This is a genomic window from Colwellia sp. MEBiC06753 (genome assembly GCF_053470325.1).
The window spans coordinates 173,015-230,685 of sequence record NZ_JBQMTM010000002.1 but is presented as its reverse complement, the minus strand read 5'-3'; the positions used below and the strand labels follow the sequence as shown (position 1 = coordinate 230,685).

The following is a 57,671-nucleotide window of genomic DNA, read 5'->3' as shown; positions in this document are numbered from 1 at the left end:
AGTAATTTACTATTTTCAGTAATTGCGATGGTTGGGCCAAGTAAACCACTGTTTGCCTTAACGGTATTTGTTGATGGCTTTACCTCAGCATGGGGATCAGTTGCGTTTGTCGCCTTACTTTCCGTATTATGCAATAAAAGCTTTACCGCTAGTCAATATGCATTAATGGCGTCGTTAGGCACATTTGGTCGAGTGATGTTAGGTTCATATTCTGGCATTATCGTAGATTGGTTAGATGGAAACTGGGCATTATTCTTTGTATTAACCTCAGTAATGGTAATACCAAGTTTGTTATTCTTATACAGTATTCGTCGACCGCTAACTCAACTTATCGAGCAAAATGGCCAGCGTTAAAAGCGTTAAAAGCGTTAAAATTAGGAAAGTCCTATGATCAGACTGTTTTTCTTACTGCCAATAATTATGTGTGGAATTTGGTGGTACTATTTAAATTTAAAAGGATTTCAAGCCAAAGACGGCATTAAAGGCTTTGCTTATATATTAACGCTTAATGGCATTATTTTAGGCTTTTTATTAGTGATGATGTATATCACTAACTAACAATTCATCAGTAATGCTAACCGCTACGTTAGCATTATTTGGCTCATCAACACTCCTACCGTTGCAAAACTTGCCACCAAGATAACAATTGGTATTTTGGCAAATTTTAGCAAAATAAAGCCAACCGCTACGGCCAATAAATCATAGTTATTTTGAATCGCACTTACTGCTATAGGGTTATAAAAAGCAGCAATTAAAAAGCCAACTACCGCAGCATTTATCGCAGCCATAGTATTTGCCAACGCCGGAAGCTGCGTAATGTTATGCCACACTTGCTGAAATGCGATATACAGCAAAAACCCCGGAAGAAAAATGGCTAGCGTTGCAATCAAAGCAGTAATAACAGGTGCTTGTTCATTTAAATTGGCACCTAGATATGTGGCAATACTAAACATAGGGCCTGGTACAGCTTGTGCCGCAGCATAACCCGTTAGAAATAGCTCTGGATTTAGCTGATCAGCAACGGTTTGTTGCAGCAACGGCAAGACCACATGACCGCCGCCAAAAACTAAGCTCCCGGCATAATAAAAATCATAAAACCATCCAACCAAAACAGATTGGCTAAACAACAAAGAGCCTAAGAATAAAAAGGCAAATAAACCTAATGCCAGCCAATTTACTTGGTTTAGCACCTTAGCCTTTTTTCCTTCAATTAAATTTTTATTATCACCAGCAACAATCGCTTGCTCAGCATCCCCTTGCATTAGCCTATAACTCACAAATCCAATAACGCCAGAGACAATGAGTACAACCATTTGAATTAAGCTTGAGCTAAAGTAAATCAAGGTTATTGCAGAAATAAGCATCAGGCTTTTATGCAGCCAAGAGCGACCAAACGCTTTAGCCATGGTTAAAATGGCATCAATCACCACCACTGCTGCCAACAACTTTAATCCGTGAACTATCCCAACAAATGTTAAGGTATCGGCAAATTTCTGCCCGACAAAGTAAAGTAATAACATTAAAACTAGCGACGGAGTGGTAAAGCCAATAAATGCCGCAATCGCACCTAAAACACCTGCACGCTGATAACCAATGGCAAAGCCAAGCTGACTAGATGTAGGACCAGGCAAAAACTGGCATAACGCGATTGTTCGGGCAAAACTTTGGTTATCTAACCATTGATATTTACTGACAAAAGCTTGTTGAAAATAGCCAATATGCGCGACAGGCCCACCAAAGCTAATACACCCTAATTGGATAAATCGATAAAATATTTCAAAGTATTTGTTCATTTATTAAGTCTAAGAGAGATTGGCATGTGATAAACGCTATTATCTTAATAATGTATTACAGATATGTCGCTTCCCCAAAACTATTTGAACGTGCGCATATATTTACACATGGAAAAATTAGCAAAATTGGTTATTTGTTACTCAAAATGACTTTCTGAAAGCTTTTATATAACATTACAACCAAAGTTTCACAACTTATCAAGAGAAGTAACCATGGCACATGATGACGATAAAGCATTAGCAAATATTCAAGAACAACCTACAAGCAACACCAATGCACTAGCTCAACAATTAGCCGAAGCTAAAAAAGAAATTGATGAATTGAAAATGCAAATTTTATGGATGGAGCGTTCATACGAGTAACAAGTAATTTATTCCATTTACTACTGAAAACATACATTCCTAGTTTCATTAAATTTAAAAGCCCTACCGATCACAGTAGGGCTTTTATTTTTTGAGTAGTTTTAAGCTAGAGTTTTTTGGCGAGGCTTTTTCGATAGTTTTTTTAGATAGATATAATAAGCCAGCACACAGCCGCCATTGCCCTGCTAAGACTTTTCTCTTTTATTTGCACTATCGGTTACTCTGCCTTTAGCTACTCTGCCGTTCTCGGTACTACAGCCCTTTAAAGCTAGTTAAAACAAACGAAAAAACAGTGGGTAGCGAAATATTGATCTACATTAACTTATGTGATTTCCACCAATATTAAGCACTTGTATTTTAATTGGCAGTCAACTATGTTTGTAAAAGTTATGTTAACAGCGTGTATGGAATGTTATATACTATGAGAAAGCCATTGAAATTTATATTAAATATTTCACAAATAGCCATGTTGGGAATAGGTGTTTCCTCATATGCCAATGAAAAATAAGAATTTACCTCAATGCAAATGAAAGGCGTTGAGCAAGTCGAAATCAAGGTTGATTTAGATTCTGCAGTAAAACGTTTATCTAAAGCCGTTACTTATAAAACCATTTCTAATCAAGATCGAGATGATTTTGATACCAAAGCATTTACTGATTACCACCAGTTTATTAAGAAACCTTACCCATTAGTTCATAAAAATTTAAAGCGTGAAGTGCTAGGTAAGCCGCGCCCTTATAGTTTGCTGTATACCTGGGAAGGGAAAGATCCTAGCTTAGAACCAGCATTATTTTATGCACATATGGATGTTGTGCCTGTTCCAGATGATTCACGAGATCAATGGAAACAAGATCCATTCTCTGGCACCGTTAAAGATGGCTATATTTGGGGCCGTGGTGTATTGGACGATAAAAACCAAGTACATGGCATATTAGAAGCCGCAGAGATGCGATTAAAAGAAGGCTGGCAACCGCAGCGCACTTATTATTTTGTCTTTGGTCAGGATGAAGAAGTTGGCGGTCCAGAAGGCGCTAAGCATATTGCTGATGTATTAGAAAAGCGTGGTATTAAACGCTTTGCCTATGTTATGGATGAGTCAGCACCATTAACTCCGGGTATTTTTCCTGGCATCGAACAAAATACCGCGTTAATTGGTATCGCCCAAAAAGGCTTTGTTAGTATCGAAGTCGCAATTAATGCTGTTGGTGGCCATTCTTCTCAGCCACCGTTAGAGTCAAATATTGTTGCGTTAGCTAAAGCGGTAACTAAAATTGAAGCGTCACAATTTCCCTATAAAATACATGATGCCGTTCGCTATCAGTACCGTTTTATGGGGCCTGAATTACCTAAAGCACAGCAGCCACTTTATGAAGCTGTTGCCTTTGGTAATAATGACAATATGACTGACTTAGAGCAGAAATTTATCGAAGTCATGTCTAAAAACCAGGTAACGCGTGCCATGTTACACACAACTATCGCTGTTACCATGTTTAACGCAGGCATTAAAGACAACGTATTGCCGCCAGCAGCTACTGCAGTTGTTAACTTAAGACCTATGCCAGGTGATACGCCAGAGGTGATTATTGAGCACTTCAAAAAAGCGGTAAATGATGATCGCATTACCTTCCGCGATATTTCTGCATCAACCCCAGCAACCAATATTGCTGATCCATTTAATAATGCATATAAAACATTGGAAAAAACGATTCGCCAAATTTGGGGGAATGACTTAATGGTTGCGCCATTCTTCGTTATTGGTGGCTCAGATTCTAAACACTTCCAAGCTCGTCCATTTGCGCCAGATGTCTATACTATTACAGGTCTGCAATTGGAAAACACTAAAGAGTTCGAAGGTTTCCACGGTGTAAACGAACGGATTTTAGTGAAAGAATACGGTAAAACTATCGGCTTTTTCTATCAAATGTTCGGCAACTTAGATAGCTTATAATTTTTAATATAGGCTTTGTTTAAGCATAAAAAAACCCATCTGCTGATGGGTTTTTTTATTTAATAGGAAGGTTTAAATGGAATGTGAATATCAGAATCAAGTTCTGAACTTATTCCCATTCAATAGTTGCTGGTGGCTTACCTGAGATATCGTAAACCACGCGAGAAATACCGTCAATTTCATTGATGATTCGGTTAGACACTAAGCCTAAGAAATCATAAGGCAAGTGCGCCCAATGTGCGGTCATAAAGTCGATGGTTTCAACTGCACGTAAGCTGACTACCCAATCATATTTACGGCCGTCACCCATTACGCCAACCGAGCGAACTGGTAAGAATACGGTGAATGCTTGGCTCACTTTATTGTATAAATCATGCTTGTGTAACTCTTCAATAAAGATAGCGTCAGCACGGCGAAGTAAGTCTGCATAGTCTTTTTTCACTTCACCTAAAATACGAACACCTAAACCAGGACCTGGGAATGGGTGGCGATAAAGCATATCGTATGGTAAACCTAGCTCTAAACCAATTTTACGCACTTCATCTTTGAACAATTCGCGTAATGGTTCAACTAAACCTAGTTCCATATCTTCTGGTAAACCGCCAACATTATGGTGTGATTTGATCACATGAGCTTTACCAGTTTTAGAAGCTGCTGATTCAATAACATCTGGATAGATAGTGCCTTGGGCTAACCATTTAGCATTGGCTAATTTACCCGCTTCTTCATCGAACACTTCAACGAAAACATTACCGATGATTTTACGCTTAGCTTCTGGGTCTGCTTCACCTTTTAAGCGATCTAAGAAACGATTTTCAGCGTTAACATGAACTATGTTCAGACCAAAGTGATCGCCGAACATATCCATCACTTGCAGGCCTTCGTTTAAACGTAATAAGCCGTTATCAACAAATACACAAGTAAGCTTATCGCCGATTGCGCGATGAATTAGCATAGCAACTACTGATGAATCAACACCACCAGATAAACCGAGCACCACTTCATCATCACCTACTTGCTCTTTAATTTTAGCAATTGCATCATCAATAATTGATGTTGGTGTCCAAAGCTTTTCACAGCCACAAATATCAACAATAAAGTGTTCTAAAATACGTAAACCTTGTTTCGTATGTGTCACTTCAGGGTGGAACTGTACGCCGTAAAAACGTTTTTCTTCATTCGCCATTGCTGCATAAGCACAGCTTGGTGTTTGAGCAATTGTGCTAAAGCCTTCTGGAATTTGTGACACTTTATCACCATGACTCATCCAAACATCTAACAATGCATTGCCATTAGCACCAATAGAATCTTCAATATTTTTAAATAGATCTGATTGGCCAATAACTTCTACCGCAGCATAACCGAATTCTTTATGCTCAGAGCTTTGCACAGCCCCACCTAATTGCTCAGCCATGGTTTGCATACCATAACAAATACCAAGCACTGGAATGCCGGCATTAAATACATATTCAGGTGCACGTGGAGAATTTAATTCAGTCACAGATTCTGGGCCACCTGCTAGGATAATGCCCGTTGGATTAAATTCTTTAATTTGCTCTTCGGTAACATCCCAAGCCCATAACTCACAGTAAACGCCAATTTCACGCACGCGACGTGCAATTAATTGCGTATATTGTGAACCGAAGTCTAGGATTAAGACACGAGATGAGTGGATATCTTTGGTCATGAACAGTTCTCTTTTTAGCAGCTCGTCATGAACAATCTTTATGCGTCGTTATTTTCGCAATAAAGCAAAGTCATTTATTTCAATAAACTCGTTTGCTTTATCACTCAAAAGCCTTGCCTAAAGCCCGTTCATTTAGAGCGAGATATTTCTAGTAAAACAGGCTGTTCAACATTAAAAGTGAATCAACCTGTAAGAATTTTTTAATAAACCGAGAATAATGATAGTTCACAGTGAAATGCTTTTTAGCAAAGAGGAAGCGCGGAGCTTGGTAAACCAAGTGAGCACTTCCAATGCAGATAAAAAACTTGTTCACGAAGAACTAACTTATTCGAAACTAGCCCATGCGATAATTCGGAGCTTCTTTAGTGATAGTTACATCATGCACGTGAGACTCACCCATACCTGCAGCAGTAATCTTCATAAACTGTGGCTTAGTGCGCATTTCTTCGATGTTTGCAGAACCAGTTAAGCCCATTGAAGAACGTAACCCCCCCATTTGCTGATGAATAATTGCTGCAACAGGGCCTTTGTAAGCAACGCGACCTTCAATACCTTCAGGTACTAACTTGTCTGCTTCACCGTCAGTTTTTTGGAAATAACGATCACTTGAGCCTTCTTTCTGTGCCATTGCACCTAATGAACCCATACCACGATATGACTTATAGTAACGGCCTTGATATAGCTCAACTTCACCTGGTGCTTCTTCAGTACCCGCAAGCATTGAACCAACCATTACGCAGTGTGCGCCAGCAACTAAAGCTTTAGCAATATCACCTGAGAAACGAATACCACCATCAGCGATAACCGGAATATCAGTACCTTTTAATGCATCTACCGCATTTGAAATCGCGGTTAATTGCGGCACACCAACACCCGTTACAATACGGGTGGTACAAATTGAACCAGGGCCGATACCTACTTTAACGGCATCAACACCAGCATCAGCTAACGCTTTAGCACCGTCACCAGTAGCAACGTTACCAGCAACAATTTGTAAGTCAGGGTATTTGGCGCGAGTTTCTTTAACACGCTCAATAACACCTTGCGAGTGACCATGCGACGTATCAATCAATAAAACATCGACACCGGCTTTAACTAACGCGTCAATACGCTCTTCAGTACCAGCGCCAACACCTACAGCTGCACCAACACGTAAACGACCAAACTCATCTTTACATGCGTTTGGTTTGCGCTCTGCTTTTTTGAAATCTTTAACCGTAATTAAGCCTTTCAGCTTAAAGTTATCATCAACCATTAAGATTTTTTCAATGCGGTGCTCATGCATTAAATGCAAAATCTCGCTACGCTCAGTGCCTTCTTTAACCGTCACTAAGTCGTCTTTTTGCGTCATTAACGCTGACACTGTTTTAGATAAATCAGTTTCAAAACGTAAATCGCGGCCAGTAATAATACCAACTAAGTTGTGTTCAGCATCAACCACAGGGAAGCCTGAAAAGCCTTGCGCTTTTGCAAGTTTAATCACTTCTTCAATGGTAATATCAGGGGAAACAACAACTGGATCAGAAACAATACCGCTTTCGTATTTTTTCACTTGTGAAACATTACGCGCTTGTTCTTCTATGGTCATATTTTTGTGAATGAAGCCGATACCACCTTCTTGCGCTAAAGTGATCGCTAAAGGTGCTTCAGTAACGGTATCCATAGAGGCAGATACCATAGGCACATTTAAGCTAATTTTACGCGTAAGCTTGGTTTTTAAATCGGCAGTATGAGGCAGTACCGTTGAGTGGGCAGGTACTAAAAGAACATCGTCAAAAGTTAACGCTTCTTGGGCAATTCGTAGCATTACAATATCTCACAAAGTTAAATTGGAGGAGGAAATATTGCGGCAGAATTTTAACCGTTTTCACCTTGAAGGTAAACGTTAATTTTTAATAAAAATAGAAATAATTAGCCACAAATCCTTAAATAGCCAGATATAATAGAAAACCTAAGCTTTTATCTGGGGAAAAACGACAATAATGACGACTAAACAACATATTTTAAATGTTAGCGAGCTAAACAAAAAAGTCCGTTTTTTATTGGAGTCCGAGATAAATGTGGTGTGGTTATGTGGTGAAATATCGAATTTTATCGCAGCAAGCTCAGGTCATTGGTATTTATCACTAAAAGATGAAAAATCTCAAGTTAAGTGCGCCATGTTCAAAGGCAATAATCGTATTGTCAGAATTAAACCGGCTAACGGCAAGCAAGTATTAGTCAAAGCAAGAGTTTCACTATATGAACCTAGAGGTGACTTTCAGCTGATTATTGAACAAATGGAAGATGCCGGCGATGGCCTGCTGCGCCAACAATATGAAGCATTGAAAGCGAAGTTTGAACAAGAAGGCTTGTTCTCGCTAGCCAAAAAGCAAACGTTAAAACCCAGTTATTCCAAGGTTGGTATTGTTACTTCCCCAACCGGCGCTGCCATTAAAGATATTATTAGCGTCTTGAATCGCCGCAACCCAACCGTTGAAATGATATTATATCCAGCATTGGTTCAGGGTGAACTTGCCGCCAGTGATATAGCCAGCAGTATTGAACTGGCAAACGCTCGAAATGAGGTTGATATATTAATCGTTGGCCGCGGTGGAGGCTCATTAGAAGATTTATGGTGCTTTAACGATGAACGCGTCGTAAGAGCTATTGCCGCAAGTACGCTACCGGTGATCAGCGCCGTTGGCCATGAAATAGATACCACACTGGCTGATTATGTTGCTGATTTACGTGCGCCAACGCCTTCAGCAGCGGCAGAAATTATCTCTAGTGATCAAAGTGAATTACAACGCCAAGTGACTAAACAGTCGGAAAGGCTTTATTCATTATTTAATCAGCGCCATAAGCAATTAACGACTGAGTTAAGCTATTTAACTACACGCCTTGCCCAATGCGATCCACAAAAGCGCTTGCAAGCATCTGCTCAGCAGGCTGATGAATTACACCTTCGCTTAGTAAAGGCGATGACAAAGCTATTAGCAATTAAGCAACATCAACCTACTTTACTTAGCAAAATGTTGTGGCATTTAACCCCTGAGCACACTATCGCCAGTCACAGCAAACAACTAAGCCAGCTAGATGGTAGGCTTAAACATAATGCGCTTGATATGTTAACGGGAAAACAGCAACAATTGGGGCATATGGCTGAGCAGCTTAATATCGTCAGCCCTTTAGCAACCATCGCCAGAGGCTATAGTATAGTCAGAGATAATAACCGCAACATTATAAAATCAACTAAACAAGTGGCTATTGATCAAGCGCTTACTTTGCAATTAGCCGATGGTGAGATTACGGCAAATGTCAGTGATATTAAGAATAACTAAACTGGTTTAATTTACGCTTAAAGTAAGCTTATTTTTTATGATTGAAATATAGCAAGGAAAAGTAAATTAGAAGTTTAGTGTTCCATGGTAATTTCTGTTTTAAGCAGTTCTACTACCGCTGATTTATCACCCGCTTCAAATTTAACCCCAACACTAATGGCATCAACTTGCGGTTTGACATTACAGATTTGGGCATTCAATTTAACCGTACTTTTACCGTGAAAATTTTCAATCACGATAAACATATCTTCATCTTTGTTCAGCAATAGCGAATCACCATTGGAAATGGCTAACTGACAACCTTGTACTGACAAATCTAATATATCTGCCTGCCAATACTCATCTTTAATTTTAACCTTGGCTTTAATATTGGTTTCTATGCGCATACTAGAACGTAAGCTTTGTAGGCTCACGGTTTTAGGAAATTCTAGTACCATAAGCCGCGATGGTATTTGCAGTGTTTGTCTAACAGGGCTAACAAAAGCAACAACCGCGCCTTCATGCCCTTCAATTAATCCTCTAACCGTAATGTTGGTGCCTTGATTAATATATTGTGAAAAGCTGCCAAATTTAGGGCTATCAGGCATTTGAATTAACACATACTGCTTGGGTAAATAGCCGATAAAGACAGTACGAAACTTACCGCGTTTGCCTGCCGGAGTCACAATATCTATAGTTACCGTAGCGCCCGCATTAAGTAACCCTAGATTGCGATTTAAACGATTTATAACATCAATTTTTTTCGGCTCAGACATGGCACGCTAACCAAATAACTTTTATATATTTTATCAGTTTACCCTAGCCAAGTTACTTGGCAAAAGCAATTCTATTAAATGGTTGCAATGATTGCTAAACAATAAGGTGCTAAAAAATAAAAAGGTCGCAATTGCGACCTTTATTGAACTAAATATATGAACAACGAGGCTACTAGTCTTTCTTATAACCTTGCGTTGCACGAGCGATTTTTTTCTGTTCGCTATAAGTTAATTTTTTCTTACCAGCAAAAGGATTAGACGTTTCTCTAAATTCAATTTTTATTGGTGTGCCCATAATTTTCAATGACTTGCGATAATAATTCATCAAGTAGCGTTTATACGACGGCGGTAAGTGCTTAGTTTGGTTACCGTGGATCACCACAATCGGCGGGTTGTAACCACCTGCATGGGCATATTTTAATTTGATACGACGACCATTATGCATAGGCGGCTGATGATCAAATACCGCCATATCCAGTATTTTCGTTACCATAGAAGTAGAAATGCGTTTCGTGGCTGAGACAAATGCTTCTTCTACCGATTCAAACAAATGCCCAACACCGGTACCATGAAGTGCTGAAATAAAATGGATACGAGCAAAGTCAATAAAGCCTAAACGGCGATCTAATTCTTTATGAATATTATCTTTTACGTCTTGATCAATACCGTCCCACTTATTTACCGCCACCACCAGTGAGCGGCCGGCTTCTAAAATAAAGCCAAGTAAGCTTAAGTCTTGATCGGTAATGCCTTCTCTCGCATCAATAATTAATAAACATACATTCGCATCTTCAATGGCGCGCAACGTTTTAATTACTGAATATTTTTCTACAACATCATTAACGTTTTTACGGCGGCGAATACCAGCGGTATCAATTAAGGTATATTCACGGCCATTGCGTTCCATCGGAATATAAACACTGTCACGTGTGGTGCCGGGCATATCGTAAACCACAACACGTTCTTCACCTAAAATACGGTTTGTAAGTGTTGACTTACCAACATTCGGTTTACCGATAATGGCAAGTTTAATTTTATCGTCTTCTTCAGGTGCATCAATTTCAACTTCTTCACCCTCTTCAAACACTAGCTCTTCACCAAACTCATCATCTTCACTTGGTGTTTCGCCAAGCGCTTCTATGTGCGGCGACAAAGCAAGGGTAAGTAATTGTGTAACGCCTCGGCCATGGGCTGCAGCAATTTGATGCACCGTATCACCAAGGCCTAAGCTAAAAAACTCTGCCACAGCACTGTCGGCATCAATACCATCAATTTTGTTGGCAACGAGGAAAACTTTTTTATCTTGCTTACGCAAGTAATCAGCAATCGCTTCATCAGCAGAGGTTAATCCAGCACGAGCATCGACTAAAAATAATACGGCATCTGCTTCTTCAATCGCCATTAACGACTGTTCAGCCATTAACGCATCAATACCTTCTTCATTGCCATGAATACCACCGGTATCAATAACAATAAACGGGTGCTCTTCTACCGATGCCTGACCATATTGACGATCACGTGTTAGCCCTGGGTAATCAGCCACCAATGCATCTCGCGTACGTGTTAAGCGATTAAATAAGGTCGATTTACCGACGTTTGGACGACCTACTAAAGCTACTACTGGTAACATGAATACCTCAAAACCTATTATGACTATCTATGCTGTTTAGAAACTAATAACGGCTCCATATGCGCTAGCAAGGAGCCGTCGAATATCAGGTATAACTATAGCTTACGCTAGCTAAAGTTACCGCTTATGGCAGTTTAATCGCTTGTAGCGAACCATCGCGTGCCTGTGAAAAAATGATATTATCAACTACAGTTGGCGTTGAATGAATGCCACTGCTGTCAACTTCATAACGCGCAACTATGTCGCCCGTTGTTTGGTCGATGAAATGTAAATAACCTTCAAAATCACCAACTACAATATAATTACCAATAATTGCTGGACCGGTAACACCACGATTAGTTAATGCAACATTGCTCCAACGTTCAGTGCCATCGATACGGTCAACCGCATAAACATGGCCTTTAAGGTTAGTTAAAAATATTGAGTTACCTTCAATTGCGATTTGGCGATATGACGAATATTGGCGCTTCCATAAAATACGACCGTTACGAATATCAATGGCGGCTAAATTACCACGTGATGAAATCGCATAAACTTTATCACCAAAAACTACGGGCTTAGAGTCTACGTCAATCACGCGTTCAAGTTCTGTCGAACCTGTTGGTTCACCAATAATCACCGTCCAGCCTGGTTGGCCTTTTTCCAGCATAAAAACTGACAGTTCACCGGCTGAGGTACCGACCAATACACCACCAGCTGCAGTAGTTGGCGCACTAATACCGCGTAATGTTAATGGTGGTACATCTAATACTGTTTGCCATAACTCAGTGCCATCGGTCGCGTTAAATGCTTTTAATGTACCTGATACGGTGTTTACAACTAAGATACCTTCATCTAACGCCGGACGAGCGATAATTTCGCCTTTTACTTTTCCAGTCCAAGCAATTTCGCCGGTTGCTTCATCAAGAGCGATTACTTCACCGTTTTCGGTACCAAAAAAGACCTTGTTGACACCAGCAATTGGGCCGCCTGCAACTAAAGCTGACTGTCTACTATCAAAAAAGCCGCGTTTACCTTCAATATCACTTAAATCAACGTGCCAAATTTCTTTACCGGTTGCTTCATCAAATGCATAAGCATCACCTTCACGGCTTGCAGTAAACACTTTGCTGTAAGCAACAACGGGTTTAATGCGAGAGAAATAATGCTCAACACCATTACCAACGCTTTTCTCCCACAATTCTTCTGGGGTAAATTGTTGAGTAATTTCGGTTAACTCAGCAACTTTTGTTGCTTCGTCTTCATCATCAGTCGAAGAACAAGCAGTTAACAGACTGACAGCTGCAAGCATTGCCAGCAGCTTGATATTAATTATTTTTGTTATTGGATTCTTCACTAAAACGCCTACTATTGAGTAAGTTGAGAAGCTTGGGCTAAATCATCAATTTTTAACTGTAAGCTTGGATTGGTAGTTAATCCACCAGCAGTTGCCGCTGCTTGATAGGCATTACGCGCCAGTTCAGTTTTGCCTTGTTTTAAGTAAGCATCACCTTTGATTTCCTCTACTTCCGCTGCGAATGCTTCTGGTATAGTCGCTTCAACCGTGGTTAATGCTTGCTGGTATTGTTCAAGTTGAATTTGTACGCGAGCTAAACGCAAAGTAGCAATCGCTTTAATGGCTTCACTTGGCGCAGTCGCAATAGCTGAATTTAAATGCGTTGCTGCTTTTTCCCAGTCACTATGCTCAGCCGCATCTTTCGCTAAGCTTAATGCAGTTAATGCCGCATAACTTGACTCACCGTTGGCTTTTACAAACTGCTCTGCGTCTGTTTTAAATTGATCATGAGCACTGGTTTGACTTTCCATCAATGAAATATATTCACTTGATAACGCTTGTTCTTGCGCTAATTTATTGTCTTGGTAATAGTTAAAACCAATGAAGCCAGCAAAACCAACAATTAAACCACCAATAATGTGGTTACCGTTTTCGTGCCAAAACTTTTTAATCGCTTCAACTTGTTGTTCTTCTGTTTCAAATCTTTCCACAATACTTCCTTAAATAATACTTTGTAGTAACTCAGCCACTTGTGCAAACGCTAAGCTCTGTTGTTCTTGCTGACCGCGTAAATATTTCACCGTTACTTGCTGGTTCGCCAGCTCATCTTCACCGAGAATTAACGCGATTTGGGCGCCTGATTTATCAGCACGCTTCATTTGTTTTTTCATATTGCCACCACCACAGTGACTTTGAATACGGATATCCGGCACTTGGTCGCGCCATTGTTCAGCTAGCTTAATCGCGGCCAAATCAACTCCTTCACCTAAAGCAATAATATAAGCGTCAACCTGCGGTCGAATATTATTAACTTTTTCAAGGCTAGTAAGCATTAACACTAAGCGTTCAATACCTAAGGCAAAACCAAAACCAGGTGTTGCTTTACCACCTAACTGTTCTACTAAACCATCATAACGACCACCAGCACACACTGTACCTTGGGCACCTAAACTTGAAGTAACCCATTCAAATACTGTGCGATTATAATAATCTAAACCACGCACTAAACGCTCATTTATTTGATAGTCTATGCCGGCGTTGTCTAAGTAGACTTTCAAACGGTCAAAATGTTCACGAGTTTCGTCACCAAAATAGTCACTTAATTTCGGCGCACCAATTAATGCTGCTTGTACATCAGGATTTTTGCTGTCTAACACGCGAAGCGGGTTGGTGTGCATACGACGTTTGCTGTCGTCGTCAAGCTTATCTTCATGTTGAGTTAAATAAGCAACCAACGCATCGCGGTAGGCTGCGCGCTCTTCATTTGAGCCCAGAGAATTTAGTTCTAACGTGACATACTCACTAATGCCTAACTCTTTCCAAAGGCGCGCTGAAAGCATAATAATTTCTGCATCGATATCTGGCGTGGCAATACCAAAAGCTTCAATACCAAACTGATGAAATTGGCGGTAACGGCCTTTTTGCGGGCGTTCATGACGGAACATCGGCCCCATGTACCATAAACGTTGTTCTTGGTTATACAATAAGCCGTGTTGATTGCCGGCACGAACACAACTGGCAGTACCTTCAGGTCTAAGCGTTAAACTATCACCGTTGCGATCATCAAAGGTGTACATTTCCTTTTCAACGATATCGGTCACTTCACCAATTGAACGTTTGAATAAAGCCGTCGATTCAACAATCGGCATACGGATTTCCGCAAAACCATAATTACTCGCCACGCGGCGTAATGTCGATTCGACCATTTGCCAAATATTCGTTTCTGATGGCAGACAATCATTCATACCACGAATCGCTTGGATCGCTTTACTCACTTAAATCGCTCTCTTTTCTTAAAAACAATAGTAAAAATTCAACGGCGCATTATAGGCGCTTAAAGGTTAAACGTAAACTAAGCTAATTTCGCTTAGTCAACTTCTTTGACATCAATTTTATTGGCCGCATCCATTAATTTGGCTTTAGCGCGAATGCGAGCTTCTAATTGATTGACTAAATCGTCATTATCAAAGCGTTCACGTTGACGGACGCCATCTAGATAAAAGCCACTTTTTTTGCTGCTGCCGGTTAAACCTAAATCAGATACTGTTGCTTCACCTGGGCCATTTACAATACAGCCGATGATCGATACATCCATTGGCGTTAAAATATCTTCAACACGTTGCTCTAGTGCGTTCACTGTACCGATCACATCGAATTCTTGGCGGGAACAACTCGGGCAAGCAATAAAATTAATACCACGACTGCGAATTTTCAGCGATTTTAAAATATCAAAACCCACTTTAATTTCTTCAACCGGATCAGCGGCAAGCGACACGCGTAGCGTATCACCAATACCTTCATTAAGCAGCATACCTAAACCAATCGCCGATTTTACTGAGCCCGAGCGTAAACCGCCCGCTTCAGTAATACCAAGATGTAATGGGTTATCAATTTGCTTGGCAAGTAAACGATAGGCCCCTACGGCTAAAAACACATCAGAGGCTTTAACACTGACTTTAAAGTCATGAAAGTTTAATCGGTCAAGAATTTCAACATGGCGCATCGCCGATTCAAGTAAAGCTTCTGGCGTTGGTTCACCGTATTTTTCTTGTAAGTCTTTTTCTAGCGAGCCGCCATTTACCCCGATGCGAATGGGAATACCTTTATCTCGAGCAGACTCAACAACCGCTCTAACCCGCTCTTCTTTACCAATATTTCCTGGGTTAATTCGCAAACAATCTGCGCCGTATTCAGCTACTTTTAATGCAATACGGTAGTCAAAATGAATATCAGTAACCAAAGGTACATCCACTTGCTTTTTAATCTCTTTAAATGCTTCAGCCGCATCCATTGTCGGTACGCTAACACGAACGATATCAGCGCCGACTGCTTCAAGTGATTTAATTTGTGCTACCGTTGCAGCAACATCGGTGGTTAAGGTATTGGTCATCGATTGCACACTAATGGGTGCATCACCACCTACCGGGACGTTACCCACCATAATTTGACGTGATTTACGTCGGATAATCGGAGATTCTTTAAACATAGACATAATAACTATTCAGATAATTCTGGTAAGGTAAATTTAGCAATATTGCCAATATTAAATTTCGACATATCAACAGGTTGACCATTGTAATCGATGGATACAAGCTCAGGCTTACCCACGGTGACTTTGAAAGGCGCTTTACCTTTAAGTTCCATAACATAGCCTGATTTTTTGATGCCCCAAGCAATTCGCTCGCCATCACCATCATAAATATTTACCCAACAATCGCCAGCAAAAGTAAAGATAGCGGAGGCTTCAACGAGTGTTTGGTTTTGAGCTGCACCATCCAGTGATTCAGGCTCATGTTCAAGCGCAGTGTTAACCAGTTCGGTTTCAATTGATTGATTTACCGTTTGCTCAAGCTCTTCCATCTCACTAGCGTTTAACTCTGATGCAGTTGATGATGCCGTGTTTTGTTGTGCTGTTTTGGGGCCTGAGAATGAAAGTCCTTCGCTACTTTCGTCATTTTCAGTTGACGGCGTAACATCTGACGGCACTTGTTGTTGAACAGATAATTCGCTCTTGTTCTCTAGCGTTTGAGCTTCGGGTGACGCTGATGGTGAACCTGTCGAAGCGTTTAGCCCTGCATCTTGCCAGTAGTAAAAAACGGTAGAGGCCACTAGTCCTGCAAAAATAAAATAACTCAGCCACATTAAACGGCTATTTTGCGCTTCTTTTTCGGTGGCCTTTGAAAAGCTCTGCATTTCAGTACGTTGCTGTACCGCCACACCAAGCATTTCATAGCTAGCGATAATATCTTGTTCAGTAATACCGACTAGTTTTGCATAATTTTTCAGGTAGCCCCGATTGAATGTATCAGGTAGCGACTGATCAAATATTTCTTGTTCGATATCATTAACCAAGGTCATGCGGAAATTTAATTTATCCGCGACTTCTTTCTGACTTAAACCGAGCTTAACTCTAGCCTCTGCCAGCATTTGGCCAGGGCCTACAACTTCAATATCTTCTGTCAGCTCATCAGAGTGTTTACTCATGTTCGCCTTTTACTCTTCAATTTGTTGAACAACAGATGGATCGGCTAAATACACCGTATCACCTATTTTAATCAATGCGCGCTCATCTAAACCATTCCACTTGCGCAAGCTACGCAAGTGGATATTGTAACGTTTAGAAATGGTAAATAAATTCTCACCCGCCACGACTTTGTGCTGCGGGAGTTCATCTAATGAAAGATAAGTATCTTCTGCTATATCTTTAGCAATACTCTGTGCTTCACTGTTTTCAGCCACTAGTGTTTCAGGTGAGTTCAGTTCAGTGTTGTCGCCATCGTTTTTAAGCATGTGTTCATTAGTGTTGTCGTCATCGGCACTGTTTATCTCTAAACTATTATCGCCAGCGATTGAGGCATAACCAAACTCATCTACCTTGCTAACGTTTGATTCTTGCTCGGTCAATTCACTGACTAATTGTTCAGCCGCGTCAGTGGTTTCGGCGACCGTATCTAGATTGGCATCCTCGCTTTCTTCAGCCATTTCCGTTGCAAATTCTTCCACTGACTGCTGGGAAACCTCCAGCTCAGACAATTCATTGCTAGTTGTTTTTACCGTTTCCGTACTTAACTGTTCATTTGCTTTTGTTTCGTTAGCGACAGTTGTTTCTGAAAATTCATCCACTTGCAATGTACTATCTTCACGACCTTCATTATTCTCTATTGGTGCAACAGTTAACGGCGGAGCTTTTAATACCACCGTTTTCTTTTGAGCTTTAGTAACAGTCGCTTGATTTTCATCTGCTGTTATTGCCGCCTCTTGCTCGGTTTTTAACTGTGCTGATTGACTACTGTCAGTATTAATTGAGTTTTTTCGACGATTAATGGCTAAGGCCGGCTTATCTTGGTCAGATAACACAACTACTTTTTTCGCAACATGCCCTGTGCTAGCACTAAACTTAAGTAATTGATATTTTTCAGCTAATTCGTCTGCTTCTATTTCTGCTAAATCATTAAGTAAATATTGTTTCGCTTGCCATGACTCTGGAAACATATTGACCAGCATAGTGCCATAATTTTTAGCAATTTTACGATTATCAAGCTTTTGATTAATTTTAAAGCTTAACGCTAACGATTCTGGCGTAAAGCGACGCGTAGCTTTCTCAAAGCGCTTACTATATGCCAGCGCTTGTTGATAATTACTTTGAGCATATTGTAAGCGCATCATTTGATACAAAGTAGGAGCGCTCGAAGGATTATGATCAATGGCTTTTTCTAAATAAGTTTGTGCTTTTTCAAAATTAGGCGCTTTAAGCTGACATAACGCCAAGTTTTCATAACTTTGAGAAACCAATAAATAGCTGGGTACAGCAATCGCTTTTAAAAACTGTTTTTCTGCTTCTGGCAATTTATCTTTTCGACACAGAAATACCCCATAATTATTCAGGGTGTCTGCATCATCAGGCTTTAACGAAAGTGCTTTTTCATAAGAAGCAATGGTTAACTCATCTTCACCGACTGTTTCATAGTAATGAGCAAATGCGGTGTAAACTTGAACAAGATTAGGCGAAAAACGCTTAGCTTTTTCGAGATTCAACTTAGCTTGAGTGGTATTGCCCATTTTCAGGTAGCCCAAGCCTAACGAAATACGGGTCATTGCAATTTCTGTATTGCTGGTGTCATTTTGAATTACTGGCGTATTTGAGTTTTCATAGTTTTGCGTTACACACGCTGACAATGAAGCCACTGACACAGATAATGCAATAAGTTTTAGCGCTTTAACCATAATGTATATTGATCGTTATTGTTGTAATAATGATGAAGCGTTAACTCCTATTTGTAGAGCCAACATGAACTGTTCACTTTGTAAATTAACCTGCAAAGTGTTTCAGCTTTGTTCTAAGCCATTCAATCTACAGGTTAACATTATTGATTACACCATTTTTACTGAAATTTCGTCACTTTTCACCTGTTTTTTTGCAGCAATAGTTGCAGTGCGTTTAGTACGATCTAAAACATCACCAGCAAGTTGACCACAGGCGGCATCAATATCATCACCACGAGTTCGGCGGGTAATCACAGTAAAACCATAGCTTTGTAAGACTTTATCAAAACGATCGATACGAGAATTACTTGAACGCTTATACGGTGATCCTGGGTAAGGGTTAAATGGAATCAGGTTAATTTTACTTGGTGTATCTTTTAACGCATGCGCCAATTCATGGGCTTGATCTGTGCTGTCATTAACATGATCAATCATAACGTATTCAACCGTCACCGCTTTCTGCGCTTTTGAACCATCAATGTAACGGAGTGATGCCGCTAAAAATTCTTCCAACGGATACTTTTTATTAATTGGTACTAACTCATCACGTAGCGCATTAGTTGGCGCATGTACCGAGATTGCCAACGCACAGTCTATTTTTTCTTTAAGCATATCAAGCGCAGGAACCACGCCAGAAGTACTAACCGTCACTCGACGTTTAGATAAGCCATAACCTAAATCGTTAAGCATATTATCAAGTGCAGGGATTAAGTTTTTCATATTTAACAGGGGCTCACCCATGCCCATCATTACGATGTTGGTAATGGGACGAGTACCTGCAATGCGCGTTGCGCCGATATCATTAGCGACACGCCAAACCTGACCAATGATTTCAGCTACCGATAAGTTACGGTTAAAGCCTTGTTGCGCTGTTGAACAAAAGCTACATTCCAAGGCACAGCCTACTTGTGACGATACACAAAGTGTTGCTCGGTTATTTTCAGGGATCCACACCGTTTCCACTTCCTGACCGCCTTCTAATTTCAAGGCGTATTTAATGGTGCCATCACTTGAAACTTGCTTCTGTGAAATTTCAGGCGCTTTAATCTCGCAATTTCTGGCCAACTTCTCACGTAACTTTTTGTTAAGGTTGGTCATTTGTTCAAAGTCGTCATAACCAAAATGGTACATCCACTTCATGACTTGATCGGCACGAAACGGCTTTTCACCAATAGAGGCGAAAAATTCACGTAAGCCTTGATGATCAAAGTTAAGTAAATTTACTTTAGATGTAGTTTTTTCAACTGGATTAACCACTTCAGTCATAAATCGAATTCTCTAAACAGCAAACAAAAATTAAAGGGCGCAAATTGTACACTTTTTAAGCAAAAGAGACAATTTAAAGCTTGATTAGTGATAAAGGCTCTATCATCGAAAACCCTTATCACTAACCGCTTTTTACATTAGGTTTAAATTTTTTACCTAAGTTTGAATAAAGCAAAAGGATTTTACCGAATATTCAGTAAAACCCTTTTTGGTAATTCATTTTTTAATCAAAGCTATTGTTGAGAGTTCTAGAAGATAACGCGCAGCGTATCAATATACGTGAGCATTCTCGACAACGAAATCTCTATAATAGTGAAGATTAAATGTGAATTAGCGAGTGCGTGGGCAAATTTCTTCTTCAGTAAAGAAGTAAGCAATTTCACGAGCCGCTGATTCTAAAGCGTCTGAACCGTGAACTGCGTTCTCATCGATAGAGTTTGCGTAGTCTGCACGTAAAGTACCTGCTAAAGCTTCAGCTGGGTTAGTTGCACCCATGATTTCACGGTTTTTAAGAACAGCACCTTCGCCTTCTAAAACTTGAACCATTACTGGACCAGAAGTCATGAATTCAACTAAAGCACCGAAGAAAGGACGCTCGCTGTGCTCAGCGTAGAAACCTTCAGCTTGCTCTTTTGATAAGTGAAGCATTTTAGAAGCAATGATTTTTAAACCAGCTGTTTCAAAACGGTTGTAGATTTGACCGATAACATTTTTAGCAACTGCATCTGGTTTAACGATAGAAAAAGTACGTTCGATAGCCATTATAAAGCCTCTTAAAGTATTAAATTAATAAATAGGGGTAAAATTTTGGCGCGATTATAGACTAAGTCAGATCAAAACACTAATCATATTCTGAAACTTAGGGTCTGTTGATCTTTCATTTTAGTCTCTTCTATAGGCTAATTTTTAAGATGACAAGGCGAACAGAGTGTAATGTAGTTATTCTACATTAACGATTTTCAACGCAGTTAGGTTGAAAATTAGCCATCGCCCTTCGGGTTGTTTTGAAAAAGCGTCACTCTTTGTTGCTTAATATGCATTTGGAACAACCAAACTTTATATTAAGCGCCGTGATTGACCGCTTTTTCAAAAACAACAGCGTTATAAACTGAAAGATCAACAGACCCTAGCAAGTGAAATAAAATCAGCATGAAACCTAATGTCTTGTTTATCCAATAAGCATTAGGTCACATGCATGTTATCGTCCTAGCAACTAGCGTGAATAAATGACTAGATGCTAATACGTCGATACTGGCGATAAGCTGGCTGCCAGAAATTCCGATCAATTTTAGCAATTAACATATCGTCAGGAATTTCTAACGCTAAGCCTTGTTCATAAGCCACTTTCGCCACAGCAAAGGCAATTTTTTTACTCAATGCTGCAATTTCAGTGATTGGCGGTAATAAATCCCCTTCGCCTTTGTTGGCACGAGGCGATGCTTCAGCTAACGTTTCACTTGCCACCATTAACATTTCGTCGGTAATGCGATTAATATTTGCGGCAACTACACCTAGGCCTAATCCAGGGAAAATATAACTGTTGTTACATTGGGCGATTGGGTAAAGCTTGCCTTGATATTCTACTGGTTCAAACGGACTACCTGTAGCAACTACCGCTTGGCCTTCTGTCCAAGTAATCACTTGCTCTGGTGTTGCTTCAACTTGGCGTGATGGATTACTCAGCGGGAAGATAATCGGCGCAGAGCAATGCTGGTGCATAGCGCGAATAACTTCTTCAGTAAATAACCCGGCTTGACCTGAAACGCCAATTAATACATCAGGTTTGGCATTATGCATTACTTCAAGCAAGCTAGCGTATTCACCTTCAATATCCCAACTAGCTAAGCGGTCTTTAGGCTGCATCAGTTTTTGCTGAAAATCTCTAAGCCCTTCCATGCCTTGGGTTAATAAGCCAAAACGGTCAACCATATAAATTTGGCTACGCGCTTGCTCAGGGCTTGCACCTTCACTGATCATTTGGGTAATAATTTGTTCGGCAATTCCGCATCCTGCAGATCCTGCACCAACAAAGGTGACTTTTTGATCAGAAAGCTTAACGCCTTTCGTACGACATGCAGCTAACAAAGTACCGACAGTAACCGACGCTGTCCCTTGAATATCGTCATTGAAACAGCAAATTTTATCTCGATATTTTTCCAGTAACGGCATGGCATTAGGTTGAGCAAAATCTTCAAATTGCAACATGACATGCGGCCAGCGACTCTTAACCGCAGTAATAAACATATCAACAAACTCGTTATATTCCGCCTGTCCAATACGTTTACGACGCGAGCCCATATACATAGGATCATTTAATAACTTCTCGTTATTGGTACCAACATCCAAAGTAATAGGTAAGCAGTACGCTGGGCTAATACCACCACAGGCGGTATATAATGCTAATTTTCCAATTGGAATGCCCATACCGCCAATACCTTGATCGCCAAGGCCGAGAATTCGTTCACCGTCGGTAACGACTATCACTTTAACCTTGTTTTTGGTGGCATTACGTAAAATATCATCTAGCTGATCGCGCTCATCATAACTGATAAATAATCCACGATTACTGCGATAAATATCTGAGAAACGTTCACAAGCATCACCAACAGTTGGTGTATAAATAATCGGCATCATTTCTTCAATGTGCTCTTGTACCAACCGGTAGTACAAGGTTTCGTTATTATCTTGAATATTACGTAAGTAAATATGCTTATTTAAGTTAGTGCGAAAGCTGCTAAATTGCTGGTAACAACGTTCAACCTGCTCTTCAATCGTTTCATAGCTTGGCGGAATTAACCCTGTTAGGTTAAACATTGCGCGCTCTTCTTTACTAAAGGCACTGCCTTTATTTAACAGCGGTGCTTCAAGTAAACTTGGGCCTGCATAAGGAATATATAGCGGACGGTTTTTATCTTTAGTCATAATGCTCTTTATGTATAAGATAACGCACAAGTTAAGTCATAAGGTAAGTCATGAACTAACTTATGACGTTAACTAAGTGATTATTTTTCAATCGAATTGGCGAAATTGGTTGTCAGTATAGATGAAGAGACTGCGACAAAAAAGCCGACCATTGCCCTTGGAAGAAATTATTTGACTAGTTAGTCGAGAAAATTAGTCTGCTTCGTCCATCCAAGCCAGCTGAATAGCCTCTAATACTCGCTCACCACAATGGTTAGGATCATCATCAAATCGCTCTAACGCCATGACCCATTGCATCAACTCCGGAAAATGTAACTGGCGAGGATCGACATCAGGATGCTGTTCAATTAAATCTAGTGCTATTTCCAGCGAATCAGTCCACTTTAAGCCCATGTTGCGTGCTCCTAGAAAATTAAATGAAAGAAAAAGTAATCTGCTACCAGCATCAGTATAAGCCATAACAGCAGATAACGTGCTCTTCGACAAAAAGCACAATCGGTATGCCATAACTGTTTTAGAAAGTTCTTCAAGAGTAACTAGCCATAATGTTACGTAAGGTTGCACTTACTTTATACCAATTAAATATTGCTATAGTAGCAATTTTACCAACAAAAAAGCCGCTGGAGTTGCGGCCTAATTATTTAATCGATGTCAGGATTTAATCCAGCAGAGCAAAGCCACCGGGCACATGATAGACATTAGCAAAGCCATTGCGCTTTAAGGTTTTTGCCGCTGCATCACTGCGACTGCCACTGCGACAAATACAGATAAATTCATCATTTGCCTTGTTATGTCGATTGCTATGGACAAAATGGGTAATTTGAGTCAATGGCACATTCACTGGCTTTTTACCAGCCACATAGGCATTTGGGTAGGCCTCAAATTCATGTGGTTCTCGTACATCAACCACCACCGCATTAGGGTGCTCGGCAACATACTTGCTAAGCTCACTTGGCACGAGATGGCCAATTTGGTTTTGTTCAATAGCAATACTTCCACAATAACTATGACAGTCGGTGGCAGGTAATTGCTGATCTATCTGAGATTTTTGCTGAGCAAACTGCTCAACGGTTAATTCACCCGATAAAACTTTAGCAAATAAGGCGTTAGTTTTACGCTCCATTGCCAAGCTTGTGCTGAACAGCGTTTGATAATCATGGCTAGGACAAATCAAGGTTTCATCAGCTATCACTTGCGCTAAAAATTGCAGTGAGTGATAAAGCGCTGCGGCATCACTGGATTGACCATCGGTTCTACCTAAGCCGCCAATTTGAATGCTATCACCAGTAAAGGCATATTCAATATCGGCTTTTAATAACTTACCGTTATGCGTTTGCCCTAACAGGTAAGCAACGCTATTTGCCGTATGACCAGGCAGCGGCATTTTTGCCAATACTTTATTGCCCACAGTGATTGCTTGTACCGATACATCATTTTCAAGCGTTATTATCTCGGCACTTTCAGGCCAGCCCAGTACGCCAAATTCACCTTCAGCCATATGCTCTGGCAATAATTCTCGGATCATTTCGGTATTAAGCACTTGCTGAGTGTGGTGATGAGACTCTAACACCGCCACCACCTGATAGTTTTGGCAACGAACTAAGCGCTCAAATTTATTTACTAACTCAGGTGTGGCATCAATCAGCACGCATTGCTTATTGGCTTTATCAACATAACACCAAGTACATTGCTGATCGTAAACCCATTGCTGTAAGCCATCGACACCAAACTCGCTGATATCATCGGTATCAGACAAAATCAGGCAGCTATGCTTTAACGCTTCAACCGCTTGTTTAATAGCTTTACAAGCTTGATCAATTTCACATTGTTTAGTAGCAGGGCCAAATGATAAACGGATTGCCGACTCACTTTGCCACTTCTCTTTCCCCATAGCATCGAGCACAAAACTACCGGTAACTTTTGACGAACATGCAGAGCCAGAACTGACACGAATACGCGCGGCATCGAATAAGTCCATAATATCTTTGCTAGAAAGACCTCTCACTGAAAAATTCAGTGTTGTTGGCAATGAACAATTCAGATCATGATTAAAAATAATATCAGGGAATACTTCAGTTAAGGTTTCCACTAATTGCTGACGATAAGCGAACAAGGTTTCTGATGGTTTAAAGGTATCATCATTCGGGTCATCAAGTAGCGTTAATACCGCCTGTAATGCGGCAATACCCGGTAAATTTTCAGTGCCTGATCGTAATCCACTTTCTTGTCCGCCACCTGCGATAAATGGCGTAAACGGCGCACCTTCACGCACATACAGCACACCAATGCCTTTCGGCGCATAAAGTTTATGGCCGCTAAATGGCGCATAATCTATGGTTGTTTGTGCAATATTCAACTCAATTTTACCTAGAGCCTGCACACAATCTACCATCCATAATGCCTTAGGGTTATTTTCTCGAATCGCTTTTTCTAGCAATGCTAAGTCTTGATATACACCGGTTTCATTATTGGCCGCCATAGTGCAAATAATGATGGCATCTTTTGCGTGCTGACGAATAAAGTCGATATCTAAAATACCATTTTCATCAACAGGAATAGCAACTACATCACCATGAATGCCCAGCATTTTGTTCCAATGCTTTAATGTTTCCGGTACCGCTTTATGCTCTGTTGCACCATATAGCATTAGCGGTTTTTCACTATTAATGCCTTTATCTTTGGCTGCTTGCAATGCTGAGATAATTGCCGTTTGAATACCTTCGGTTGCGCCACTGGTAAAGGTAATTGCCCCTGTGCTCGCACCAATAACCTTTCTCACTAAACTACGTGTAGTTTCTAGAATATATTTCGCTTTAATGCCAGTAATGTGACTACTACTAGGGTTGCCATAACACATTTGCATGGTATGCATCGCGGCTTCAGCTGCCTGCGGCAGTACTGGCGTTGTGGCATTGTTATCAAGGTAGATTTCATTCGCTTGTGGCTTTATATCGGTAAGAGACAACATAGTAGTACTTCTAATTCTTTGGAATATTCTCAGTATCTTGCCGATTAACTGTCGAAACATCGAAAGCCAGTTCGGCAATAAACAAATTGTGGCGTCATTCTAAATACTTATAACCAAAATATCTAACTTATAATTAAAACTTTTATATTACTTATTAACGATCGTTATAACTAAGGGGAATTACCTGTGCATATTTAGGCGTTCACTTTTAAGCGTACATTCCACCAGTCACTGTATTATACCAATTTTATTAAATATTTAGTCAGTTCAGAGCTACGTCAGGGAAGTTAGAACAAAGCAAATTGATGCCGGTGTAGTCATTCTCCATCAAGGCAATTTGTAAAGTTATCACTTACCTGACGAGCTCCCGAAGGGCGAGTTTAAACGGCTTATAACCTTCGTTACGGATTTTGATAAGGGAATAACCATTACCTGCAATCAAAGCCACGCCTACATGGATGTAGGTGCTTAGGTTTTGCAGGAGCATAAAACCTGTGCCTATAAACCGTTTAATTCTCGCTGAATGATCAAATACTTAATTCAATTGGTATTACTAAATCGGTTATAGTGTCGCTTTTGATTTTAGGAACACGCATCATGCAATCAATGACCAAAGAGCAAAAACAGCGCTTAACCACGCTGCTAACTGATTATCTAGCGGATGAATTAACGATTGAGTTAGGAGAGTTCGATGCAGAATTTCTGACCGACTTTATTATTGAAAAGTTTGGCCCGCATTTTTATAACCAGGGCTTGATGATGCTCAAATTGCCGTTGCCAAGCGCTTAGAGCTGATTACTGAAGCAATTGATGAAATCGCACTACCTATTGATTAGCCCAAAATCAATTTAATAAAAATATCGATTAAAGCTTAGTAGAAACTTGCTGAAGTTTTTTGATAAACGCTTGCCATGCCTCATCATTAGGACTTTCTACCGCGTATTTACCATGAAACATTAAAGTGACGGTGACGTCATTAAACTGCAAATAACAGGTATATCCATCAAAATCAGTCCAAGCTTGTAAGCCCTGCCAACAAACTTTATTGCTGTCATTACGTTGCGTCGATTCGCCACAGCTCATCACTTTATTAAAAATTGATAAGCAATATTTAGCATCTAATTGATTTTGCATAATTAACCTGATTTAACTCGTTTGTATTTTAACTAAATAATCTTTAGTGCTGATTTAACAACAACGCTACCTTTTTAAACATAGCCTATTCAAATCAGCTTACTCAACCGCTATTCATCTTTAGCGAGTGACATTCTATAATAAACCGCGTCAACTTCGCCATGCTCAGCGGCGTGCACGTAATGTTTTACCAGATGCATACCCAGTTTTTCCATCACGTTAATCGAGCCAATATTTTCTGTAATTGCCGTTGCTGCCAACAGCGGTGCCGCCTTATGTTCACGCAACGCATTAACAACTTGCTGTGCAGCTTCAGTCGCATACCCTTTGCCCCACGTTTTACGCATTAAGCGCCAGCCTATTTCCAACTCACCATAATTGGGTTTATCACTAAAAAAGTTCATAGGTCGCACTAACACCCAACCAATAAACTCTTTGCTAGGCTCAAGAAATACGCCCCACATGCCCCAACCTTGTTCGGCATTAGTATATTTAGCTAAGCGCGGTAACGACACTTGGCGAATTTCATCTATGGTTGGAGTTTTACCGCCATTAATAAAGCGCATAACTTCAGGATCGCTATCTAAATCAAAAAACAACGCCTCATCTTGCTGACCAAGTAAACGGTAACTTAAGCGCTCAGAATTGCTAATTTGCATATTCACCCTACATAACTTCACTGATAAAAAAGCCCGCTAAAGCGGGCTTCAAATCACTTATACATTAACTGTGTTAAAGACTAGTTTAGTCTTATTTTTTTACAGGAAAGCCACGATCACGCATTAAGGCGTCAACCACAGCGTCACGACCACGGAATGCACGGTAGGCTTCAGCTGGATCTACAGCGTTACGAACACTAAATAAGTGATCGACTAATTTTTTCGCAACGACAGGATCATAATAACCGCCTTCAGCTTCTTCGAACGCTTCAGCAGCGTCAGAAGTTAACACTTCTGCCCACATATAACCGTAGTATGCCGCTGAGTAGCCTTCACCACTAAAGACATGACCAAAGTGTGGCGTACGGTGACGCATAACAATTGACGATGGCATATGCAATTTTGCCAGCTCTTCACGTTCAAATTTATCTGGGTCAATACCTGCAGGATCTGTGGTGTGAAGTTTCATATCAATAAGTGCTGACGCTAAATATTCTGTCGTTTTAAAGCCTTCATTGAAAGTTGCCGCTTGCTTAATTTTCGCCACTAATTCCGCAGGCATTGGCTTGCCGGTTTTATAATGAACTAAATAGTTATCAATAACTTCATCGGTAGTTAACCAGCGCTCTAGTAGTTGTGACTGGAACTCAGTGTAATCACGCACACCACCGTTTAACGTAGGGTAAACCACTTTTGACGATAATGAATGTAAGGCATGGCCAAATTCATGGAAGTAAGTTTCGGCATCATCCCAAGAGATCAGCGTTGGCTCACCATCTTGGCCTTTAATAAAGTTAGAGTTGTTTGATGATAAGACATTAGTTTTGCCATCAAAGGTCGTGTGGCTGCGGTAACTTGTAGCCCACGCACCACTGCGCTTACCTTTACGGGCAAATGGATCTAAATACCATAAACCAATATGTTCACCGCTGGTTTTATCAGTCACTTCCCAAACACGCACATCTTCTTGGAATACTGGCACTGAGCCATCAGTGATTTCGGCAAAGTTAAAGTTAAATAAACGGCCCGCAACATAAAACATCGCTTCGCGTAAATTATCTAATTGCAGGTAGTTTTTCACTTCGTTTGAATCAAGGGCGTATTTTTCCATACGTACTTTTTCAGCATAATAACGGTAATCCCACGGTTGGAATTCTTTAACACCGTCAAGCTTAGCAAGCTCCATCATGTCAGCAACTTCTTCGTCAACACGAGCAATGGCTGCTGGCCATACTTTTTCCATTAATGCGATGGCATTTTCTGGCTTTTTCGCCATACGATCTTCTAAACGCCAAGACGCGTAATTTTTATAACCCAATAAACCAACTCGCTCGTGACGTAGGGTTAAAATTTCTTTGATTAACTCATTGTTGTCGAACTCGTCACCGTTATCACCCCGGTTATAGTAAGTTTCCCAAACCGTTTTACGTAAATCACGTTCGGTAGAATACGTTAAGAAAGGATCCATCGACGAACGCGTGTTAGTAATGGCATATTGACCTTCATGATCACGTTCTTTTGCAGCAGATGCCGCAGCATTGATAATTGACTCAGTTAACCCACCTAACTGGTTTTTATCTAAATAAAGTACATAGTTTTCTTCATCAGCTAAAACGTTATTGGCAAATTTAGTGTGAAGCTCAGCTAAACGCTGATTAATTTCAGCGTAACGTTTTTTCTTTTCACCTTCTAGCGTTGCACCATTGCGAGCAAAGCCATTGTAGGTTAACCATACTAAACGTTGCTGATCGCTACGTAAGGTTTTGTATTCCTCACCTTTATAAACTGCCGAAACACGCGCAAATAATTGTTCATTTTGATTAATTTTCGAAAAGAATGCCGATAGCTTAGGCGCCATTTCACCTTGAATCGCTCTAAATTCTGGCGAAGAGCGGTTAGCACTCCAAATACCCCAGTAAGTGAAAATACGACTTAACGGCTGACCTGCACGTTCCATTTCAACTATGGTATTTTCAAAAGTAGCTGGCGCTTCATTTGCCGCAATTGCCTCGATTTCAGCTAAATTCATTGCCATTGCTTCTTCAAGCGCAGGTTTTAAGCCAATTAAACTAACTTTATCAAATGCAGGAACGCCTTCAAAAGGCCCAGTCCACTCAGCTAAAAGTAATTCTTTCGCCGCTTGAACGTCGGCGGCATTATCTGCAACAGCTTCTACTTGTGCCACAGCTTGAGATTGCGGCTCTGCCTGAGCGTTAGTTTCTGTCGAAGAATTACAGCCCCATAACGCCCCAGAAATTAACATTGCTGTTAATAATTTATTGTATTTCATTGTTAATTATTCTCTTTATGTTTTATTTGGGTATGGAGTAAAACAAGTCACCAACACCGCTGGAAAATTTTTAAACGTATTTACTATACGAGTATGCAGCCAAGAAAACTATTCATTACATCGTAAAAATTATGTTAACCAGCGTACTTGAGCCAATTAACGTTTGTCGATAAGCTTTGGCAAATTTAGCAATATAATTAGATGCTGCCTATGAACGCTGTTTTTCTTGATGCAGGCACTTTTAGTGCAGAGGTTAACTTCTCCTCGATAAATACCACCGTTGATCAACAGATGACCTGCTATGCATTTACCGATGCCAGCGAAGTTATCGCTCGAGCAAAAGATGCTGAGATTATTATTACCAATAAGATATTAATTACCAAAGAGATTATTCAGGCCTTACCTAAATTAAAGCTTATATGTGTGACGGCTACCGGCACCAATAATATTGAGCTAACAGCGGCAACCGCTAACAACATTCAAGTATGTAATGCCAGTAATTACGCAGGACCTGCTGTCGCTCAATATATCTTTTCGCAGCTGCTAGCGATATTTCAGGATATTTCCCATCACAACAACTTAGTTAAACAAGGTAACTGGTCGAAAAGCCCGAGCTTTTGTTTATTAGACAAACCGATTAATGAACTTGCCGGCAAATCTATCGGCATTTTAGGGTATGGCCATATTGGTCAACATGTTGCGACAATCGCAAAAGCGTTTGGTATGTCGGTAGTTATTTCAGAACAACCTAACGCTGAGCCTATTCGCGATGGTCGAGTTACTTTTGAACAAATGCTGCAAACGGCTGATATCATCTCTTTGCATTGCCCGTTAACGCCTGCGACAGAACACCTAATTAACCAACAACGATTAGCGTTAATCAAGCCAACTGCGATTTTAATTAACACCGCCCGAGGCGGGTTAATTGATAATGCCGCACTAAAAACTGCGTTAATCAATAATCAGCTAGGCTTTGCAATTTTAGATGTCTTAGACCAAGAACCGCCTCCAGAAGATCATATTCTTTTAGATTCTACAATCCCTAATTTAGCCATTACTGGCCATATTGCTTGGGCAAGTTTACAGGCGCAGCAACGTATTATTGATATTACTGCCGACAATATTAAGGCCTATCTAAATGGAGAAAGGTTAAATCAAGTTTTACCGTAATAAGCTTTATCAACCATTGCCAATTAATAGCAATAAAAAAAGGCAGTTATTAAACACTCAAGTTAATAACTGCCTTTAATTTAAACTTTTATTGCTAGGGGCTCTTAGGTTGTTGAAAAATCAAAACCGAACTCTGTAGGCGTAACCACAATGGTATCCCCTTTTGCAAAATCACCAGCTAGCAAACGCTGAGCAAGTGGGTTTTCGATATCATTTTGTATCGCTCGTTTAAGAGGGCGAGCACCAAACAATGGATCAAAGCCAACTTTAGCAATTTTCTCTAACGCGCTGTCTTCAACTGATAACGTTAACTCTTGCTGAGCCAATCGCGCCGATAATGATTGAATTTGAATTTTAGCAATTTCAACTATTTGTTCGGCTAATAACGGGTGGAATACCACGGTATCATCAACCCTATTTAAAAATTCTGGCTTGAAGTGCTTGCTTAGCTCCATCATTACCGCATCTTTAATTTGCTGATACTGCTCATCACCAGCGTAGGCCTGAATAATATCTGAGCCGATATTAGAGGTCATAATAATCACAGTATTTTTAAAGTCTACCGTGCGACCTTGACCATCAGTTAAGCGACCATCATCCAATACTTGCAATAAAATATTAAACACATCAGGGTGCGCCTTTTCGACTTCATCGAGTAGCACGACCGAATAAGGCTTACGTCTAACGGCTTCGGTTAAATAGCCACCTTCTTCATAACCAACATAGCCAGGAGGAGCGCCAACTAAGCGTGCTACAGAATGTTTTTCCATAAATTCTGACATGTCTACGCGAATTAACGCATCTTCGGTGTCAAACAAGAACTCTGCCAGCGCCTTAGTTAATTCGGTTTTACCAACACCAGTTGGCCCTAAAAATAGGAATGAACCAATCGGTTGATTCGGGTCGGCAAGGCCTGCACGCGAGCGTCTAATCGCGTTGGAAACAGCAACCACGGCCTCTGATTGACCAATGACTCGCTGATGCAAATTATCTTCCATCGCTAGTAACTTCTCGCGCTCTTCAGAAAGCATTTTTGCTACAGGAATACCGGTTGCTCGACTTAAAACATCGGCAATTTCAACTTCAGTGACCTTATTGCGAATCAAGCTCATTTCCTGCATTTCAGCTTGGCTGGCTAAATCTAATTGCTTTTCGAGCTCAGGAATTTGACCGTATTGCAATTCCGACATTTTATTTAAGTCGCCCACACGACGCGCCGCTTCTAAGTCAATTCGTGCCTGCTCTAAATCTGCCTTGATGGTTTGAGTGCCATGCAACGCTGCTTTTTCCGTTGTCCAAACCTCATCAAGCTCATCATAATTAGCTTGAAGTTTAGTGATTTCCTCTGAGATCGCTTCTAAGCGTTTTACTGAAGCATCGTCGCCCTCGCCTTCCAGCGCCTTTTGCTCTAGCTTTAACTGAATTATACGACGATCTAATTTATCCAGATCTTCTGGTTTAGAGTCCATCTGCAAGCGAATGCTTGATGCAGCTTCATCAATTAAATCAATTGCTTTGTCAGGCAATTGGCGATCACTGATATAGCGATGCGACAAAGTTGCGGCCGCAACAATGGCCGGATCGGTAATATCTACGGAGTGATGAAGTTCATAACGCTCTTTTAAACCTCGAAGAATGGCAATGGTATCTTCGACACTTGGCTCATTAACAATAACTTTTTGGAAACGACGCTCTAACGCCGCATCTTTTTCAATATATTGGCGATATTCATCTAATGTCGTTGCACCAACACAATGTAAATCACCACGAGCCAGCGCCGGTTTTAGCATATTACCAGCATCCATCGCACCGTCAGTTTTACCTGCGCCAACCATAGTGTGCAATTCATCAATAAATAAAATAACTTGGCCTTCAAGCTTGGCTAGTTCGCTAAGCACCGCCTTTAAACGCTCTTCAAATTCACCGCGATATTTGGCACCGGCAACCAGTGCCCCCATATCAAGTGATAATACTTGTTTATTCTTTAAGCCTTCTGGCACTTCGTGATCAACAATACGTTGCGCTAAACCTTCAACAATCGCAGTTTTACCAACCCCAGGATGACCAATTAACACAGGGTTATTTTTAGTTCTACGTTGCAGTACTTGAATCGCGCGTCGAATTTCATCATCACGACCAATCACGGGATCTAGTTTACCTTGCTCTGCACGCTCCGTTAAATTAACGGTAAACTTATCTAAGGCTTGACGCACATCTTCAGCATTTGGGTCATTGACATTTTGCCCGCCTCTAACGTGGTCAATGGCTTCTTTAAAGCGCTTTTCTGTTGCGCCAAGTGATTTTAATGTTTGACCAAGTACACCGGTGTCTTCGAGTGCCGCTAGTAAAAATACATCTGACGATATGTAGGTATCATTAAGTTTTTGCGCGTATTTATCACAAAGATTTAGCAACTTGCCAGTTGTAGAAGATAACTGTACTTCTCCGCCAACACCGTGAACTTGTGCTAAGCCATCGAGCGCTTTTTCTAACTGTGTTTGCAATGAATTAACATTAACACCGGCACTTTTTAGTAAGGGAATAACGCTGTTACCGGTTTGCTTCATTAACGCCAGCATTAAATGAATAGGTTCAATAAATTGATGATCACGCCCAAGCGCTAACGACTGAGCATCTGAAATCGCCATTTGAAATGACTGAGTAAATCTGTCTAAACGCATGTTTAACTCTCCGCAATAATCTATCTGGCAGCACAAGCACGCCTTAACTTAGTATTATTTATAAGGGCGTTGTGGATAAATTCAACAAAGCGCTGTTAATAAGTTTGATTTAAAACAAGTTTTTGAAAAGGAATTTAGCAAGAAAAGAATTAAATAATGTGTAAACCAACGTTTAATCCACAAGGCAAATGACTGATGCCATTCTGCCTGTAATATTTTCACGGCGATAAGAATAATAGCGCTTAGGCATGGAGTACGTGCAATCATCTAGCTGCTCAATAGTATTTACACCTTCACGCGCTAATAGTTGCCTTGCCAATAATTGTAAGTCTGCGAAATATTTATCTTTATTTTCACATGGAATATCGGATGGAATAAAGGCTTGCTCAGATTCAGGCAACAAGTTGATAAATGCTTGCTTTACCTCTGCCCCCACTTCAAAAGCAGTTTTACCTATACATGGCCCTAACCAAGCTACAATTTCCTTAGGCTGAATAGCCATCACCTGCAAAGTATTGGTAATAATATTTTGTGCCAGTGGTCGCCAGCCGCCGTGAATGGCTGCAACACAAGTGCCTGTTTTATCCGCCAACAAAATGGGTAAACAGTCCGCAGTCATAATTGACAGGGCAATATGCTTTTTTCGCGTAACGCTGGCATCGGCAATAATCGGCTGTGATTGTACTTCGTTGATTTCGACAACCTGATTGCCATGAACCTGCGATAACCACTGGATTTGGCTTTTGGCTGGTAGAGCCGTTTTTAACAACTCTCGATTTTGAATGACTCGTTCAAGGTTATCGCCAACATGATCGCCTAGATTAAATGCGCTATATGGTGAATGTGCATCTACCGTTAATGGCGAGGAATATCTATGTGTGCTAAATGCCTGCACGTTGGCAGGCATCGCAATAGGAGTGAGATCTAATCGGAGCTTAGTATTGCTCTTCTTCATTAAGCTTATTGTCTTCTTGAAGCAAGCTAACCAGTTTAACAAAATCGTCTGGCAATTCTGCGCGCCAAGTCATTTCTACACCAGTAATAGGGTGATAAAGTTTCAACATCGCAGCATGTAGCGCTTGGCGTTTAAAGCCACGTAAATAATCTAATAGCTCAGGTGTGGCATTTTTAGGCGGGCGAGGACGGCCGCCGTATAACGGATCGCCAACCAAAGGATGAGCAATGTGTGCCATATGGACACGAATTTGGTGAGTGCGACCAGTTTCTAAACGTAATCTTAAGCGCGTATGTAAGCGGTATTTTTCCATCACACGATAATGAGTGACCGATGGACGGCCAGAAATCGTTACCGCCATATGCGTGCGTTTAGTTGAGTGTCGACCAATTGGCTCATCAACTGTGCCACCCGCGGTCATTATGCCGTTTGCTACCGCTTCGTATTCACGGGTAATTTCTCGGCGCTGCAAGGCATCGACTAAATTAGTTTGTGCGGCAATTGTTTTGGCCACTACCATCAAACCTGTCGTATCTTTGTCTAAGCGATGAACAATACCAGCTCGCGGCACCACTTCTAATTCAGGACAATGATGCAATAATGCATTCAATACCGTGCCATCAGGGTTACCGGCACCTGGATGAACGACTAAATCTGCCGGTTTATTGATCACCAAAATATCATCGTCTTCATAAACAATATTTAACGGGATATCTTGCGGTTCAAAACGAATATCTGCTTCAACGGTCGCATCAATAAGTATTTCTTCCCCGCCAAACACTTTTTCACGTGCTTTAGTGATTTGTTTTCCATCAACTTTAACATTACCGGCTAAAATCCACTCTTTTATGCGAGAGCGAGAATAATCAGGAAACATTTCGGCCAAAGCTTGGTCTAAACGTTTTCCTAAGCACTCTTGAGGAACAGTTTCTTGATGTTGAATAATTTCAGCCATTAACGTCTCTTTGATATCAAATTGGTATTTACACTGTGCAAGGCATGATTGCTGAGTTAGAATGCTGCTCAACAATAGAAATGCATTTTACCCTTTTGTGTAGGGCTTTCATAATAATTTTAACGAAAACAAAGTAATGATAATTAAGTCTATGGAAAAATTGACCTTTCGCGCTCTGATTTTAGCTAGTATTGTCGCGCTTTCTGGCTGTTCATCTTCTGATGCCGATATTGATAAAGTACCGGATAGTTCAGCTCAAGTGTTATTTGTAGATGCTCGTGAAGCACTTGATAACGGCTTATACCAAAAAGCCATTCAAATTTTATCGGCAATTGATTCACGATTCCCGTTCGGCCCTATTTCACATCAAGTACAACTTGATTTGATATACGCCTATTACAAAACCGGCAATGCCGATCAAGGTGTGGCGTTAGCCGATCGTTTTTTACGATTAAACCCAACTCACCCAAATGTTGATTATGTTTACTACATGCGCGCACTAATTAAGGTAGGCACCGAAGAAAACTTATTCCAAAGCTTAGCAGGTATTGATCGCTCAGATCGCGATCCAACAGCTTCGCGTGAAGCATTTAACGATTTACGCAAAATCGTTGATGATTACCCACAAAGTAAGTACGCTGCCGACGCTAAAAAACGTATGATAGGGATTAAATCTCGCCTTGCTCAATATGAATTAGCGGTAGCTGAATTTTACTTTAAACGTGAAGCATATGTTTCAGCGGCAAATCGCGCTAAATATATTGTTGAGTTTTACGCTCCGACTAAAGAAGTGGAAAAAGCACTTGAAGTGATGGTGGAGTGTTACCAAGCGTTAGGGTTAACTGAGTTAATGAATAATGCTAAACAAGTGCTAGCAATTAACTATCCGCAAAACCCGATTGTTAATTAACGTTAGCTAAAGCTGAATTTCTTTAACTTAAGTCAATAAAAAAGCCGCAGTTAGCGGCTTTTCTATTGAAAATAACCAGTACTTATATTTTAAATAGCGGCTTCGTTTTCTTCTTCAGTTCGAATGCGTACCACACGCTCAACTTCTGTGACAAATATTTTACCATCACCAATTTTACCGGTTTGCGCGGTTTTTACTATCGCATCAATACAACGCTCGACATCTTGTGAAGAAACCACAATTTCTAATTTTACTTTAGGTAAAAAATCAACCATATATTCAGCGCCACGATAAAGCTCGGTATGACCTTTTTGGCGACCAAACCCTTTAACTTCGGAAACTGTCATGCCAGTAATGCCAATTTCACCTAACGCTTCCCTTACATCATCCATTTTAAATGGTTTGATAATCGCTTCTATTTTTTTCATCTAAACCTCTACTCGACTCTGACGTCAATTTTCTAGCATATCTTTTATTCTAAATCGAAATGGCTAAAAGAAAAAATTTTAATTGCTGATATATTTGAAAAATTTTCACTTATCAAGCGACTCTACAACTGCATATAGTTTTTGATACACTACGATGATTAACGTTATTAACCATAGGATAAACAATGGATCGGCAGTTGATCATTGAAGAAATGAAAGTTCTTCCTGAAATTGATGTAGAGTTTGAAGTAACAAGAAGAGTGGCATTTATAAAAAAACAGTTAGTAAACTCTTCTTTAAAACATCTGATATTAGGCATTAGTGGCGGCGTAGACTCATCAACCTGTGGCAGACTGGCACAAATCGCTGTAGATCAACTTAATCAAGAATATGATTGCGATGACTTCAAATTTGTTGCGGTACGCCTACCCTATGGTGTTCAAGCAGACGAAGATGACGCTCAAATTGCTTTAAGCTTTATTCAACCTAGCCATATTGTTAGTCCAAATGTTAAACCTGGTGCCGATGGTATTCATCAAGAAACGCTAAATGCGCTAAACGATTGTTCCTTACTAAATGCCAATGACCACAGGTTAGACTTTTCAAAAGGCAATGTAAAAGCGCGTACGCGTATGGTCACTCAATATCATATTGCCGGAATTTTAGGTGGACTAGTTATCGGCACCGATCATTCAGCAGAAAATATCACCGGTTTTTTCACAAAATGGGGCGACGGCGCTTGCGATTTAGTACCGCTATTTGGCTTGTCAAAACGCCAAGTTAGGCAAATTGCTAAACACTTAGGTGCGCCTGATATTTTAGTAGAAAAAGCACCAACAGCAGATTTAGAAGACTTAAACCCAGGCAAAACCGATGAAGATGCTTTGGGGCTAAGTTATGATGAATTAGATGACTTCTTAGAAGGAAAAGAAGTGTCTGAACATGTGAATAGCTTAATTATCGATATCTATCGTAGAACGCAGCATAAGCGCTTAGCAATACCAACGATTTATGATTAACCTCAGTCAATATTGACAAAATAAATTCCTAGCTACTATACCTAGATAAGAAAAGGATTTTCTAACAGTAGCTAATAAAGGAATTATTATGCGACAAACTCAAAGTTATCAAGGATGGACTTTGATCGAGTTAATGCTGTCGGTCAGTATAACCAGTACATTACTTGCAATAGCCGTTCCCAATTTACAAGACTTTTTAATAAGAATGCGAGTTGATAATGAAATTTCTCAACTTCATCGCATGTTATTAATTACACGAAATGCTGCGATAAATTCAGGTACCAAAGCAATTTTATGCCCAATAGAAGATAGCGGTGCGTGCAGCAGTAATTGGCACAACCAGCTAAGTGCTTTTATCGATTACAACAATAATCAGGTATTTGATCCGTTAACTGAAAAAATTCTTGTAGTAAAAGATGCAATCAAGACCAATGATAAGTTGCTGTATGCTAAATACAGAAACAAAATAACCTATACGCCAACCGGGCATCTGAGTGGCTTAACAAATGGCACTTTCAGATATTGCCCAACACAAAATTTAAGCCTAGCGCGTGGTATTATTATCGCAACCTCAGGTAGGCTTTATGCCACGTCAGATAAAAACAATGATGGCGTAGACGAAAATCGCTCGGGTAAAAAGCTCAACTGCGAATAAAAGTGACCTTTGAAAAATTAACTGCTGGCGATAGAAATTTGATGATGTTATAAATACTACTTACAAGGATAAGCGTATTAGGCGGTATTATGGCTATTCATCAAATTGCTCGATTTAGTAATTCAGGGAAGTCTGGATTTACCTTAATAGAACTCTTAGTTACGATTGCCATATTAGCAATAGTCATCGCCATAGGCGTTCCTAGCCTAAGCACTTTTATCGTCAAAATGCGGGTTGATAGTCAAATAGCAGAAATCAATCGCTTAATTTTAACTGCTCGAAATACAGCAATTAACTCTGGTAAATACGTTACCGTCTGTCCACTAGCCGCCAACCAATGTACTAATAATTGGCAAAACCAAGTGTCAGTTTTCATTAATAGCGCCAATGATTTTGATAACGCTAAAGCATTCGATGCCAACAACGAAGACTTAATTAAAGTAAAAAATGCAGATACTTCTGGCGATACGACAAAATCAAATACTGCACAAATTATTTATGCGCCAACAGGCAGGCTAGTGCAAGGGGCAACATACACCATTAATTACTGCCCTAAAAGTGATGCTAGTTTATCCCGAGGAATTACAGTAACGGCTTCAGGTAGAACTTATATAAGCCAAGATACTGATAATGACGGTAAAGATGAAGACCGCGGTGGAAATGAGATTAGTTGCACTTAGTTTTAAGAGCAGAGATAAAGCCCTTACTGCAACTAATCGGAGTCAATTCAACTAATATAATAAGTTTATGCTAACGTGGGAGTTCCGCTTCTATTCTTTTTGCTAGAGGTGAAGAGAAATCATCATAAGCACCTACACATTCCTTGACATCATAGACTCTAAATGGTTTTTTCCCCCCCACAATATCGATATCTCGATTTGTTAACCATTGCTTTATCTTACTTACTTTAGATACATTCATTTGTTCTACATAAATAGTATGCCCCCCTCCATAAAGCTCAACTAAGCATTTTATTGACATAACTGCTTGTTTTTCTTTTTTTATACTTTTCTGTTCAGCTAAAGCTGCAGAAAAAGGCGCTGTCACTAGGCTACTAATTAAAATATATTGATGTAACTTCATAATATTACTCCCAACAACCTGTTGCAGGTGTTCTAGCGCCTGTATTAGTGATCGTCATATCTTTACAGGCACCATCTTTCGCTGCTTGGTTAGTTTTAGCACTCGCTTTTAAAGTAAAAGTCGTACCGTTATTAGCAATGGTTGCAGAATAGGTATAGTTATCAGTGGCATAATTTGAATCAACATTCAAATCGGCCAAATCAGCCGTATAACTGCGTGTATCAACAAATAACTGCTCTTGCAGATTAGCCAGTCGCATTAGCTCTCTTTGCCCCTCTGAACGATTAGAGCGAGCAACAAAGTCAGTATAAGAGGGATAAGCTATGGCTGCTAAAATACCTACAATAGCCACCGCAATCATCAACTCAATTAACGTAAAACCGTTATTTTTATTGTTTATACGGTTTTTCATTATTGCTCCTCTTTTATATACATATAAGTTCTTACTGTATCTAGTTCAAAACCTACCGGAACTATGGTACGGCCAGTTATTATATTACCTTTAGATTTGCCTTCTTCGTCAGGCAATACAATTAATGTAGGAGAACCTAAGTACTGCTCACTAATATAAATTTTTCGCTCATCGCCATCTGCAACCTGTATAGGGTTCATATCATCAGTCCAATTATATTTGTGCGTGCCCAATGCCAAGTCCACTGCATATAACCAACCTAAACCAGCCGGTACATCGCACGAGTCAGGGTCTAGGACTAATGACGGTGGCACAAACGTAGTGAAATATGCAACACCATTTATGACAATAGGTGATGACGTACTTTGTTCATCTTCTGTTGATAAATCCATATACCAACCTGACTTTGCACTTACCGCTAAAGCTAAAGTATTACGTTCATTAGTAGTCATATCTTTTGAAAATGGATTATCACTATAGTCATATAAATCCGTTACAGTAATAGTTGCAGGGATATCTGCACCTTGAAATGACTGGGTCAATATATTGCTATCTTTAACCATAAACAGCATATCTTGATTATTACTATGTGAACCTAGTGGGTGAGATCTATTGCCACTTCCAATTAATACAGCATCATAAGGGATTTCCTGATTAGTCACTATCTTGGTGGTATTGCCATCAACGTCAGTGATTTCTGCTTCTAATGTTTCACTAATAAATGTTCTAACAATAGATGGCTCATTAAAGAATCTTCTATCAGTTGCATCTGTAGTCCCCCCAAGCTCAGCTAACTTAGTCACTGTCCACGGATTTTCTGCATCTTTAGGATCTTTATCTGGCATATCGACACGCCAGATATTTCCGCCGGTATCACCAAAGTATAATCGATCAGCCAAGCCATCTGAGTTCGAATCAAGCGTTGCTATACTCGATGGAATACTATCTTCTCCAGGAAAAGTCGTTGTGCCGCCTGACGGCGCTAGACTCCATAATAAATCACCAGAGAGTGCGTCAAGCATATACACAGCACGACCTGAGCTATCCGCGGTCCCAACTGACTCTATATCCTTATTAATATCGTAACCACCACCAATTAATAACACTGGGTTAGCTGTTGTTCCTGATGCGTTAATTTTTGAATAAGCGATTTTAGGTTGTGACCAAGATTGACCTAACTCTTCAAAACCTGGGCTAGAACTATCTTTCTTCCACAATAGTTTTGGAGACTTAGGATCAGTTACATCAAGCGCGTAGTAAGATGTGCCACCACGGCGTAGACCAAAGAATAGTAGAACTTGATCTGTGCTACTATCAACTTTGCCATCACCATTATCATCTCTGAAATAAGACGTTATTTTACCATCAACTCCATAAACTTTTTTACCGGTAGAGTCATTGACACGTAATGGTTTTATTATTGATAAAAACTCTTTAGGCATAAATGCCCAATCTTCAGCGACAGTATCCCCTTTGTCTTCAAACATATGAAGTACACCGGCATTCGTACCGACAACTATACGAATACTAGTGCCATAGTTAATTACTAAAGGTTTTGAATGTAAGGGATCAGCGAATACATCTGCACGCATATCTGTGGTATCGACAGGATCATCTTTATCTTCATTGTCGACATCCATACCGCGGGCCCAATTAAGGTAATCAACGACTTCACCTTCTGGCACATCTAGCTCAACAGCCAAATCTGCTAAGCTACCCAACCCTTTAGGCGATGTTAAGTTGCTATAGTTAAACTCGGTTAAAGTATCATCACTAGCATCATATAATATAGTGCGATCATCCACTTTCATGTTGCGGAGCATTTCAGCTACCCCGCCTTTTTTAACCTCATTTCCATCCAATTCTGTTGACCAGTAGCTTTGAGCGTCTGCACTAAAGTGTGTTCCAGCAGCATTTAGTGCATCTTGGCCATTCTTACCTTTTTGGATATTGTCCACAACTTTGTATTTTTTAACATTACCTTGCCAACGCGTTCCGACGTCAGGATCGAACATCGCATAGTACACATAGTCTAGGGTTTGAGTACGGTCAAAGTTATTGGCGGCAACTGATGCGGAGGTTAATGTTTGGCTACTTGCTTCTAAGCTAGTCAGGCTTTGTACCAACGCTTCTGTTAATGCAGACTCGCCTGTCGCCTTAATAAAGATACCACCGCCTTTTCTCGCGGTTTCATCTAACAATTCTTCTGCTTTTTTCGCTGCAAGTGCTTCATCTTCATTGTAACCATCTTCACCTGGCTCGATATCATAAAGGTTAAAGCCGATAGTAATAGTTTTAACGTTTTGTATCTTATCTTTGGTCGGGTTAAGATCAAGACTGTTGTATTTCGTACCTAAATCATCATTGCTAAGCTTTAAATGCTCTATTTCTTGTTCAGATGGTGATATACCATACATCCACTCGGCAAGCGCTGGTAAATAACTGCCATGCATTTTACTACCAGAAAAAGCGACAGAATTGCCATCTTTATCTAACGCCGTTAACGCTTCTATTTTACTATTTGCCGCGTCATCATTACTTGGGAAACCATCAGTAATAATAATAACAAAGGCGGTACTATTACAGTTTGGCATTGGGGAAATGTAATTTCCCCCGCTAACAATACTAGTATCAAATGCAGGTGAATTACCATCGTAAGTTATCGTGTCATCCTTTTTCCGAATCGTAATATCTGTATCGGCATATTCTATTGACTTACCTGCGAAGTAACGGGATGCTTCATATAGAGATTCACAAAGTGGCGTATAGGTACTCGCAGTGATTTCATTATTAATAATACTGAGTAATTGGGGTTGATTGGTAGCATCTAGTTTATCAATACCAAATATAGTACGACCGCCATTACCATCATTAACACCATCACCTCTGTTATAGTTAAAGACTTGCAAACCAAACTCTACGGATGGGTTAGCTTTGATAACATTAGTAATACTGTCTTGCGCTTGTTTTAAATAGGTTTTCGTTACACCTGCCGCAGTAGTATTGTGGTACCAACGTAGGTACTTATCTGTGTATAAAGTTACTAGCTTACCTGACGCCCAATCTACATTCGATTCATTAATATCTAATGAGTGGTAAATGGGAGATTTTTTTGTACCTTGTAAATTAACTGGATAGCCTTGTGGCAAACCCGTTATGTTAGTAGGCTCGGCGTTTAGCACATCATCTTGACAGTCTAACACCTCGATATTGGCACCTTCATTATCGGGTATTTCTTGCCAGGTCCCACTTGCTCCCTTAAATGAGTATTCACGTACATAACCAGAATAAAACCCAACCTCACTAAGAATTTTTCTAGCGGTTTCACAACTATTGATTTCTTCTAAAAACCGTCTGTGCTCAGTATTATCATCAGGTACAGGTAAGCTTGTGAAATCAACACCACCCTTAGTAAAATAAATAAAACGTTCATCTAAAGCATGATCCGGCCCAATAGGGTCATAAGTACCATCAGGATCATATGGCTCTTTAACGGTAGAATGATTTGCCATACTACCGGAGTTATCAAATATGATAAGCACTTGCTTTTTCTGCAATGCCTGTATAACGTTATCACTGATATACAACTCGGTATCTTCACTTAATGCGAGCTGCGGTAATATCGCCATTGCCATAAATAAAAATAATTTTTTCATCATTTTTTCCCCAATGATAATTTTAGCGTATTAACGCAGTAACTCTTGCGCAATACCAGCATTTACTTCAACGTTGTTGACTTTTTCAGGGCCGTATTTCCTATCAACTTGAACTCTCAAAACGTTGCAAGTAAAGACCTGTGACGAAGAAGCTGATTTTGAGTGGGGGCAATCTGCTTCCAATTTATATATATTGTTTACCAAATGAGCATTCACTCTTGTACCTTCTTTCGAAGTAACGACTAAGTCATCGGTTAGCGGGGCCGGAAAATTTACAAGAGCTTGAGCAAAAGCATTGGTTCCACCATTAACCTGACGATAAATAGTTTCATCCATGGCACCAATCGCTTCTTGCTCTGCTACAACCTTTTCTTCCGTTGCACCTGACATTTTCATATCACTGGTGGTATTTAACATCAGCCCAGCCGCCACTGCTGTCAGCGCAATTAGAAACACTAGCGAAACAATAAGAACCACGCCACGCTGTTTAGATTTATAAAAATAACTATTTGTTCTCATAACATTACAACTTATTTACTAAACTCACGGTTGAGCTAAACATTAATCGACGGTAATTATCGTTCGGTGTATATGCCAGATCACCCACTTGATACGTTCGATTATCCGTATAATCATTATCGGGCGTAATATTTCTAGCCACAACAAACACTTTAACAGCCAATATATTGCTACCTTGGGCATTATTCCAATTGGCTCGAGTCAAGTTGTCAGCAGAAACGTAGGTATTAACAATGCCATCATTATCTAAGTCTAGACCATACATAAAGCGAATAACATCTATGCCATCAACGGCTGGTTGAATACTCATACCGGCAGTGGTTAATTGCCCTTTCATTAGCACAGGAACGACATTAGTACCTACTGCTTCATTTCGTACGTAATAGACATGGTGCTGATACTCCCATAGTCGAGCATTGTCTACATTAGGTATAACAGCGCCACTAAAAATCACGCCATTACTGGTATTGATATTGAGGTGATATCTATTCGCATCTATTGCTATAACGGGATCAGCAGCAACACGCTTAATTTGAATAACATCAGTAAAACCATCAACTTTAGCATCATCGATACACCCCATCAGGTTTGCCGTATCAACCGTTTTACCCCAAAGTGTTCTAAATTGACCAACGGCTAATGGAAAAGAGCCATTGTTAACGCCATCTCCAATACACTCTATTGCTGGAGCGCCAGGTACAGCGGATAAATTTGAACGATCAAGCGTACCTGGGTAATCACCCCAAAAATCTTGTCTTAATAAGTCATCAGTTAATAAACTTAGAGCGAATCGACCATTTTCTTGAAGCTCACCATAACTTGAAGTTTCTTCGGTTGTGGTGCGCATACCAACAAAAACCGACATTACGCCAGCAAACAACGCTAAACCTACTGCCAATGAAATTAGCAGCTCAATGATACTTATGCCTCGAACATTTTTCATACGCTTAAATAAATGCCTCTAAAATAAATTGGCGCCTGCTTTTTCCAGCCGTACCACAGGCATCTTTATTAGCATCTTTCGTTTCTTCTCGTCCTTGCCACGAAATTACTATGGTAACAGCTCCATCAACACCAGGCGTACTGATACAACCTCTGGCATCAAGTAATCCACCTTGATTTTTACCGCCAGCAGTGACATTGGCCCCCATCAACGCCATTTCCCATTCATACAAATCATTAGTCGCAACTTCGGCAGGAGTGCATACATTTGCTTGAGAATTACATCGATTAGCTGGCAAGCCATCTAAAGTGACACCAAAATCATTACCATCATATGAGTTTGCAATGGCTAGTGCTTGATTGTTACGCATGCGCTCAATCATATCTTGAGCAAGGCTAGAAGCTAAGGAACGCTGCATAGCATCAAAGCTTCCTTTTTTCGCGGAAGCCTGCATGGCAACAGCACCTAATATGCCGGTGACGAGAATAAATAAGGCGATGAGAACTTCGATAAATGTCATACCATGGTTTTTAGATCTCATGGTGTTACCTCATAACGACTAATAGACTGAGGATCAGTATAGAGTTTTTGACACAACAAAGTGAATAGGCAATTTATTGTGATAACAAATGCCTTTAGGCCAACATATGTGTTAAATTTCACCATAGTGAACTGCATTAACCCATACCTACATCCATATAATGGGCAGTTGCAGCTATGATACTTACATAAGCTACTTACAGTTACTACCCACGGTTGTTTCTTTAAATTAATAACAGATTCGACACTGTAATCGAATATTAAATGTTGATTAACTTTTATCCATCTTTAAGACTAACGCAATTCTACAGGCACGGCAAATACAATATTCTCTTCACGGCCTGGATGTTCAATAACTTCATGACCACCAAAGGATTTAAGTTTGTCGATGACTTGTTTCACTAGCACTTCTGGCGCAGAAGCACCTGCAGTCACCCCAACTTTACCAATATTTTCTAGCCAAGCTTCGTCAATATTATCGGCAGTATCTATCAGATAAGAAGTTGTACCCATTTTATCAGCAAGTTCACGTAAGCGATTAGAGTTTGAACTATTTTTCGCTCCAACCACTAGCAATAAGTCAACTTGTGCAGCAATGGCTCTTACTGCATCTTGACGGTTTTGTGTGGCATAGCAAATATCGTCTTTACGAGGACCTTCAATCGCAGGGAATTTTTGACGTAACGCATCAATCACATCACTGGTATCGTCAACCGATAAGGTAGTTTGGCTGCAATAGTAAAGTTCTTGAGGGTTTTTAACCGCTAATGAAGCAACATCTTCTGGTGATTCAACAAGGTAAATACCACCATCGTCACTGTCATATTGCCCCATAGTACCTTCAACTTCGGGGTGACCAGCATGACCAATTAAAATACATTCAACGCCTTTGCGGCTAGCACGAGATACTTCCATATGCACTTTAGTCACTAGTGGGCAAGTGGCATCAAATACTTTTAATCCGCGATTTTTGGCTTCGTTTCTAACGGCTTTAGATACGCCATGCGCGCTAAAAATAACCGTGGCATCATCAGGTACTTCATGTAATTCATCAACAAACACCGCACCGCGCTGTTTTAAGCCATTAACCACAAACTTGTTATGTACGACTTCATGGCGCACATAAATTGGTGCGTCGAATAAATCAAGGGCGCGATCCACAATACTAATTGCACGGTCAACACCAGCACAAAAGCCTCTTGGGTTAGCTAAAATTATTTCCATTTTTCGCCCCTATTTGATTTCAATAACGTCAATAACAAAGGTTACATCTTGCCCAGCCAATGGATGATTAAAATCAACCGTTACTGACGCACCAGATACTTCTGTGATCATACCTGGTAGTTCGACACCACCTGGTTGGGTAAACGTAACAATACTGCCAACTTCAGCTGGCGTATCTGCGTTGAACTTTGATATATCTAAATAATGAATATTATCAGGGTTTTTATCACCAAAAGCATCTGCTGATTTTAGGGTAAATTCTTTAGTTTCCCCGGCAGCCATACCAATTAATTGCTGTTCAAAAGCTGGCGAAATACTTTGATCGCCAATATTAATGATTGCTGGACGGTTGTTTACTTTAGTGCTTTCGGCTGCCGAACCGTCAGATAACTTCATGGTAATATGGGCAACAATGCTTGAATCTGATTTAACTTGAGTCATAACTAATTACTTCTCTATATGCTGTTCGCTGGGTTCTTGTTTTTGGTCATCATTATTAACCAGTGAGTCATAAATCATTAATGCCGCCCCAACAAATATCACTGAATCAGCAACATTAAACGCCGGCCAATGCCAGCTGCCCACATAAAAGTCTAAAAAGTCGATAACATAGCCAAGAACTAAGCGATCAATTAAATTACCTACCGCGCCACTTAACATTAACGCAAAGCCAATGCCTAACACCTTATTTGATGCCGGTGTTTTTGCTAGCCAGTATAAAAATAACAAGCTGGCAAATGCCGCTATTGTTGCAAAAAACCAACGTTGCCAGCCCGAGTGATCAGCTAAAAAGCTAAAAGCAGCACCGTAATTATGGACATACGTTAGGTTGAAATATGAAATTACTGATACCGATTCATATAAATCGAAACTGCCTGCAACCCAGTGTTTCGTTACTTGGTCAACAATTAAAAAAAGAAACGTCAGCCATAACCATTTTAATGCTGATGTTGAAAAATTTACTGCCACAATAAAACTCTTGTTTAAATTAGCGTGTTTGAAATAACTTACTTAAATTAACCTAATAAATTTAGCGCGGTTAAATGAAAATAAACCGCTATTAATTAGCGGTTTATTTTATTAGTGATTAAGCGAAAGCGCGTTGTTCACCGTCACCATCAACGTTAGTGACGCAGCGGCCACACAGCTCAGGATGACTTTCATCAACGCCTACATCATCAGTAAAGTGCCAACAACGATCACATTTAGTGCCCGTTGACTGACTAACCGATAACCATAAACCATCTAATGCAGTTGCAACTGAAGCTTCAGGTTGTTCACTCGCAACAACAACTTGCGCGCCAGAAGTAATAAGTACAAAACGTAACTCATCACCTAACTTAGCTAAATTATCCGCTAGGCTTTGGTTAGCATATAAAGTGACATTAGCTTCTAATGCTTTACCCACTGTTTTCTCTTTACGGGCAGCTTCTAAAACTTTATTCACTTCACCGCGAACGAGTAATAACTCATTCCACGCTTCGTCAGTTAAAGCACCTTGGTTAGTGATACCTGCAATGCCATCAAACCAAACATTGGTAAATACGAATTCTTCACGTTCGCCAGTAGCAGGTTGTGGTAATGCTTGCCAAATTTCTTGTGCGGTAAATGATAAAATTGGCGCCATCCAACGTGTCATTGCTTCAGCAATCAAGTACATCGCTGTTTGACATGAACGACGCGCGTGACTGTCAGCTTTGGCAGTATATTGGCGATCTTTAATGATATCTAAATAGAAACCACCTAGCTCGGTAGTACAGAAATTCATTAACTTATGTACAACTAAATGGAACTCATATTCATCGTAAGCATTAACAATTTCAGCTTGTAATGCTGCTGCTTTAGCAACTACCCAACGATCTAGCGCTACCATATCTTCAACAGCCACAGAATGTTGTGCCGGCTCAAAACCATTGATATTGGCTAATAAGAAGCGCGAAGTATTACGAATACGACGATAAGCATCCGCTTGGCGCTTAAAGATTTCATCAGATACCGTGATTTCTTGGGTGTAGTTAACCGACGCTACCCATAAGCGCAGAATATCAGCACCTAATTTATTGGTAATTTCAGCTGGTGTAATCACATTGCCTAATGATTTAGACATTTTGTGGCCTTTAACGTCAACGGTAAAACCATGAGTTAACACTTGGCGATAAGGCGCTTTGCCGTTCATGGCAACTGAAGACATCATTGAAGACATAAACCAGCCACGGTGCTGATCAGAGCCTTCTAAGTACAAATCAGCTCGACCGTCAAACTCAGGACGCGCATCAACGACAGAGAAATGAGTTACGCCTGAGTCAAACCAAACATCTAAGGTATCGGGTACTTTGACGTATTCTTTAGCATCATCGCCAATTAGCTCTTCAGCTGACAAATCAAACCATGCTTGAATACCTGATTTTTCAACACGCTGTGCGACTTGCTCAATTAATTCAATACTCTTAGGGTGCAAAGCTCCGGTATCTTTATGTACAAATAAAGCAATTGGCACGCCCCATGTACGTTGGCGTGAAATACACCAATCAGGTCGACCTTCAACCATAGATTCAATGCGGCTTTGACCCCATTCTGGGATCCATTGAGTTTGTTTAATTTCCGATAATGAATCGGCACGCAGATTATTTTTGTCCATGCTAATAAACCACTGTGGCGTTGCACGGAAAATAATCGGCGTCTTATGGCGCCAGCAATGCGGGTAACTGTGCTCATAAGCGTGGTGATGCAATAACGCGCCTTTCTCTTTTAACACGTCAACTACCGCAGCATTAGCTTTGAATACATGCTGACCTTCAAATAACTCTGTACCTGGTAAATAAACGCCATTAGCGCCAACAGGGTTAGCCACTTCTAAGTTATATTTTTTACCAACAACGAAATCGTCAACACCGTGGCCAGGTGCAGTATGCACACAGCCCGTGCCAGAATCTGTTGTGACATGGTCGCCACAAATAATTGGCACAGTAAAATCATAAAATGGATGTTGAACTTCAACTAATTCCAAATCTGCGCCTTGGCAAAAACCAAGGGCATGGTATTTATCAATACCGAAGCGATCCATACATGACTTAACCAGGTCAGAAGCCAAGATCAAACGGAACTTACCTTGCTCGTTTTCACATTGAACTAAGGTGTACTCAACTTCTGGGTGAACAGATACTGCGCGGTTAGCCGGCAAGGTCCAAGGTGTGGTTGTCCAAATAACCACAGAAATATCGCCTTGACCTTCATGTGCTTCAGGGTGCGAAAATTTATTAGCAACGCTAGTATCAATTAATTTAAAACCAACATCGATTGCTGGCGATTGCTTGTCTTTGTATTCAACTTCCGCTTCAGCTAACGCCGAACCACAATCTGTACACCAATGAACTGGCTTAAATCCCTGTTGAATATGACCATTTTCAGCAATTTTACCAAGCGCACGGATAATATTCGCTTCGGTATCAAAATCCATGGTTAAATAGGGCTTATCCCAATCACCGAACACACCAAGACGTTTAAAGTCTTCACGCTGACCATCAACTTGCTTTATTGCGTATTCGCGACATTTTTGACGAAATTCAGCAGCAGTGACCTTATGACCTGGTTTGCCTACTTTCTTCTCAACCATCAATTCGATAGGCAAGCCATGACAATCCCAACCTGGAACATACGGCGCGTCAAAGTCTGACAGGGTTTTAGCCTTTACAATAATATCTTTTAATATTTTGTTTACCGCGTGTCCTAAGTGAATATCACCATTGGCATACGGAGGGCCGTCATGAAGAATAAATGATTTTTTACCCTTTTTAGCAGCTCTGATCTTGCTATATAGTGATTTTTCGGCCCAACTCTTTAACATTTCAGGCTCGCGATTCGCCATATTACCTTTCATTGGGAAAGGCGTGTCTGGCAAATTCAGGGTATGTTTGTAATCTGTCATTTATTGCATTATCCGTTGTTCGATCTTTTACAGGTTTGTAACGAAGATTAATTAATTTGTTTTACAAAAAGGCGCGCTTGCTGTGCATCTTTTTGAATTTGTTCAGTTAAATCAGCCAAATTAGCGAACTTCAGCTCTGGCCTTAATTTTGATAACAACTCTACTTCAATCGCTTGTCCATAAATGTCTTTATCAAAATCAAAAATATGTACTTCCAATTGTTGCCTAATTCCAGCAACCGTTGGTCTTGCTCCAATATTAGCTACGCCGTAAAACTTACCATATTCTGTGTTCACTTGTACCACATAAACACCAGAAATCGGCGAAACTCTGCGTTTTAATTTTAAATTGGCTGTTGGGAACCCTAGTTTCCGACCTCGTTTATCACCGTGAAACACTCTGCCGTGAATTGAATAAGGCCGACCAAGCATTTGGGCAGCATCATCTAGTCGGTCTTGTTCAAGCGCTTGTCGAATTTCAGTGCTACTAATTCGACAATCAGCTAATTTAAAACTTGCCGTGTCTGAGACACCGAAACCAAAGCGCTCGCCGGCTTGACATAACATTTCAAAGTTACCAGTACGATTTTTACCAAAACGAAAATCGTCGCCAATTATTAAGTGCTTAATGCCCAGTTTTGCCACGAGCAATTGTTCAATAAATTCTTCCGCCGACTGATTAGCAAATGAATGGCTAAAATTAACACAAATTAACCGCTTTACACCTAACTCTTCTAACAAAACATATTTATCACGCAGACGTGTTAAACGAGCTGGCGCATTATCAGGGTTAAATAATTCTTGTGGCTGAGGTTCAAACACCATAACAGCAGGTACGCAGTTCAGCGCTTTTGCTTTAGCAATTAATGCCGCAACCACTCGTCTGTGACCAGCATGAACACCGTCAAAGTTGCCAATTGTTAAAACGCAACCATGATCAGCTGCTTTAATGTTATGAATCCCGCGAACTAACTGCATGCTAACTGCATTAAGGGCCCTTTAGCCTACCTAATTTAAAAAACCGACGAATTATATATTAGTCTCAGCGAAGAATCAGCCCTTAACGCGCAGAAATCGCGCTATTTTTATTAACCTTAAAATCAGCAAATTTAATACCCAGTAAAATAATGACTGTCAGATATACCAATACCCCCAGCCCAATTAACCCAAGCAACTTCACCGTTTGTTGAATAAAGGTCAATGCCAGCCAATCATGAAAAGATGGCGAAAAATAAAACACGGTGAATGCCATCGCACCGGCTGCTGTCACTAATTTCACCATAAACCATTTAGTTTTTGCCGGTAAATGGAAAACTTGTTGCGAGGCTAAACCTTGGTAAAGCCAGTAGCCATTTAATGTAGCTGAAAGCGTGGTCGCTAATGCTAAGCCGACATAGCCTAAAAATGGCGCAAGTGCGAGGTTAAAAATCATATTAGCCACCATAGCTTTAATCGCTATTTTTACCGGGGTTTTAGTGTCTTGACGCGCGTAATAACCAGGCGCTAGCACTTTTATAAACATAAAACTGACTAAGCCAGATAAATAAGCATATAAGGCCAGTGACACTTGATAAACATCGGTTTGACTAAATTCTCCGCGCATAAACAGCAACATGATAATCGGCTGAGCAAGCACCATTAACCCAGCCAAAGCTGGAATTCCCATAAAACTAACCACCCGTAAGCCCCAATCTAAAGTTTCAGAAAATTCAGACTGGTTAGATCTGGCGTGAAGTCCAGATAAACTCGGTAAAATCACGGTAGCGATACCGATTCCAAATAAGCCCAATGGAAACTCTAACAAGCGATCAGCGTAATAAAGCCAACTAATAGAACCGGTAACTAAAAAGCTGGCAATCAAGGTATCAAGTAAAAGGTTAATTTGAGTTACCGATACCCCAAATAATGCAGGCAAAATTAATCGGCGAATTTTCTTTACGCCTGCAGCATGCCATGCCCATTTCGGTTTAACTAAAACACCTGCGCGATAGAGAAACGGCAATTGAAATATAAATTGCACCAAACCACCTAGGAATACCCCCCAAGCTAAGGCATAAGCAGGTAGTTCAAGATAAGGAGTAAGGAAAATAGCGCTAGCGATAATACAAACATTAAGTAAAACAGGGGTAAACGCAGCAACAGCAAATTTACCTAAAGTATTAAGTATTGCGCCAGAAAGCGCAGTTAAACTGATAAACCACAAATAAGGAAAAGTGATCTTTAATAAACTGGCAGCTAAATCAAACTTTGCTGCATCAGCGCCATTGTTAAGCCAGTCAACAAACCAGCCAACACCGAATAACGCGACAATCACGGGTGATGCTATCATGCCAACTAAAGTGACTAGGGTAATGATGACACCCAAGGTGCCGGAAACTTGAGCAATTAATTGACGAGTATCATTTTGCCCACTTTTCTCATCATTCGCCTGGTATTCACTCAGCACAGGAACAAAAGCTTGAGCAAATGCCCCTTCAGCAAACAATCGACGTAAAAAGTTGGGAATTTTATTTGCGAAGAAAAATACATCAGCACCGGCGCCAGTACCCATTACATTAGCAATTACTACATCGCGGATTAATCCCAATACCCTTGAAATCATTGTCATTGCGCTTACAATAACACCGGATTTAATTAGCTTTTTGCTCACTACGCGCCTAATATTTGCTGGAAAACAAATATTATGGCGGTAATTGAATAACTTAAACAAGCGATTAATTTGCTATCGCCAAGTTTTAAGCTAAACAAATTCACTTTTATACAAACTGTGTAAAATTAAAACAGCATTTTTTCAGTAAATTAACTAAATTAATCGCTAAACCATTTGACATTCAGCTAGAAAACAGGCATATTTCGTCGCCTTAAATTTAGGCTATATTTATCATATTTAGGAGTTCACCTTGGCTAACTCAAAGCAAGCTAAGAAACGTGCGGTACAATCTGAAAAACGCCGTCAACACAATGCAAGCCGTCGTTCAATGATGCGCACTTTAGTTAAAAAAGTAATCGCTGCAATTGAAGCCGGTGACAAAGAATTGGCAACTACTGAACTTGCAGCTGCTGCACCGATCTTAGATCGTTACGCAACTAAAGGTTTAATCCACAAAAACAAGGCTGCTCGTAGCAAGAGCCGTTTAAACGCTGCTATTAAAGCACTTTAATTTGTTTTTGAAAGATTTGAAAAAACCGGCTATTTAGCCGGTTTTTTTATCGCTAATTTTCATAAGTCTCGAAATTATAGGCGTTCACGCCAATTCCCCCTTGCAAGCTAGGCTAATTTTTTCTACGCTTTCGTCGTCTTCCAAACAGAGAGTAATCATGAATAAACTGAGCAAAATTGCCGCTATCGTTATTATGGCAACAGGCGCACTTACCGCCTGTAACGATAACAACAAACAAGTACAACAAGCACCACAGCTTATTGACAACTATGAAAACCGCTTAGACATATACAAAACTGTCACGTTAAACGCAGATCTAAGTCATTTATCATCTAATCAAAAACAAATGCTTTCGCTGTTAATCGATGCTTCAAAAATTATGGATGACTTATTTTGGCAACAAGCATTTTCTCAAGATAAAGCCGAGTTTCTCGCCAGCATTAAAGATCCTAAAGTGCGTAAATTTGCAGATATTAACTATGGACCTTGGGATCGTCTAGACGGCGATAAAGTGTTCTTAACTGGCTATGAAGAAAAAGCTCATGGCGCAGAGTTTTACCCTAGCGATATGACCAAAGCAGAGTTTGACAAGGCAACGTTTAGCGATAAAAACGGCCTTTATTCTGTTGTCCAGCGCGACGCTAATGGCCAGCTCACTTCAGTTGCATACTCTGAAATTTACAGTGAACAAATTAACCGCGCCGCCGCTATTTTAGAAAAAGCATCAACATTTGCCGATAACAAAGAGTTTGCAAACTACTTAACTATGCGTGCAAAAGCCTTGCGTAACGATGATTATCAAGCATCAGACTTTGCTTGGATGGACATGAAAACCAATCCAATCGATGTCGTTATTGGCCCAATTGAAACCTATGAAGACCAATTATTCGGCTATCGCGCGGCATTCGAATCTTACGTGTTAATTAAAGATTTATCGTGGAGCGAGAAGTTAGCTAAGTATGCTGAGTACTTACCCGAGCTACAACGTGAACTACCGGTTAATAAAACCTATAAACAAGAAACTCCGGGCTCAGATGCCGACTTAAATGCTTACGATGTAATTTATTATGCAGGTCATTCAAATGCTGGTAGTAAAACCATTGCTATTAACTTGCCTAATGATGAAGAAGTGCAGTTAGCTAAAGGCACACGTCGCCTACAGCTTAAAAACGCTATGCAAGCTAAATTTGACGCCATAATGTTGCCAATAGCCGAGCAACTCATTGTGCCTGAACAACGTAAACATGTAACCTTCACTGGTTTCTTTGCTAATACCATGTTCCATGAAGTCGCCCATGGTTTAGGTATTAAAAACACCATCAATGATAAAGGTACTGTGCGTCAGGCATTAAAAGAGCATGCTTCGGCGTTAGAAGAAGGCAAAGCTGATGTGTTAGGGCTTTATATGGTGAAACAACTGCTAGCTAAAGGTGCGATTACTGAAGGCGAATTAGCAGATTATTACACCACCTTTATGGCGGGAATTTTCCGCTCTGTGCGTTTTGGCGCTAGCTCTGCTCACGGTAAAGCGAACATGGTGCGTTTTAACTATTTCCAAGAGCAAGGTGCTTTTAGTCGCAATGAGCAAGGTTTCTATAGCGTCAACATGGACAAAATGACAGCCGCTATCGACTCGTTATCTGAGCTAATTTTAACCTTACAAGGTAATGGCGATTACGAAGGTGTTGATAAATTAGTGGCGGAAAAAGGCTTAATTAAGCCAGACTTAGCAGCTAGTTTAGCTAAGTTAGAATCAGCTAATATTCCTGTCGACATTGTTTTTGAACAAGGTAAGCAGGTACTGAACTTACTTTAATAGAACCACAGTTTACGATACCTAAATCGGTCATCAGGATGTCACTTTGATATTTACATCCTGATGGCCGTTTTTTTGTCCGATTATTTTTTTTGATTTGATATATAAAAAACAATACCACCAATTATTCCTGCCAAATACTCAGGCCAAATACTTCGAGCAATTAACGGGTAAAATCCACTCTCAAAAAAGTTTGTCATAATTTAATTTCTTTAAAAATTTAGTGGTATGCTTAAGCTACTACAATGATTATTAAGGAAGTATTCGATGTTGTCGCGCAAGCTGAGTTTACTATTAGTTACCTTATTTTTATCATTACCTATTGCTGCATGGCAGACTCCGCAAAGTGAAATATCACTAAAAAAGATGCTTGATATTCAAGAAAGTGAGCAGCAAAACAATGGCGAACTTGGCGGAACATCAGCCGATATACCAACAGATGAATATAAGCGTGGTCAGCCAAGAAGTTCCATTGCAGGTTTTCTACATGCGGCGCGCGAATATGACTTTGAAACCGCTAGTAATTATCTAGATTACCGTAATATTTCCGAGCAAACTAAAGCCATTGGCAAAGCAGAACTTGCTAGGCAGTTATCAGTAATCCTCAACCGTACTATTTGGGTAGATTTACAAGCGGTCAGTGATCAACCTCAGGGCAATTTAGCTGATAATTTGCCTGCATACCGAGAGCTCATCGGCCAAGTTGATACGCCTAAAGGCCCTGTAAATATATTACTACAGCGAGTGCCCAGAGCTGACGATAGGGTAAGTATTTGGAAAATATCGAATGCAACGGTAGAGAATATTCCACGATTATTTAAGCATTATTCTTATTCTCCTTTTGGTGAATGGCTATCAAAGGTGCTGCCTGCTGGTGATATTTTTGGCGTTATGTACTGGCAGTGGCTATATTTTCTCAGCTTATTAATCTGCTTTTACCTTATATCTTCTGCCATAACATGGACCGGAGTAAAACTGCTTAAAACAATAAAACCTAAAACCTCGGTCGAGCTAATTCGCTTAATACGTGGCCCTTTAAATTTATTATTCACTATCGCTTTAGTTCGAATTTTTATCCCGCAATCAAATATTACCCATGCCGCGCAAGCGCTGGTTGAAGGAGCAACACTATTAACAATCACCTGGGTTTGGGCATTCTTCTGCCTAATTGACTTACTCAAAACAAAGCTTGCTTCACGTTTTCTTGCACAAGATAAACCTTTGGCAATTTACTTACTAAGGCCTGCCAGCACCGTTGCGAAATCCCTTATAGTCATTACTGGTGTGCTTATCTGGTTTGAAAACCTTGGATTTAGCGCGACAACATTACTCGCCGGTTTAGGTATAGGTGGTTTAGCGGTGGCACTAGCTGCACAAAAAACGGTAGAGAATATTATTGGTGCGATTACGTTATATACTTCAACTCCAGTCAAAATAGGTAACTTTTGTCGCTTTGGTTCGCAACTAGGCGTAGTGGAAGAGATAGGCTTACGTGCGACACGCATTCGCACCATAGAACGTACCGTCATTCATATTGCCAATGCCCAATTTATTGATATGCAGATAGAAAACTTTTCGGAACGCGAACGTATAGCTTACCGTCCTAAAATAAAATTAGCACTGG

Annotated in this window: 49 protein-coding genes (2 of these 49 running past the window's edge); 14 read left to right on the top strand and 35 right to left on the bottom strand. The window is 40.3% G+C overall.

Features of this window, described 5'->3' with window-relative positions; translation table 11 throughout:
- A protein-coding gene (locus ACOB82_RS02870; RefSeq protein ID WP_448211436.1) for an AmpG family muropeptide MFS transporter crosses the window boundary here: on the top strand, positions 1 to 354 show its final stretch. 1,239 nt of this gene lie to the left of the window's left edge; the window shows 354 of its 1,593 coding nt (coding positions 1,240–1,593); its start codon lies beyond the left edge, outside the window; the stop codon is at positions 352 to 354.
- A gap of 33 nt (positions 355 to 387) precedes the next feature.
- Positions 388 to 558: a hypothetical protein gene (locus ACOB82_RS02865; protein ID WP_448211435.1), complete on the top strand. Its 171-nt coding sequence runs from the start codon at positions 388 to 390 to the stop codon at positions 556 to 558.
- Positions 559 to 581: 23 nt separating this feature from the next.
- Here ACOB82_RS02865 and chrA read toward each other — a convergent pair whose 3' ends face one another.
- Positions 582 to 1,793: a chromate efflux transporter gene (gene chrA / locus ACOB82_RS02860; protein ID WP_448211434.1), complete on the bottom strand. Its 1,212-nt coding sequence runs from the start codon at positions 1,791 to 1,793 to the stop codon at positions 582 to 584.
- A 213-nt stretch (positions 1,794 to 2,006) separates the two neighbouring features.
- Between chrA and ACOB82_RS02855 the strand changes: the two genes are divergently transcribed.
- Together ACOB82_RS02855 and ACOB82_RS02850 are read left to right on the top strand one after the other, a co-directional pair.
- Positions 2,007 to 2,156: a hypothetical protein gene (locus ACOB82_RS02855; RefSeq protein WP_448211433.1), complete on the top strand. Its 150-nt coding sequence runs from the start codon at positions 2,007 to 2,009 to the stop codon at positions 2,154 to 2,156.
- Positions 2,157 to 2,676: 520 nt separating this feature from the next.
- Positions 2,677 to 4,104, top strand: coding sequence for a M20 family peptidase (locus ACOB82_RS02850; protein ID WP_448211432.1), 1,428 nt, complete (start codon positions 2,677 to 2,679; stop codon positions 4,102 to 4,104).
- Between the two features lie 109 nt (positions 4,105 to 4,213).
- On the opposite strand, the gene guaA is transcribed toward ACOB82_RS02850, so the two are convergent.
- Complete coding sequence (gene guaA, locus ACOB82_RS02845; protein WP_448211431.1) at positions 4,214 to 5,791, bottom strand: glutamine-hydrolyzing GMP synthase; 1,578 nt, start codon at positions 5,789 to 5,791, stop codon at positions 4,214 to 4,216.
- 334 nt (positions 5,792 to 6,125) lie between these two features.
- Entirely contained in the window at positions 6,126 to 7,598 is a 1,473-nt protein-coding gene (gene guaB, locus ACOB82_RS02840; RefSeq protein ID WP_448211430.1) for an IMP dehydrogenase, read from the bottom strand.
- Positions 7,599 to 7,773: 175 nt separating this feature from the next.
- Between guaB and xseA the strand changes: the two genes are divergently transcribed.
- Entirely contained in the window at positions 7,774 to 9,114 is a 1,341-nt protein-coding gene (gene xseA / locus ACOB82_RS02835) for an exodeoxyribonuclease VII large subunit (RefSeq protein ID WP_448211429.1), read from the top strand.
- Between the two features lie 74 nt (positions 9,115 to 9,188).
- On the opposite strand, the gene ACOB82_RS02830 is transcribed toward xseA, so the two are convergent.
- The 13 genes from ACOB82_RS02830 to ACOB82_RS02770 all read right to left on the bottom strand — a co-directional run bounded on the left by ACOB82_RS02830 (position 9,189) and on the right by ACOB82_RS02770 (position 25,913).
- Complete coding sequence (locus tag ACOB82_RS02830) at positions 9,189 to 9,869, bottom strand: PilZ domain-containing protein (RefSeq protein WP_448211428.1); 681 nt, start codon at positions 9,867 to 9,869, stop codon at positions 9,189 to 9,191.
- Positions 9,870 to 10,041: 172 nt separating this feature from the next.
- Complete coding sequence (der, locus tag ACOB82_RS02825; RefSeq protein ID WP_448211427.1) at positions 10,042 to 11,499, bottom strand: ribosome biogenesis GTPase Der; 1,458 nt, start codon at positions 11,497 to 11,499, stop codon at positions 10,042 to 10,044.
- 124 nt (positions 11,500 to 11,623) lie between these two features.
- The gene (bamB, locus tag ACOB82_RS02820) at positions 11,624 to 12,835 is read right to left on the bottom strand and encodes an outer membrane protein assembly factor BamB (RefSeq protein ID WP_448211426.1); all 1,212 of its coding nucleotides are present in this window, start codon (positions 12,833 to 12,835) and stop codon (positions 11,624 to 11,626) included.
- Between the two features lie 11 nt (positions 12,836 to 12,846).
- Complete coding sequence (locus ACOB82_RS02815) at positions 12,847 to 13,485, bottom strand: YfgM family protein (RefSeq protein ID WP_448211425.1); 639 nt, start codon at positions 13,483 to 13,485, stop codon at positions 12,847 to 12,849.
- Between the two features lie 9 nt (positions 13,486 to 13,494).
- On the bottom strand, positions 13,495 to 14,769 hold the full coding sequence (hisS, locus tag ACOB82_RS02810) for a histidine--tRNA ligase (protein WP_448211424.1): 1,275 nt from the start codon (positions 14,767 to 14,769) through the stop codon (positions 13,495 to 13,497).
- Between the two features lie 92 nt (positions 14,770 to 14,861).
- Positions 14,862 to 15,980 carry a flavodoxin-dependent (E)-4-hydroxy-3-methylbut-2-enyl-diphosphate synthase gene (ispG, locus tag ACOB82_RS02805; protein WP_448211423.1) on the bottom strand — a complete coding sequence of 373 codons (1,119 nt, stop codon included), beginning with the start codon at positions 15,978 to 15,980 and terminating at the stop codon, positions 14,862 to 14,864.
- Positions 15,981 to 15,991: 11 nt separating this feature from the next.
- Positions 15,992 to 16,978 (bottom strand): RodZ domain-containing protein, encoded by a 987-nt coding sequence (locus ACOB82_RS02800; protein ID WP_448211422.1) that lies wholly within the window; start codon positions 16,976 to 16,978, stop codon positions 15,992 to 15,994.
- 9 nt (positions 16,979 to 16,987) lie between these two features.
- Positions 16,988 to 18,718 carry a type IV pilus biogenesis/stability protein PilW gene (gene pilW / locus ACOB82_RS02795; RefSeq protein WP_448211421.1) on the bottom strand — a complete coding sequence of 577 codons (1,731 nt, stop codon included), beginning with the start codon at positions 18,716 to 18,718 and terminating at the stop codon, positions 16,988 to 16,990.
- Positions 18,719 to 18,865: 147 nt separating this feature from the next.
- Positions 18,866 to 20,023, bottom strand: coding sequence for a bifunctional tRNA (adenosine(37)-C2)-methyltransferase TrmG/ribosomal RNA large subunit methyltransferase RlmN (locus ACOB82_RS02790; RefSeq protein WP_448211420.1), 1,158 nt, complete (start codon positions 20,021 to 20,023; stop codon positions 18,866 to 18,868).
- 330 nt (positions 20,024 to 20,353) lie between these two features.
- Positions 20,354 to 20,785 carry a nucleoside-diphosphate kinase gene (gene ndk / locus ACOB82_RS02785; RefSeq protein ID WP_448211419.1) on the bottom strand — a complete coding sequence of 144 codons (432 nt, stop codon included), beginning with the start codon at positions 20,783 to 20,785 and terminating at the stop codon, positions 20,354 to 20,356.
- A gap of 468 nt (positions 20,786 to 21,253) precedes the next feature.
- On the bottom strand, positions 21,254 to 22,945 hold the full coding sequence (locus ACOB82_RS02780; protein WP_448211418.1) for an NAD-dependent malic enzyme: 1,692 nt from the start codon (positions 22,943 to 22,945) through the stop codon (positions 21,254 to 21,256).
- Between the two features lie 192 nt (positions 22,946 to 23,137).
- Positions 23,138 to 23,338, bottom strand: coding sequence for a Fe-S cluster assembly protein IscX (gene iscX, locus ACOB82_RS02775; protein ID WP_448211417.1), 201 nt, complete (start codon positions 23,336 to 23,338; stop codon positions 23,138 to 23,140).
- A 265-nt stretch (positions 23,339 to 23,603) separates the two neighbouring features.
- Positions 23,604 to 25,913, bottom strand: a complete 2,310-nt coding sequence (locus ACOB82_RS02770) for an aminotransferase class V-fold PLP-dependent enzyme (RefSeq protein WP_448211416.1) — start codon at positions 25,911 to 25,913, stop codon at positions 23,604 to 23,606.
- A gap of 597 nt (positions 25,914 to 26,510) precedes the next feature.
- On the opposite strand from ACOB82_RS02770, the gene ACOB82_RS02765 reads away from it, so the two are divergent.
- A complete protein-coding gene (locus ACOB82_RS02765) occupies positions 26,511 to 26,702 on the top strand; it encodes a DUF2164 family protein (RefSeq protein WP_448211415.1) in 192 nt (63 codons plus the stop codon).
- Between the two features lie 75 nt (positions 26,703 to 26,777).
- Here ACOB82_RS02765 and ACOB82_RS02760 read toward each other — a convergent pair whose 3' ends face one another.
- The 3 genes from ACOB82_RS02760 to ACOB82_RS02750 all read right to left on the bottom strand — a co-directional run bounded on the left by ACOB82_RS02760 (position 26,778) and on the right by ACOB82_RS02750 (position 29,996).
- On the bottom strand, positions 26,778 to 27,047 hold the full coding sequence (locus ACOB82_RS02760) for a DUF3081 family protein (RefSeq protein ID WP_448211414.1): 270 nt from the start codon (positions 27,045 to 27,047) through the stop codon (positions 26,778 to 26,780).
- Between the two features lie 110 nt (positions 27,048 to 27,157).
- Positions 27,158 to 27,706: a GNAT family N-acetyltransferase gene (locus ACOB82_RS02755; RefSeq protein WP_448211413.1), complete on the bottom strand. Its 549-nt coding sequence runs from the start codon at positions 27,704 to 27,706 to the stop codon at positions 27,158 to 27,160.
- 91 nt (positions 27,707 to 27,797) lie between these two features.
- Positions 27,798 to 29,996, bottom strand: a complete 2,199-nt coding sequence (locus ACOB82_RS02750) for a M3 family metallopeptidase (RefSeq protein ID WP_448211412.1) — start codon at positions 29,994 to 29,996, stop codon at positions 27,798 to 27,800.
- A gap of 210 nt (positions 29,997 to 30,206) precedes the next feature.
- Here ACOB82_RS02750 and ACOB82_RS02745 point away from each other — a divergent pair, with 210 nt between their 5' ends.
- Positions 30,207 to 31,166, top strand: coding sequence for a D-2-hydroxyacid dehydrogenase (locus ACOB82_RS02745; protein WP_448211411.1), 960 nt, complete (start codon positions 30,207 to 30,209; stop codon positions 31,164 to 31,166).
- 104 nt (positions 31,167 to 31,270) lie between these two features.
- On the opposite strand, the gene clpB is transcribed toward ACOB82_RS02745, so the two are convergent.
- The 3 genes from clpB to rluD form a co-directional block, all read right to left on the bottom strand.
- Positions 31,271 to 33,847, bottom strand: coding sequence for an ATP-dependent chaperone ClpB (gene clpB / locus ACOB82_RS02740; RefSeq protein WP_448211410.1), 2,577 nt, complete (start codon positions 33,845 to 33,847; stop codon positions 31,271 to 31,273).
- Between the two features lie 172 nt (positions 33,848 to 34,019).
- A complete protein-coding gene (pgeF, locus tag ACOB82_RS02735) occupies positions 34,020 to 34,802 on the bottom strand; it encodes a peptidoglycan editing factor PgeF (protein WP_448211409.1) in 783 nt (260 codons plus the stop codon).
- Entirely contained in the window at positions 34,783 to 35,757 is a 975-nt protein-coding gene (rluD, locus tag ACOB82_RS02730) for a 23S rRNA pseudouridine(1911/1915/1917) synthase RluD (protein WP_448211408.1), read from the bottom strand. The genes pgeF and rluD overlap by 20 nt, the downstream gene beginning before the upstream one ends.
- A gap of 151 nt (positions 35,758 to 35,908) precedes the next feature.
- Here rluD and ACOB82_RS02725 point away from each other — a divergent pair, with 151 nt between their 5' ends.
- Positions 35,909 to 36,667, top strand: a complete 759-nt coding sequence (locus ACOB82_RS02725; protein WP_448211485.1) for an outer membrane protein assembly factor BamD — start codon at positions 35,909 to 35,911, stop codon at positions 36,665 to 36,667.
- An 89-nt stretch (positions 36,668 to 36,756) separates the two neighbouring features.
- Here ACOB82_RS02725 and glnB read toward each other — a convergent pair whose 3' ends face one another.
- Positions 36,757 to 37,095 carry a nitrogen regulatory protein P-II gene (gene glnB / locus ACOB82_RS02720; protein WP_448211407.1) on the bottom strand — a complete coding sequence of 113 codons (339 nt, stop codon included), beginning with the start codon at positions 37,093 to 37,095 and terminating at the stop codon, positions 36,757 to 36,759.
- Between the two features lie 185 nt (positions 37,096 to 37,280).
- Between glnB and nadE the strand changes: the two genes are divergently transcribed.
- From nadE to ACOB82_RS02705, 3 genes are all read left to right on the top strand, one after another.
- Complete coding sequence (gene nadE, locus ACOB82_RS02715; protein ID WP_448211406.1) at positions 37,281 to 38,114, top strand: ammonia-dependent NAD(+) synthetase; 834 nt, start codon at positions 37,281 to 37,283, stop codon at positions 38,112 to 38,114.
- An 88-nt stretch (positions 38,115 to 38,202) separates the two neighbouring features.
- Complete coding sequence (locus tag ACOB82_RS02710) at positions 38,203 to 38,769, top strand: GspH/FimT family pseudopilin (protein WP_448211405.1); 567 nt, start codon at positions 38,203 to 38,205, stop codon at positions 38,767 to 38,769.
- 89 nt (positions 38,770 to 38,858) lie between these two features.
- Positions 38,859 to 39,449 carry a GspH/FimT family pseudopilin gene (locus ACOB82_RS02705; RefSeq protein ID WP_448211404.1) on the top strand — a complete coding sequence of 197 codons (591 nt, stop codon included), beginning with the start codon at positions 38,859 to 38,861 and terminating at the stop codon, positions 39,447 to 39,449.
- A 70-nt stretch (positions 39,450 to 39,519) separates the two neighbouring features.
- Here the strand turns inward: ACOB82_RS02705 and ACOB82_RS02700 are convergent, their stop codons facing one another.
- The 12 genes from ACOB82_RS02700 to murJ form a co-directional block, all read right to left on the bottom strand.
- Positions 39,520 to 39,852, bottom strand: coding sequence for a hypothetical protein (locus ACOB82_RS02700; RefSeq protein ID WP_448211403.1), 333 nt, complete (start codon positions 39,850 to 39,852; stop codon positions 39,520 to 39,522).
- Positions 39,853 to 39,856: 4 nt separating this feature from the next.
- Positions 39,857 to 40,264, bottom strand: a complete 408-nt coding sequence (locus ACOB82_RS02695) for a type IV pilin protein (protein WP_448211402.1) — start codon at positions 40,262 to 40,264, stop codon at positions 39,857 to 39,859.
- Positions 40,264 to 43,920 (bottom strand): pilus assembly protein, encoded by a 3,657-nt coding sequence (locus ACOB82_RS02690; RefSeq protein WP_448211401.1) that lies wholly within the window; start codon positions 43,918 to 43,920, stop codon positions 40,264 to 40,266. The genes ACOB82_RS02695 and ACOB82_RS02690 overlap by 1 nt, the downstream gene beginning before the upstream one ends.
- A 30-nt stretch (positions 43,921 to 43,950) precedes the next feature.
- Positions 43,951 to 44,439 (bottom strand): pilus assembly PilX family protein, encoded by a 489-nt coding sequence (locus tag ACOB82_RS02685; RefSeq protein ID WP_448211400.1) that lies wholly within the window; start codon positions 44,437 to 44,439, stop codon positions 43,951 to 43,953.
- Between the two features lie 4 nt (positions 44,440 to 44,443).
- Positions 44,444 to 45,382, bottom strand: a complete 939-nt coding sequence (locus ACOB82_RS02680; RefSeq protein WP_448211399.1) for a PilW family protein — start codon at positions 45,380 to 45,382, stop codon at positions 44,444 to 44,446.
- A 4-nt stretch (positions 45,383 to 45,386) separates the two neighbouring features.
- Positions 45,387 to 45,923, bottom strand: a complete 537-nt coding sequence (gene pilV / locus ACOB82_RS02675; protein WP_448211398.1) for a type IV pilus modification protein PilV — start codon at positions 45,921 to 45,923, stop codon at positions 45,387 to 45,389.
- Positions 45,924 to 46,216: 293 nt separating this feature from the next.
- Positions 46,217 to 47,146 (bottom strand): 4-hydroxy-3-methylbut-2-enyl diphosphate reductase, encoded by a 930-nt coding sequence (gene ispH, locus ACOB82_RS02670; RefSeq protein ID WP_448211397.1) that lies wholly within the window; start codon positions 47,144 to 47,146, stop codon positions 46,217 to 46,219.
- 9 nt (positions 47,147 to 47,155) lie between these two features.
- A complete protein-coding gene (gene fkpB, locus ACOB82_RS02665; RefSeq protein WP_448211396.1) occupies positions 47,156 to 47,587 on the bottom strand; it encodes an FKBP-type peptidyl-prolyl cis-trans isomerase in 432 nt (143 codons plus the stop codon).
- A 6-nt stretch (positions 47,588 to 47,593) separates the two neighbouring features.
- The gene (lspA, locus tag ACOB82_RS02660; RefSeq protein WP_448211395.1) at positions 47,594 to 48,115 is read right to left on the bottom strand and encodes a signal peptidase II; all 522 of its coding nucleotides are present in this window, start codon (positions 48,113 to 48,115) and stop codon (positions 47,594 to 47,596) included.
- A 118-nt stretch (positions 48,116 to 48,233) separates the two neighbouring features.
- Positions 48,234 to 51,071, bottom strand: coding sequence for an isoleucine--tRNA ligase (ileS, locus tag ACOB82_RS02655; RefSeq protein WP_448211394.1), 2,838 nt, complete (start codon positions 51,069 to 51,071; stop codon positions 48,234 to 48,236).
- Between the two features lie 47 nt (positions 51,072 to 51,118).
- Positions 51,119 to 52,048, bottom strand: a complete 930-nt coding sequence (gene ribF, locus ACOB82_RS02650) for a bifunctional riboflavin kinase/FAD synthetase (protein ID WP_448211393.1) — start codon at positions 52,046 to 52,048, stop codon at positions 51,119 to 51,121.
- 82 nt (positions 52,049 to 52,130) lie between these two features.
- Positions 52,131 to 53,720, bottom strand: a complete 1,590-nt coding sequence (murJ, locus tag ACOB82_RS02645) for a murein biosynthesis integral membrane protein MurJ (protein ID WP_448211392.1) — start codon at positions 53,718 to 53,720, stop codon at positions 52,131 to 52,133.
- A gap of 250 nt (positions 53,721 to 53,970) precedes the next feature.
- Between murJ and rpsT the strand changes: the two genes are divergently transcribed.
- From rpsT to ACOB82_RS02630, 3 genes are all read left to right on the top strand, one after another.
- Entirely contained in the window at positions 53,971 to 54,231 is a 261-nt protein-coding gene (rpsT, locus tag ACOB82_RS02640) for a 30S ribosomal protein S20 (RefSeq protein WP_448211391.1), read from the top strand.
- A gap of 157 nt (positions 54,232 to 54,388) precedes the next feature.
- Positions 54,389 to 56,047 (top strand): dipeptidyl-peptidase 3 family protein, encoded by a 1,659-nt coding sequence (locus tag ACOB82_RS02635; RefSeq protein ID WP_448211390.1) that lies wholly within the window; start codon positions 54,389 to 54,391, stop codon positions 56,045 to 56,047.
- Positions 56,048 to 56,314: 267 nt separating this feature from the next.
- Positions 56,315 to 57,671 carry the 5' portion of a mechanosensitive ion channel family protein gene (locus tag ACOB82_RS02630; RefSeq protein ID WP_448211389.1) on the top strand. 260 nt of this gene lie beyond the right edge of the window, so 1,357 of the gene's 1,617 nt are visible here — the first part of the coding sequence; the start codon lies at positions 56,315 to 56,317; its stop codon lies beyond the right edge, outside the window.

What these genes read in the sequence shown, in the direction of transcription:
- xseA (WP_448211429.1), top strand. Translation starts at nt 7,774, where the DNA reads ATGACGACTAAACAACATATTTTAAATGTTAGCGAGCTAAACAAAAAA.
- ACOB82_RS02770 (WP_448211416.1), bottom strand. Translation starts at nt 25,913, where the DNA reads ATGTTGTCTCTTACCGATATAAAGCCACAAGCGAATGAAATCTACCTT.
- nadE (WP_448211406.1), top strand. Translation starts at nt 37,281, where the DNA reads ATGGATCGGCAGTTGATCATTGAAGAAATGAAAGTTCTTCCTGAAATT.
- ACOB82_RS02635 (WP_448211390.1), top strand. Translation starts at nt 54,389, where the DNA reads ATGAATAAACTGAGCAAAATTGCCGCTATCGTTATTATGGCAACAGGC.
- ndk (WP_448211419.1), bottom strand. Translation starts at nt 20,785, where the DNA reads ATGGCTATCGAACGTACTTTTTCTATCGTTAAACCAGATGCAGTTGCT.
- ribF (WP_448211393.1), bottom strand. Translation starts at nt 52,048, where the DNA reads ATGCAGTTAGTTCGCGGGATTCATAACATTAAAGCAGCTGATCATGGT.
- ACOB82_RS02780 (WP_448211418.1), bottom strand. Translation starts at nt 22,945, where the DNA reads ATGACTAAAGATAAAAACCGTCCGCTATATATTCCTTATGCAGGCCCA.
- fkpB (WP_448211396.1), bottom strand. Translation starts at nt 47,587, where the DNA reads ATGACTCAAGTTAAATCAGATTCAAGCATTGTTGCCCATATTACCATG.
- rluD (WP_448211408.1), bottom strand. Translation starts at nt 35,757, where the DNA reads ATGGCTGAAATTATTCAACATCAAGAAACTGTTCCTCAAGAGTGCTTA.
- ACOB82_RS02750 (WP_448211412.1), bottom strand. Translation starts at nt 29,996, where the DNA reads ATGAAATACAATAAATTATTAACAGCAATGTTAATTTCTGGGGCGTTA.
- ispH (WP_448211397.1), bottom strand. Translation starts at nt 47,146, where the DNA reads ATGGAAATAATTTTAGCTAACCCAAGAGGCTTTTGTGCTGGTGTTGAC.
- ACOB82_RS02710 (WP_448211405.1), top strand. Translation starts at nt 38,203, where the DNA reads ATGCGACAAACTCAAAGTTATCAAGGATGGACTTTGATCGAGTTAATG.
- ACOB82_RS02790 (WP_448211420.1), bottom strand. Translation starts at nt 20,023, where the DNA reads ATGACTGAAGTGGTTAATCCAGTTGAAAAAACTACATCTAAAGTAAAT.
- ACOB82_RS02800 (WP_448211422.1), bottom strand. Translation starts at nt 16,978, where the DNA reads ATGAGTAAACACTCTGATGAGCTGACAGAAGATATTGAAGTTGTAGGC.
- ACOB82_RS02695 (WP_448211402.1), bottom strand. Translation starts at nt 40,264, where the DNA reads ATGAAAAACCGTATAAACAATAAAAATAACGGTTTTACGTTAATTGAG.
- pgeF (WP_448211409.1), bottom strand. Translation starts at nt 34,802, where the DNA reads ATGAAGAAGAGCAATACTAAGCTCCGATTAGATCTCACTCCTATTGCG.
- guaA (WP_448211431.1), bottom strand. Translation starts at nt 5,791, where the DNA reads ATGACCAAAGATATCCACTCATCTCGTGTCTTAATCCTAGACTTCGGT.
- glnB (WP_448211407.1), bottom strand. Translation starts at nt 37,095, where the DNA reads ATGAAAAAAATAGAAGCGATTATCAAACCATTTAAAATGGATGATGTA.
- ileS (WP_448211394.1), bottom strand. Translation starts at nt 51,071, where the DNA reads ATGACAGATTACAAACATACCCTGAATTTGCCAGACACGCCTTTCCCA.
- ACOB82_RS02755 (WP_448211413.1), bottom strand. Translation starts at nt 27,706, where the DNA reads ATGCAAATTAGCAATTCTGAGCGCTTAAGTTACCGTTTACTTGGTCAG.
- ACOB82_RS02855 (WP_448211433.1), top strand. Translation starts at nt 2,007, where the DNA reads ATGGCACATGATGACGATAAAGCATTAGCAAATATTCAAGAACAACCT.
- ACOB82_RS02850 (WP_448211432.1), top strand. Translation starts at nt 2,677, where the DNA reads ATGCAAATGAAAGGCGTTGAGCAAGTCGAAATCAAGGTTGATTTAGAT.
- ACOB82_RS02705 (WP_448211404.1), top strand. Translation starts at nt 38,859, where the DNA reads ATGGCTATTCATCAAATTGCTCGATTTAGTAATTCAGGGAAGTCTGGA.
- ACOB82_RS02700 (WP_448211403.1), bottom strand. Translation starts at nt 39,852, where the DNA reads ATGAAGTTACATCAATATATTTTAATTAGTAGCCTAGTGACAGCGCCT.
- pilV (WP_448211398.1), bottom strand. Translation starts at nt 45,923, where the DNA reads ATGAGATCTAAAAACCATGGTATGACATTTATCGAAGTTCTCATCGCC.
- pilW (WP_448211421.1), bottom strand. Translation starts at nt 18,718, where the DNA reads ATGGTTAAAGCGCTAAAACTTATTGCATTATCTGTGTCAGTGGCTTCA.
- iscX (WP_448211417.1), bottom strand. Translation starts at nt 23,338, where the DNA reads ATGGGCTTAAAGTGGACTGATTCGCTGGAAATAGCACTAGATTTAATT.
- ACOB82_RS02725 (WP_448211485.1), top strand. Translation starts at nt 35,909, where the DNA reads ATGGAAAAATTGACCTTTCGCGCTCTGATTTTAGCTAGTATTGTCGCG.
- chrA (WP_448211434.1), bottom strand. Translation starts at nt 1,793, where the DNA reads ATGAACAAATACTTTGAAATATTTTATCGATTTATCCAATTAGGGTGT.
- ACOB82_RS02685 (WP_448211400.1), bottom strand. Translation starts at nt 44,439, where the DNA reads ATGAGAACAAATAGTTATTTTTATAAATCTAAACAGCGTGGCGTGGTT.
- ACOB82_RS02765 (WP_448211415.1), top strand. Translation starts at nt 26,511, where the DNA reads ATGCAATCAATGACCAAAGAGCAAAAACAGCGCTTAACCACGCTGCTA.
- ACOB82_RS02760 (WP_448211414.1), bottom strand. Translation starts at nt 27,047, where the DNA reads ATGCAAAATCAATTAGATGCTAAATATTGCTTATCAATTTTTAATAAA.
- ispG (WP_448211423.1), bottom strand. Translation starts at nt 15,980, where the DNA reads ATGTTTAAAGAATCTCCGATTATCCGACGTAAATCACGTCAAATTATG.
- ACOB82_RS02680 (WP_448211399.1), bottom strand. Translation starts at nt 45,382, where the DNA reads ATGAAAAATGTTCGAGGCATAAGTATCATTGAGCTGCTAATTTCATTG.
- ACOB82_RS02865 (WP_448211435.1), top strand. Translation starts at nt 388, where the DNA reads ATGATCAGACTGTTTTTCTTACTGCCAATAATTATGTGTGGAATTTGG.
- clpB (WP_448211410.1), bottom strand. Translation starts at nt 33,847, where the DNA reads ATGCGTTTAGACAGATTTACTCAGTCATTTCAAATGGCGATTTCAGAT.
- ACOB82_RS02690 (WP_448211401.1), bottom strand. Translation starts at nt 43,920, where the DNA reads ATGAAAAAATTATTTTTATTTATGGCAATGGCGATATTACCGCAGCTC.
- guaB (WP_448211430.1), bottom strand. Translation starts at nt 7,598, where the DNA reads ATGCTACGAATTGCCCAAGAAGCGTTAACTTTTGACGATGTTCTTTTA.
- ACOB82_RS02745 (WP_448211411.1), top strand. Translation starts at nt 30,207, where the DNA reads ATGAACGCTGTTTTTCTTGATGCAGGCACTTTTAGTGCAGAGGTTAAC.
- ACOB82_RS02830 (WP_448211428.1), bottom strand. Translation starts at nt 9,869, where the DNA reads ATGTCTGAGCCGAAAAAAATTGATGTTATAAATCGTTTAAATCGCAAT.
- der (WP_448211427.1), bottom strand. Translation starts at nt 11,499, where the DNA reads ATGTTACCAGTAGTAGCTTTAGTAGGTCGTCCAAACGTCGGTAAATCG.